The sequence below is a fragment of the Eisenbergiella sp. OF01-20 genome (assembly GCF_003478085.1).
Taxonomy (GTDB): Bacteria; Bacillota; Clostridia; order Lachnospirales; family Lachnospiraceae; genus Eisenbergiella.
The window spans coordinates 173,015-230,685 of record NZ_QUES01000005.1 but is presented as its reverse complement, the minus strand read 5'-3'; the positions used below and the strand labels follow the sequence as shown (position 1 = coordinate 230,685).

57 protein-coding genes and 1 other annotated feature (2 of these 58 running past the window's edge) are annotated in these 57,671 nt (G+C 47.6%); of the genes, 30 read left to right on the top strand and 27 right to left on the bottom strand.

The window, feature by feature from the left end; all coding sequences use genetic code 11:
* On the top strand, positions 1–1,090 hold the 3' portion of the coding sequence (locus DXA36_RS09585; protein WP_118678509.1) for an L-fucose/L-arabinose isomerase family protein. It extends 389 nt beyond the left edge of the window; only the last 1,090 of its 1,479 coding nucleotides appear in the window; its start codon lies off the left edge, out of view; the stop codon is at positions 1,088–1,090.
* A 107-nt stretch (positions 1,091–1,197) separates the two neighbouring features.
* On the opposite strand, the gene DXA36_RS09580 is transcribed toward DXA36_RS09585, so the two are convergent.
* Positions 1,198–1,536, bottom strand: a complete 339-nt coding sequence (locus DXA36_RS09580; RefSeq protein WP_118678507.1) for a helix-turn-helix domain-containing protein — start codon at positions 1,534–1,536, stop codon at positions 1,198–1,200.
* Positions 1,537–1,782: 246 nt separating this feature from the next.
* Positions 1,783–3,318 (bottom strand): alanine/glycine:cation symporter family protein, encoded by a 1,536-nt coding sequence (locus tag DXA36_RS09575; protein WP_118678505.1) that lies wholly within the window; start codon positions 3,316–3,318, stop codon positions 1,783–1,785.
* A gap of 175 nt (positions 3,319–3,493) precedes the next feature.
* On the opposite strand from DXA36_RS09575, the gene DXA36_RS09570 reads away from it, so the two are divergent.
* Positions 3,494–5,311 carry a bifunctional 3'-5' exonuclease/DNA polymerase gene (locus DXA36_RS09570; protein WP_330425006.1) on the top strand — a complete coding sequence of 606 codons (1,818 nt, stop codon included), beginning with the start codon at positions 3,494–3,496 and terminating at the stop codon, positions 5,309–5,311.
* Between the two features lie 45 nt (positions 5,312–5,356).
* Here DXA36_RS09570 and DXA36_RS09565 read toward each other — a convergent pair whose 3' ends face one another.
* From DXA36_RS09565 to DXA36_RS09545, 5 genes are all read right to left on the bottom strand, one after another.
* Positions 5,357–7,837 carry an ABC transporter permease gene (locus tag DXA36_RS09565; RefSeq protein ID WP_118678503.1) on the bottom strand — a complete coding sequence of 827 codons (2,481 nt, stop codon included), beginning with the start codon at positions 7,835–7,837 and terminating at the stop codon, positions 5,357–5,359.
* A complete protein-coding gene (locus DXA36_RS09560) occupies positions 7,834–8,508 on the bottom strand; it encodes an ABC transporter ATP-binding protein (RefSeq protein ID WP_118678501.1) in 675 nt (224 codons plus the stop codon). The genes DXA36_RS09565 and DXA36_RS09560 overlap by 4 nt, the downstream gene beginning before the upstream one ends.
* 58 nt (positions 8,509–8,566) lie before the next feature.
* Complete coding sequence (locus DXA36_RS09555) at positions 8,567–9,727, bottom strand: HAMP domain-containing sensor histidine kinase (RefSeq protein WP_118678499.1); 1,161 nt, start codon at positions 9,725–9,727, stop codon at positions 8,567–8,569.
* Positions 9,715–10,389 carry a response regulator transcription factor gene (locus DXA36_RS09550; RefSeq protein WP_118678497.1) on the bottom strand — a complete coding sequence of 225 codons (675 nt, stop codon included), beginning with the start codon at positions 10,387–10,389 and terminating at the stop codon, positions 9,715–9,717. Before DXA36_RS09550 ends, DXA36_RS09555 begins: the two co-directional genes overlap by 13 nt.
* A gap of 141 nt (positions 10,390–10,530) precedes the next feature.
* On the bottom strand, positions 10,531–11,205 hold the full coding sequence (locus DXA36_RS09545; RefSeq protein ID WP_118678495.1) for a helix-turn-helix transcriptional regulator: 675 nt from the start codon (positions 11,203–11,205) through the stop codon (positions 10,531–10,533).
* Positions 11,206–11,541: 336 nt separating this feature from the next.
* Here DXA36_RS09545 and DXA36_RS09540 point away from each other — a divergent pair, with 336 nt between their 5' ends.
* From DXA36_RS09540 to DXA36_RS09530, 3 genes are read left to right on the top strand one after another with little or no spacing between them, the layout of a single operon-like run.
* A complete protein-coding gene (locus DXA36_RS09540) occupies positions 11,542–11,922 on the top strand; it encodes a RidA family protein (protein WP_118678493.1) in 381 nt (126 codons plus the stop codon).
* Positions 11,923–11,942: 20 nt separating this feature from the next.
* On the top strand, positions 11,943–13,424 hold the full coding sequence (nhaC, locus tag DXA36_RS09535; protein WP_118678491.1) for a Na+/H+ antiporter NhaC: 1,482 nt from the start codon (positions 11,943–11,945) through the stop codon (positions 13,422–13,424).
* Positions 13,425–13,462: 38 nt separating this feature from the next.
* A complete protein-coding gene (locus DXA36_RS09530) occupies positions 13,463–14,638 on the top strand; it encodes a MalY/PatB family protein (protein ID WP_118678489.1) in 1,176 nt (391 codons plus the stop codon).
* 136 nt (positions 14,639–14,774) lie between these two features.
* Here DXA36_RS09530 and DXA36_RS09525 read toward each other — a convergent pair whose 3' ends face one another.
* Genes DXA36_RS09525 through sepF form a run of 3 tightly spaced genes read right to left on the bottom strand, consistent with a single transcriptional unit; the run spans position 14,775 to position 17,190 of the window.
* Positions 14,775–16,082 carry a GHKL domain-containing protein gene (locus DXA36_RS09525; protein ID WP_118678487.1) on the bottom strand — a complete coding sequence of 436 codons (1,308 nt, stop codon included), beginning with the start codon at positions 16,080–16,082 and terminating at the stop codon, positions 14,775–14,777.
* Positions 16,072–16,830, bottom strand: a complete 759-nt coding sequence (locus DXA36_RS09520) for a LytR/AlgR family response regulator transcription factor (RefSeq protein WP_118678485.1) — start codon at positions 16,828–16,830, stop codon at positions 16,072–16,074. The genes DXA36_RS09525 and DXA36_RS09520 overlap by 11 nt, the downstream gene beginning before the upstream one ends.
* A gap of 18 nt (positions 16,831–16,848) precedes the next feature.
* Positions 16,849–17,190, bottom strand: coding sequence for a cell division protein SepF (sepF, locus tag DXA36_RS09515; RefSeq protein WP_182478993.1), 342 nt, complete (start codon positions 17,188–17,190; stop codon positions 16,849–16,851).
* Between the two features lie 303 nt (positions 17,191–17,493).
* Positions 17,494–17,751: a binding site (T-box leader), on the top strand.
* A gap of 96 nt (positions 17,752–17,847) precedes the next feature.
* Here sepF and metG point away from each other — a divergent pair.
* Complete coding sequence (metG, locus tag DXA36_RS09510) at positions 17,848–19,521, top strand: methionine--tRNA ligase (RefSeq protein WP_118678481.1); 1,674 nt, start codon at positions 17,848–17,850, stop codon at positions 19,519–19,521.
* An 86-nt stretch (positions 19,522–19,607) separates the two neighbouring features.
* Complete coding sequence (locus DXA36_RS09505; RefSeq protein WP_118678479.1) at positions 19,608–20,216, top strand: hypothetical protein; 609 nt, start codon at positions 19,608–19,610, stop codon at positions 20,214–20,216.
* An 88-nt stretch (positions 20,217–20,304) separates the two neighbouring features.
* Here DXA36_RS09505 and DXA36_RS09500 read toward each other — a convergent pair whose 3' ends face one another.
* Both DXA36_RS09500 and pyrB read right to left on the bottom strand, forming a co-directional pair.
* The gene (locus tag DXA36_RS09500) at positions 20,305–20,739 is read right to left on the bottom strand and encodes an aspartate carbamoyltransferase regulatory subunit (RefSeq protein WP_118678477.1); all 435 of its coding nucleotides are present in this window, start codon (positions 20,737–20,739) and stop codon (positions 20,305–20,307) included.
* A 96-nt stretch (positions 20,740–20,835) separates the two neighbouring features.
* Positions 20,836–21,756, bottom strand: a complete 921-nt coding sequence (pyrB, locus tag DXA36_RS09495) for an aspartate carbamoyltransferase (RefSeq protein ID WP_118678475.1) — start codon at positions 21,754–21,756, stop codon at positions 20,836–20,838.
* 468 nt (positions 21,757–22,224) lie between these two features.
* Between pyrB and DXA36_RS09490 the strand changes: the two genes are divergently transcribed.
* From DXA36_RS09490 to DXA36_RS32885, 3 genes are read left to right on the top strand one after another with little or no spacing between them, the layout of a single operon-like run.
* Positions 22,225–22,860, top strand: coding sequence for a corrinoid protein (locus tag DXA36_RS09490; RefSeq protein ID WP_118678473.1), 636 nt, complete (start codon positions 22,225–22,227; stop codon positions 22,858–22,860).
* 26 nt (positions 22,861–22,886) lie between these two features.
* Positions 22,887–23,945, top strand: a complete 1,059-nt coding sequence (locus DXA36_RS09485) for a uroporphyrinogen decarboxylase family protein (RefSeq protein ID WP_118678471.1) — start codon at positions 22,887–22,889, stop codon at positions 23,943–23,945.
* Positions 23,942–24,247 carry a GTP-binding protein gene (locus DXA36_RS32885; protein WP_118678469.1) on the top strand — a complete coding sequence of 102 codons (306 nt, stop codon included), beginning with the start codon at positions 23,942–23,944 and terminating at the stop codon, positions 24,245–24,247. The genes DXA36_RS09485 and DXA36_RS32885 overlap by 4 nt, the downstream gene beginning before the upstream one ends.
* A 35-nt stretch (positions 24,248–24,282) precedes the next feature.
* Here DXA36_RS32885 and DXA36_RS09475 read toward each other — a convergent pair whose 3' ends face one another.
* On the bottom strand, positions 24,283–25,530 hold the full coding sequence (locus tag DXA36_RS09475; protein WP_118678467.1) for a PocR ligand-binding domain-containing protein: 1,248 nt from the start codon (positions 25,528–25,530) through the stop codon (positions 24,283–24,285).
* Positions 25,531–25,687: 157 nt separating this feature from the next.
* On the opposite strand from DXA36_RS09475, the gene DXA36_RS09470 reads away from it, so the two are divergent.
* A complete protein-coding gene (locus DXA36_RS09470; RefSeq protein ID WP_182478992.1) occupies positions 25,688–27,880 on the top strand; it encodes an ASKHA domain-containing protein in 2,193 nt (730 codons plus the stop codon).
* Positions 27,881–27,934: 54 nt separating this feature from the next.
* On the opposite strand, the gene DXA36_RS09465 is transcribed toward DXA36_RS09470, so the two are convergent.
* The gene (locus DXA36_RS09465; protein ID WP_118678463.1) at positions 27,935–29,203 is read right to left on the bottom strand and encodes a hypothetical protein; all 1,269 of its coding nucleotides are present in this window, start codon (positions 29,201–29,203) and stop codon (positions 27,935–27,937) included.
* Between the two features lie 300 nt (positions 29,204–29,503).
* Here DXA36_RS09465 and DXA36_RS09460 point away from each other — a divergent pair, with 300 nt between their 5' ends.
* From DXA36_RS09460 to DXA36_RS09430, 6 genes are all read left to right on the top strand, one after another.
* Positions 29,504–30,400, top strand: a complete 897-nt coding sequence (locus DXA36_RS09460; protein WP_182478991.1) for an AraC family transcriptional regulator — start codon at positions 29,504–29,506, stop codon at positions 30,398–30,400.
* A gap of 396 nt (positions 30,401–30,796) precedes the next feature.
* Entirely contained in the window at positions 30,797–31,801 is a 1,005-nt protein-coding gene (locus DXA36_RS09450) for an Rpn family recombination-promoting nuclease/putative transposase (RefSeq protein WP_147366564.1), read from the top strand.
* 112 nt (positions 31,802–31,913) lie between these two features.
* Positions 31,914–32,324 (top strand): PH domain-containing protein, encoded by a 411-nt coding sequence (locus DXA36_RS09445; RefSeq protein WP_118678455.1) that lies wholly within the window; start codon positions 31,914–31,916, stop codon positions 32,322–32,324.
* A 203-nt stretch (positions 32,325–32,527) separates the two neighbouring features.
* Positions 32,528–33,877, top strand: a complete 1,350-nt coding sequence (locus DXA36_RS09440; protein WP_118678453.1) for an MATE family efflux transporter — start codon at positions 32,528–32,530, stop codon at positions 33,875–33,877.
* 110 nt (positions 33,878–33,987) lie between these two features.
* Entirely contained in the window at positions 33,988–34,254 is a 267-nt protein-coding gene (locus DXA36_RS09435) for a hypothetical protein (protein ID WP_118678451.1), read from the top strand.
* On the top strand, positions 34,247–34,507 hold the full coding sequence (locus tag DXA36_RS09430; protein WP_118678449.1) for a DUF4160 domain-containing protein: 261 nt from the start codon (positions 34,247–34,249) through the stop codon (positions 34,505–34,507). Before DXA36_RS09435 ends, DXA36_RS09430 begins: the two co-directional genes overlap by 8 nt.
* Positions 34,508–34,635: 128 nt before the next feature.
* Here the strand turns inward: DXA36_RS09430 and DXA36_RS09425 are convergent, their stop codons facing one another.
* On the bottom strand, positions 34,636–36,159 hold the full coding sequence (locus tag DXA36_RS09425) for a recombinase family protein (protein WP_279221543.1): 1,524 nt from the start codon (positions 36,157–36,159) through the stop codon (positions 34,636–34,638).
* 505 nt (positions 36,160–36,664) lie between these two features.
* Here DXA36_RS09425 and DXA36_RS09420 point away from each other — a divergent pair.
* On the top strand, positions 36,665–37,180 hold the full coding sequence (locus DXA36_RS09420; RefSeq protein ID WP_009252105.1) for a hypothetical protein: 516 nt from the start codon (positions 36,665–36,667) through the stop codon (positions 37,178–37,180).
* Between the two features lie 47 nt (positions 37,181–37,227).
* Positions 37,228–37,962 (top strand): hypothetical protein, encoded by a 735-nt coding sequence (locus DXA36_RS09415; RefSeq protein WP_009252104.1) that lies wholly within the window; start codon positions 37,228–37,230, stop codon positions 37,960–37,962.
* Between the two features lie 116 nt (positions 37,963–38,078).
* On the opposite strand, the gene DXA36_RS09410 is transcribed toward DXA36_RS09415, so the two are convergent.
* The 8 genes from DXA36_RS09410 to DXA36_RS09370 all read right to left on the bottom strand — a co-directional run bounded on the left by DXA36_RS09410 (position 38,079) and on the right by DXA36_RS09370 (position 46,102).
* Entirely contained in the window at positions 38,079–39,005 is a 927-nt protein-coding gene (locus DXA36_RS09410) for a DUF1266 domain-containing protein (RefSeq protein WP_002593319.1), read from the bottom strand.
* Positions 39,006–39,037: 32 nt separating this feature from the next.
* Positions 39,038–40,024, bottom strand: coding sequence for a DUF3137 domain-containing protein (locus DXA36_RS09405; protein ID WP_002593318.1), 987 nt, complete (start codon positions 40,022–40,024; stop codon positions 39,038–39,040).
* Positions 40,025–40,044: 20 nt separating this feature from the next.
* Positions 40,045–40,788, bottom strand: a complete 744-nt coding sequence (locus tag DXA36_RS09400) for a LemA family protein (RefSeq protein WP_002593317.1) — start codon at positions 40,786–40,788, stop codon at positions 40,045–40,047.
* Between the two features lie 118 nt (positions 40,789–40,906).
* Positions 40,907–42,604, bottom strand: a complete 1,698-nt coding sequence (gene mobQ / locus DXA36_RS09395) for a MobQ family relaxase (RefSeq protein WP_002593316.1) — start codon at positions 42,602–42,604, stop codon at positions 40,907–40,909.
* A gap of 363 nt (positions 42,605–42,967) precedes the next feature.
* Positions 42,968–43,174 carry a DUF3847 domain-containing protein gene (locus DXA36_RS09385; RefSeq protein WP_002593315.1) on the bottom strand — a complete coding sequence of 69 codons (207 nt, stop codon included), beginning with the start codon at positions 43,172–43,174 and terminating at the stop codon, positions 42,968–42,970.
* A gap of 92 nt (positions 43,175–43,266) precedes the next feature.
* A complete protein-coding gene (locus DXA36_RS09380; RefSeq protein WP_002593314.1) occupies positions 43,267–45,348 on the bottom strand; it encodes a recombinase family protein in 2,082 nt (693 codons plus the stop codon).
* Complete coding sequence (locus tag DXA36_RS09375) at positions 45,345–45,560, bottom strand: transposon-encoded TnpW family protein (protein WP_002593313.1); 216 nt, start codon at positions 45,558–45,560, stop codon at positions 45,345–45,347. The genes DXA36_RS09380 and DXA36_RS09375 overlap by 4 nt, the downstream gene beginning before the upstream one ends.
* Positions 45,561–45,733: 173 nt before the next feature.
* Entirely contained in the window at positions 45,734–46,102 is a 369-nt protein-coding gene (locus tag DXA36_RS09370; protein WP_002593312.1) for a cysteine-rich VLP protein, read from the bottom strand.
* Between the two features lie 159 nt (positions 46,103–46,261).
* On the opposite strand from DXA36_RS09370, the gene DXA36_RS09365 reads away from it, so the two are divergent.
* The 4 genes from DXA36_RS09365 (at position 46,262) to DXA36_RS09350 (ending at position 49,504) form a co-directional block, all read left to right on the top strand.
* A complete protein-coding gene (locus tag DXA36_RS09365; RefSeq protein ID WP_002593311.1) occupies positions 46,262–47,194 on the top strand; it encodes a hypothetical protein in 933 nt (310 codons plus the stop codon).
* 68 nt (positions 47,195–47,262) lie between these two features.
* Positions 47,263–47,541: a DUF6429 family protein gene (locus DXA36_RS09360; protein WP_002593310.1), complete on the top strand. Its 279-nt coding sequence runs from the start codon at positions 47,263–47,265 to the stop codon at positions 47,539–47,541.
* A 4-nt stretch (positions 47,542–47,545) separates the two neighbouring features.
* On the top strand, positions 47,546–48,451 hold the full coding sequence (locus DXA36_RS09355; RefSeq protein WP_002596348.1) for a hypothetical protein: 906 nt from the start codon (positions 47,546–47,548) through the stop codon (positions 48,449–48,451).
* 12 nt (positions 48,452–48,463) lie between these two features.
* Positions 48,464–49,504, top strand: a complete 1,041-nt coding sequence (locus tag DXA36_RS09350) for a virulence RhuM family protein (protein WP_002593308.1) — start codon at positions 48,464–48,466, stop codon at positions 49,502–49,504.
* 59 nt (positions 49,505–49,563) lie between these two features.
* Here the strand turns inward: DXA36_RS09350 and DXA36_RS09345 are convergent, their stop codons facing one another.
* From DXA36_RS09345 to DXA36_RS09325, 4 genes are all read right to left on the bottom strand, one after another.
* Positions 49,564–49,938 (bottom strand): TnpV protein, encoded by a 375-nt coding sequence (locus tag DXA36_RS09345; RefSeq protein WP_002593307.1) that lies wholly within the window; start codon positions 49,936–49,938, stop codon positions 49,564–49,566.
* A gap of 351 nt (positions 49,939–50,289) precedes the next feature.
* Positions 50,290–50,472, bottom strand: a complete 183-nt coding sequence (locus DXA36_RS09335) for a hypothetical protein (RefSeq protein ID WP_118678443.1) — start codon at positions 50,470–50,472, stop codon at positions 50,290–50,292.
* 57 nt (positions 50,473–50,529) lie between these two features.
* Complete coding sequence (locus tag DXA36_RS09330; RefSeq protein WP_118678441.1) at positions 50,530–50,985, bottom strand: ribbon-helix-helix protein, CopG family; 456 nt, start codon at positions 50,983–50,985, stop codon at positions 50,530–50,532.
* Between the two features lie 500 nt (positions 50,986–51,485).
* On the bottom strand, positions 51,486–52,340 hold the full coding sequence (locus DXA36_RS09325; RefSeq protein WP_118678439.1) for a LysR family transcriptional regulator: 855 nt from the start codon (positions 52,338–52,340) through the stop codon (positions 51,486–51,488).
* Between the two features lie 173 nt (positions 52,341–52,513).
* Between DXA36_RS09325 and DXA36_RS09320 the strand changes: the two genes are divergently transcribed.
* The 7 genes in view from DXA36_RS09320 to DXA36_RS09290 are tightly spaced (at most 32 nt apart) and all read left to right on the top strand, a layout consistent with a single transcriptional unit that may run on beyond the window.
* Positions 52,514–53,365: an aldo/keto reductase gene (locus tag DXA36_RS09320; RefSeq protein WP_118678437.1), complete on the top strand. Its 852-nt coding sequence runs from the start codon at positions 52,514–52,516 to the stop codon at positions 53,363–53,365.
* Positions 53,366–53,380: 15 nt separating this feature from the next.
* Positions 53,381–54,124, top strand: a complete 744-nt coding sequence (locus DXA36_RS09315) for a carboxymuconolactone decarboxylase family protein (RefSeq protein ID WP_118678435.1) — start codon at positions 53,381–53,383, stop codon at positions 54,122–54,124.
* Entirely contained in the window at positions 54,121–54,531 is a 411-nt protein-coding gene (locus DXA36_RS09310; protein ID WP_118678433.1) for a cupin domain-containing protein, read from the top strand. The genes DXA36_RS09315 and DXA36_RS09310 overlap by 4 nt, the downstream gene beginning before the upstream one ends.
* A gap of 22 nt (positions 54,532–54,553) precedes the next feature.
* Entirely contained in the window at positions 54,554–55,744 is a 1,191-nt protein-coding gene (locus DXA36_RS09305) for an iron-containing alcohol dehydrogenase (RefSeq protein WP_118678431.1), read from the top strand.
* A 15-nt stretch (positions 55,745–55,759) separates the two neighbouring features.
* Complete coding sequence (locus tag DXA36_RS09300) at positions 55,760–56,293, top strand: flavodoxin family protein (RefSeq protein ID WP_118678429.1); 534 nt, start codon at positions 55,760–55,762, stop codon at positions 56,291–56,293.
* Positions 56,294–56,325: 32 nt separating this feature from the next.
* Positions 56,326–57,096, top strand: a complete 771-nt coding sequence (locus DXA36_RS09295; protein WP_118678427.1) for an EFR1 family ferrodoxin — start codon at positions 56,326–56,328, stop codon at positions 57,094–57,096.
* A 13-nt stretch (positions 57,097–57,109) separates the two neighbouring features.
* Positions 57,110–57,671: the 5' portion of a flavodoxin gene (locus DXA36_RS09290; RefSeq protein WP_118678425.1), read on the top strand. Its footprint extends 197 nt past the window's final position; 562 of the gene's 759 nt are visible here — the first part of the coding sequence; the start codon lies at positions 57,110–57,112; its stop codon lies off the right edge, out of view.

Genomic DNA, 57,671 nt, shown 5'->3' with positions numbered 1-57,671 from the left:
CCTGAAAGCATATCTTCCGGAATATCCGGTGGGAACCGCTTCCGAATGTGCGGACATGATCGCAGAGTTCGCGCCCATCGCAAGAGCTGTCATCGGATTGAAGAACCTGAAAATCATTTCCTTCGGCCCCCGTCCGAAAGACTTTATGGCCTGCAACGCACCTATCAAGCAGCTGTTTAACCTGGGTGTGGAAATTGAAGAAAATTCCGAACTGGATCTGTTCGAAGCCTTTAACAAACATGCCGGAGACGAGAGAATCCCGGAAGTAGTGAAGGATATGGAAGAAGAACTGGGAACCGGAAACAAGAAGCCTGAAATTTTAACCAGACTGGCTCAGTATGAACTGACGCTGCTTGACTGGATTGAAGAACATAAGGGAAGCCGTGATTTCGTTGCTATTGCCGGAAAATGCTGGCCTGCATTCCAGACACAGTTCGGCTGCGTTCCCTGCTATGTAAACAGCCGCCTTACGAAGAGAGGAATTCCGGTATCCTGTGAAGTTGATATTTACGGAGCCCTCAGCGAGTTCATCGGAACCGTAGTCAGCGATGATGTGGTTACCCTGCTGGATATCAACAATACGGTGCCTGCCGATATGTTTGATACGGATATCAAAGGTAAATATGATTATACACAGAAAGATACCTTCATGGGCTTCCACTGCGGAAATACCGCATCCAGCAAGCTGTCCTTCTGCGAGATGAAATATCAGCTTATCATGGCAAGAAACCTTCCGGAAGAAGTAACCCAGGGAACTCTCGAAGGAGATATCATCCCGGGAGATATTACCTTCTACCGTCTGCAGAGCACCGCAGATGCCAAGCTGCGCGCTTATATTGCGCAGGGTGAAGTCCTGCCTGTTGCAACCCGTTCCTTTGGCGGAATCGGCGTATTCGCAATCCCTGAAATGGGACGTTTCTACCGTCATGTACTGGTTGAGAAGAATTATCCTCACCACGGTGCGGTTGCTTTCGGACATTTCGGAAAAGCACTGTATGAAGTATTCAAATATATCGGTGTGGAAACGGATGAAATCAACTTCAATCAGCCTAAGGGAATGATGTATCCGACTGAGAATCCCTTTGCATAATAAAGTTATATGAATAAGGAAGCCGCAGGAGTTTCGCGTGGGGTGGCGCGAAATTCTCCTGCGGCTTTTTTGGATATAAGATGATTAAGAGCATGGCATCCGTTTTTTTAACTGCGCAACTTCAGCGCCTGGATAATGAGATCATAAATAATCCGCTGTTCTTTTGGTGACATCTCGGCCACCAGGTACATGATACGGTCCGGGATATAATCCATTGCCTGTCTGTTGGAGCACGGAATGTTTATAAAAAGCTGGTCGATGGGAATTTCCAGCCCGTCTGCAACTTTCATAACGCTTTCAATGGTGGGATTCTTTTCCCCTCTTTCCAGCTGGCCGATATAAGTGGGATGCAGACTGCATTTTTCTGCCAGCTCTTCCTGGCTTAAACGCTTTTCTTTACGAAATCCCCGTATCCTTGCCCCTACTAATTTTGTAATAGTATCCATAGTTTTGCCCTCCCATTACAGACTATAAATATGGAAGTTATCTTTCAATATACGATTAATATTTATTGACAGAATATATATACTTTAAATATTATTTGTAAAAATATATATACAATAAATATCTAAATCCGGCTTTACATGGCCGTATGCAGGTTAGTAAAACGGAAAAACAAAAAAAGGAACCTCCGATGTTTTTTGAAAACATCGGGGGTTCGCGTGTATATGGGACTCGTATGGAAAGCAGCTTCAGTTTTGTTTTTTTTGATCCCAATAAGGACAGCTGCGTCCAATAACAGAAGAATCAAAAGCGCTTCCGTCATCTTTTTTGAAATGGGCCGTGGCTTTGAATACACATTTTGCCCCCAGATAAAGCAGGGGGATATTGGCAAATACGATAAGGATATTCCCAAGGTCGGAGATAGCCCACAGATTCCCCAGCTCGATACCCGCAAGGGAACAGGCAATGCCAAAAGCCGTGATGAGAATACCTATAATGCGGACCGCGTAAATCACCCGTTTCCGGGTGCTGATCCGGTTGGCAGCGATCTCGCTGAAGGAAATCATGCCCACCAGGCAGGTAAATGCGAACAGGCAGAAACAGAAGGTGAGCAGGAAAGCGACAATGGCGTTCATGGCCGTGCCCGGTGTGAGTACCTTGGCGGATTCCAGGAATTTGGGAAGTCTGTCCAGGGCGAACCAGGCTTCGGCTCCGCTTCCGGTCCATATGTGTGCCATGACTACCACGAATCCGGTGAGTGTACAGATGACCATGGTATCCAGAAAGACACCGATGGACTGTACACAGCCCTGTTCGCAGGGATGGCTGGTGCTGGCAGCGCCTGCCGCCATGGTAATAGTTCCCTGGCCCGCTTCATTGGACATCAGTCCCCTTTTCACACCCTGGACAAGAACCGTTCCGAACACACCCCCGAATATGGCCTCAGGGGTAAAGGCCCCGCTGAATACGGCCCCGAAGAAATAGGGTACGGAATGCAGGTTAAGAAGGATCAATACAAATACCACGGCAACATATACGACAGCCATCACAGGGACCAGCCTGTCGGTAACCCTGGTAACCTTACGGATGCCGCCGAAGGCGATATAGGCGGTTATTACGATGAGCAGCAGCGATACCACATAATAAAATATGGAGGTGCCCTCCAGGGAAGAGCCGGTGGCGATTTCCGCCATCTGCCCGATGGAACTGACCACGTTAAAACCCTGGGCCGGCAGGCAGCACATGGCGTATATGATATACATCAGGGAAAGGGCAATTCCGGCCCAGAGCTTATTACCCAGCAGGACTTTACCATAGAAGGGAAGTCCGCCCACAAACTCCTCATTTTTCCGTTCTTTAAAAATCTGCGCCAGTACCGCTTCCGTATAAGCCGTTGCCATGCCGAAGAAAGCGGAAACCCACATCCAGAATAAGGCCCCCGGGCCTCCTACGGCAATAGCTCCCGTCACTCCGAGGATATTACCCGGCCCCACGCGCATGGCAGAACTCAGGAAAAAAGCAGCGAGAGAAGAAATTCCGATTTCCTCCTTTTTTTTCCGGGTCAGAATCCGTATCCCCCTGCCGAAATGGGTTACCTGGATAAATCCCGTTTTCAGGGTGAAGTAAATACCTGACCCGATAAGAAGGATGACTGCCAGGGAAAAATTGCCGAGAACAGGAATGGATGCATACCAGCTGAAGTTCGTGGGAAAGTCCCAGAAAAAGTCAGATACCGGGATGACGAAGTCAAAAATGTTGTTGATAGCCTGAAACAGATGTTCCATAGGTACTCCCTCCTTGAAGTGTGAAAGCTCCGTGCGCTGCATAAACAGCCTTTCTTTTATTATACGAAGCGCAGCAGGGATAAAATACGGAAAAAGAACTGTATATATTGTAAATTGTGCTGGTGTATCACCTGCTGTTTATTCCTCCGGTGAAAGTAAAAAGAAATTAGAACATATGTTTGCAAAAGCGGTTGCCGGCATAGGACAGTGCTGGTATAATGGGAGGAGGGGAAGCGGGAAAGGGGAAGCTATGGAATTTACAGTGGTTCGTTCGCCGGAAGAAGGGGTGCCGTATCTGAACAGGCTGAAAAATGCCGGATTGCTGGCTGTGGATACGGAGACCACAGGGCTGGATGCACATCGGGATCAGCTGCGGCTGGTGCAGATTGGGGCGGCAGGGATGCCGGTGCTCTTAATTGACTGTGTTCCTTTTTTGGAGGACTCCAGGGGAAGGGCGTTCCTGAAGGAAGTGCTTGAGGGGGATTCGGGGAAAATATTCCACAACGCCAAATTCGATCTCCAGTTTCTGCGCGGAGAAGGGATCCTGCCGGAAAATATCCGGGACACCATGCTGGCAGCGGAGCTGCTGAGGCCCTGCGGAGGGCCTCGTAAGGTGAATCTGGCGGCGGTGGCTTCCCATTATCTGGGCGTTTCGCTGGATAAAACGGAACAGACGGGGGATTGGAGCGGGGCGCTGTCCGATTCGCAGCTGGCCTATGCCGCATCGGATTCCCGTATTTTGCTGCAGCTTTGGGATTGTCTTGCTGGCCGGCTCAGAGAGAACGGCCTGGAACGGATTGCCGATATCGAATTTGCCTGTGCGCCGGCTCTGGCCCGGGCGGAGTATGACGGGATTTCCCTGGATTTGGGGCAATGGGAACATTTATGTACAGATATACAGAATCAATATGAGATGGCATTGCAGGCGCTTTATGCTTACAGCGGAGAGCCTTCCTATCAGCTGACGCTCTGGGGCGGGGAGGAGGCCCTGGATGTGAATTTTGACAGCAATGCTTATGTCCTTAAGCTTCTGAAAAAAAACGGCATTCAGGTATCCTCCACCTCTCGTTACAGCCTGGCTCCTTATCATAATCATCCGCTGGTGAAGGCGCTTACCGAATACCGGAAATATGCCAAGCTGCTTTCCGGTTTCCTGCATCCCCTGCCGGCGCAGATCCATCCGGTTACGGGCAGGCTGCACCCAAAATACGGTCAGATCGGCGCTTACAGCGGAAGAATGTGCTGCTGGGGGCCGAATATCCAGCAAATCCCAAGGGAAACCCGTTTCCGCAGCTGCTTCCGGGCGCCGGAGGGGCGTACCCTTGTCCTTGCCGACTATTCCCAGATTGAGCTGCGGGTGGCCGCCCAGATTTCAGGAGATGTGCGGATGAAAAGCGCCTATACAAAAGGAGAGGATCTGCACCGGCTTACCGCATCCCTTGTTTCCGATACTTCGCCGGAAAAAGTGACTGCGGCGCAGCGGCAGGCGGCAAAAGCGGTGAATTTCGGGTTGATCTTCGGGATGGGCGCCGCAGGGCTGCAGCAGTATGCGGCACAATCCTATGGCGTGGACATGACGATGGAGGAGGCGGTAAAATTCAGGGACGCTTTTTTCAGGGCCTATGCGGGAATAAGCTGGTGGCATCACGATCTGAAGGCCGGCCATTTTATGGAAGGCCGGACTATGACGGGACGGAAATTCCTTTTCACGCCCCGTTCCGGCGTATCGGAGCTTGCCAATACGCCGGTTCAGGGAACGGCCGCAGATATCCTGAAACGCGCGCTGGGGCTTCTGTATCATGAAATAAGGGAAAAGGATTGGAAGCTGGTGGGGATTGTACATGATGAAATCCTGCTGGAGGTACCTGCGGAGGATGGTGCCAATGCCGCCCGGTGTCTGAAAGCCGTCATGGAAAGGGCGGGCGCGGATATCCTGCCGTCCGTCCCCTGTGTGGCAGACGCGAAAACGGCACACAGCTGGGCGGCTAAGTAATGTCCGGCAGCAGCCACGGGCCTGCCGGGCGGTTTTGTTTGTCTTTTATTCGATTGACCGAATGGTGGTTACGATATTCATTCTGGTAAGAGAACGCAGCGGGAACGCAGTGGAAAGCAGACAGGCAAGGACGGAAACCAGGGATGCCTGAAGCACGGGAATGAGGGGAAAGGGGGGAAGCTGCCAGGCCTCCGCCGCTGCGGCATGCACAAAGAAGGTACACAGCCAGCTGGTAACCGCCCCGATGCCGGAGGCGATCAGGCCGTAATATGCCCCTTCCCAGAGAAAGGTCCGGTAAAGGCTTCCGGCACTCATTCCGATCGCCCGCTGTATGCCGATTTCATTCACGCGGGTATGGATACTGGTGTAGACGGTATTTATGATATTAAGCAGGCCGATCAGGCCGATGAACAAAATCAGCCCCCAGCTAAGAAGGGTAATCTGCTCAAAGCTTTCCGCCAGCTGCGCATCCGATTGGCGGTAGGACAGCCAATGGCTTCCCGGATTACTGTCACACCATTCCTGCAGCCATTTCTCAAAAGCATCCGCCTTTTCTTCCCCATACAATACCGGATAGATCTCAGAATAGGAATCCTTTCCGGTAAGGGTGTCATATAGGGAATCAGAAACAAGGATCTGGATGCCGTTTATATATCCTGCGTTATTGATTGTGACAGGCGTGCTGACGATACCTGCCACCTGCAGGGGCGTACCATTGACGGTAAGCGTATCACCCGCTTTCAATTGGGTGAATGCCGTTTCCTGCCCGTCAAAGGAAAAAGGAATCGGGTTTTTAACAAGGCAGGCTGTGCCGTTTCTCAAGGCTTCTTTCGTCTGCGCCGAAAGGCCGGGCAGACAGCTTTCCAGACGGCCGCTGTCAATTCCTGCGATCTGGAAGGCTTCCCAGGACTGGAGGGTAAAATCCAGGCGCAGAGGAAAGTGCCCGCCGGCATCCCAGGTATAGACGGATAGCTTTGTGGTATATAAGGCCGCCACCTCATCCCTTTCCTGCAGTTCTTTTACGGCAGCAGGCCGGAAACCCGCCGTTTCATTCGTAACCGCGTAATCTCCCAGGTGCATTTCCTGTACGGCGCGGCTTGTATCCAACAGCCCGCTGAAGCTTTGCAGCGCAACGTAAACCGTGATGCTCATCACGATGGAAAGGATTGTGATCGCGGTTCGGCCCCGGCTGCGGGACATATTCAGGCGGGCGTAAAAAGCTTCAAAGCAGCGTATTTTACCGGTTTTCCGGTGTGCCCTTTTAATGACGGCGGCATGGCCGGACATGGCTTCCACCGGAGACACACGGGACGCATAACGGGCGGCCGGGAATGCAGCGATGAGAGAAAAGAACAAAGTGATTCCAATGCCTGCAAGGATAGGAAGCATTGTTCCTGTCCGGCTGCCGGTGATCGCTGTATGCAGCTGCTGTGTGCTGCCGGCCAGAAACAGATCGGGATTCAGCAGACCTGTTGCTGCAAGTAGGATCCCTTTGGCGGATAACGTACCCAGAAGAGAACCCGGGGGCAGGGCGATAACAAACAGAAGGAGAAGCTGCAGGGTAACCAGAGCATATAGCTGTCTGCGATCGCCGCCAATAGCCCGGAGAGTACCGTACTCCCGGATTTTCCTGGAAACGGAAACCTTCAGGATGTTATAGATTACAAGACCGGAGGCCAGAAGGACAAGGCTGCCCACCAGAATGCAGGCTGCCGCCATGAAGGGAAAGCCGTTTCCTGCGTCGCCCTCTCCCTTTTCCGCATAATCCATCCCCATGGCGTCAAGAAGTACCCAGTTGTACTGGATATTTTCTTTATCCAGAGTCAGCTGTTCTGCCAGGCTGTCGATAATGGCCTGGAAGTCTCCGGTGGTTTTGGTTTTAAAGTTAGTGGAATACAGTAAATAGCGTTCCGGCAGAAGGGCCGCCGCCGTTCCGCGGCCAGCCACGGCGGTCATGGTGCCGGAAGCATAGCCGAGATAATCGTTTTCCAGTATGCCGGTGATGGTAAAGGGAAAGGTATATTCAAAGGGAGGCTGCTCATCTGTTTTCAGGCTCACGGAAAGAGTGAGTGTAAGGGTATCCCCCACACCGGCTCCGGGGGCAAGGTATTGCAGCGCATCTTCGGAAAGGGCGATTTCCCCTGCGCCGGAGGGCAGGTGCCCCTCCCGGAGGATGCCGATGGATGGATATGCATCCAGGGAATTCCCGCAATATTCCCGTAAAAACAGAGTGAGACTGCTGCTGCCCAGCCTGCAGTTCCCGATTTGGATCAGACTTCCCACATCCGTTAAGCGGGCATCCCCGGACAGTTGCTTCCTCTGTGCATCCGTCAGCTGATGGAAGGTGGCGTAGCGGTTCCCGTTGAATCCGGCGGCCTGCCGGATCCGCAGGGACTGCAGGATCCCCACAGAAGCTCCTGCGGCTGTGGTGGCAATTGTGGAAAGGAGGAGGGCGCACAGAATCAAAAGGGATGTGATTTTTTCAGTCAGAAGCTGCTTCCAGGCGAGAGACAGATAGGATTTCATGCTTCCGTCACCTCCCTGAGTACACCGTCCACAATGGTAAAGCGGCGTTCCGCCATTTCCGCCAGCTGTTTGTCGTGGGTGATGAGAATAAGGGTTTTGCCCAGACTTTTCCGGATTGTACAGAGCATTTCCATAACTTCGCCGCCGCTTTTGCTGTCCAGGTTTCCGGTGGGTTCATCTGCGAACAGGATGTCCGGGCCGGCTATCAAAGCCCGGGCCACAGCCACACGCTGCTGCTGGCCTCCGGAAAGTTCGTGGGGAAGATGGGACAGACGGTCCTCAAGGCCCAGAAAACCGGCAATCCGCATGAGTTGTGTTTCATCCGGGCGGACCTTGTCCAGCAGAAGGGGCATGAGGATATTTTCCCGGGCGGTCAGGACGGGAAGCAGGTGGAACTGCTGGAAAATAAAGCCGATTTTCCGACGGCGGAAGGCGGATAACTCTTTGTCTGTTCCCCGGTGGATGTCCGTTCCCCCATAGGTTACCGTACCGGTTGTGGGAACATCCAGGCCGCTTATGATATGAAGCAGTGTGCTTTTCCCGCTTCCCGACGGCCCCATGATGGAGAGAAAATCCCCTTCCCGTACGGTCATGCTGGCTGGTTGGAGGGCAGTGACCCGGTTCTCCCCCGTACCATATATTTTTGCTATCTCTTTTACCTCAATATCCATAAAAAACTCTCCTTATCCTATGATAAAGAGAGTATATAAAACAATTCTCAAGAAACACTCAACTTTTCCGGTTTTTAAAAACCGCTTTCACCTGCGCCCCCGTTTCCCGGTTTTCCAGCGTTAAGCTGCCTCCGTGTTTTTCGCACAAAAGCCTGCAGGTGGCAAGTCCCATCCCCAGATGATCGCCGCCGGACGTATCCTCCCGGCGAAAGAAAGCAGGCCCTTTTTGCAGAAGAAGAGCTGGATAGCCGGGACCATCGTCCGTTACGGTGAGAAGCAGAGCTTCTTCTGTGCAGGATATTTCTGCAGAAACCTGTGATTTTGCATAGCGGAGAGCATTGCAGACAAGATTTTCAGCGGTATTCAGAAAAAACTGCCTGTCGATGCTTATTTCCTGATCGGTACCGGGGAAGGTAATTTCCAGCTTCCTGCCGGAATCCGCCGCCAGCAGGGGGAGGCTTTTTTTAAGCCCGTAATACAGGGCAAGGCTGCTGCAGGCGACCGGATGACATTCCAGAGCTTCCATTTTGCCGGCATGGCTCATGGCCTCTATATAGGCTTCCAGCCGTCCGGTATATTGCAGGATCAGGGCGAGGGAATCCTTTTGAAGGACCGGATTTGGGGGCGATTGTTCCATTCCCTTTTGAAGAAGCATGGCGGAACCTTTCAGGACGGTGACCGGATTTTTCAGGTCATGGGCAAAGGCGGCATTCAGTCTTTTGCGTTCCTCCATCTGCCTCCACAGCTTTAGATGGCTGCTTTTCAGTTCGCTGCGCATAGTTTCGAAGGACGCGCAGAGCTGCCCCAGTTCATCCCGGGAGAGCGGTTCCAGAGCGAAATCCAGATCCTGCCGGGAAATGCGTGCCGCTCCCTCCCGCAGAAGCGCGAGAGGACGTCTGATTTTCAGGTTGTAAAACAGGACATCGGCAAGGATCAGAGAGAGTATAACCCAGAATACAGGCAGTCCGAATTGCAGAAAGGCGAGGATACGTGCGGCGTTTTGTTCTAAGGTGCCATTGGTTTCCTTCGGGGAAGGGGAGGTGACAAAACGGCTGTCATCCTGGAGAGAAATCGTAACTCCCGGAGCGTCGGAAAAACGGCTCCCCTGTTCCAGGCACAGATAGAAGGAAAGTGCGGCTAACAGAAGGCCGGCGCTGAGAAAGAGCGCAGTTATGATGAAAAATGACTGTTTCAGGTTCTTATTTTTTATCCATTCCATTTATAGCCTATCCCCCAAACGGTTTCAATGTAAGCATGGTCTGTATGGACGGAGAGCTTTGAGCGGATTTTACGGACATGTTCCATAACCGTATCACTGCTGCCGTCGCCTTCCAGCCCCCAGACGGTTTCATATATCCGTTCCCGATCAAAGATCTGTCCCGCATTTACGGAGAGAAGCTCGACGATTGCAAATTCTGTTCTGGATAAAGGGATCGGCGTTTCCCCGATTTGGAGCAGGTGCCCGGAATAATCGATGGATAATTCCCCAAAAAAGCGCAGGACATTCTGCTTTTTCGTCCGGTGTTCCCTGCGCAGGTGGGCCGCCACCCTTGCACCCAGTTCCTCCAGATCAAAAGGTTTTACAATATAATCGTCCGCGCCTGCGCGGAAGCCTTCGATTTTATCCCCGGTTTCTATACGGGCGGTGAGAAAAAGGATAGGGCAGGAAACATGCTCCCGGATACGCCGGCAGACTGTAAAACCGTCCACATCCGGCATGTTGATGTCAAGCAGGATAAGATCCGGGAGGCGGGTGGCCTTTTCCAGCGCTTCCGCCCCGCTGCAGGCTGTCAGCACCTGATATCCGCACAGTTCAAAATAAGCTGCCGTCATTGAAACAAGTCCTTGTTCATCATCCGCAAGCAGGATTCTGCCGCTCATAACCATGTTCCTCCTTTCCTGTACGGTTTCTATTCTGCCATAAAATTCTCAAGATTTTCTCAAGCCTTTCCTTGTTATCTCAAACGTTCTCCGGGGATAACCGTTCAGACAAGTCCGAACGGTTACCACGGGTATTCTGCTTTATGCCTGGTTTTTGAAATTCCGGATATGCATATAAACCGTATTTTTGGAAATATTCAATTGATCCGCAACCTTGATAACCGCATCCTTCAGATTGAAAATCCCCTTTTGGTAAAGCAAAAGGACAATTTCCTTATTTTTATTGGCTGAGGAAATGGAGGCATCGTTATAGACGGCCTCACGGGTTTCGGAAAGTGCGGACAAGATTAAGTCATCGATATTATCCGAGAAGGTTTCTGCAGGGGGCGCTGATACGGCGGTTGTCTCCTGGGGAGGGAGCAGGCTCTGCAGAATGGTGGAAAGGGGGCTTTCCATGTGGAAGTTCATGCAGAGAAGGCCGATAATCCTGCCATGTTCCCCGGTTATGGGGATAGTGCAGGAACGCAGGAGTGCGCCGGATTTGTTCTTATTAAAATAAGGAGAAACAGTCCGGGCCGGATCCTTCTCCAGTTCCCCCAGCATTTTAAGAGCCAGATCGGTAATGGGAGAGCCTTCCTTCCTTCCGGTATAGTGGCCGTTGATAATCTTAATAACAGAATGATCCAGGCTTTCCAGGCTGTGGAGCACAAGCTCGTAGCCTTCGCCCAGATAAGCGCCGAGGCCATCCAGCATATGGGAATAGGAAGTGAGTATTTGTCTGTCTGCTGCAGTCAGCTCGATAAAAGGAGTATCCATAGAATCACCTGTACCTTTCTGTATATCACTCAAACTTCGCAGAGGGCCATTTGGCACCTGCAAGTTTGAGTAAATCGATAATATAAAGTAACTGTTCCGTATCTTCACAGTTCTGTACAATCAACGCGGTGAATGTGCCGGCCTGCTGAACAGTTATGAAATAAATTTCAGTATCGCTTTTCTATCATTATAAAGTACGGCAGGTAAATGTGCAATAAAATAGTGAAAAAAATTTTATTGAATATACAGAATAAATAAACAAAAGTCTATTGACTAAAATATATTTTATTGATATAATGCAGTTATCAAGAAAAAACAAAGAAAGAGGTGGAAGAAATGCTGAAAAAAATTTACACATCCAATGCTCCGGAAGCAATCGGCCCTTATTCCCAGGCTATCCTGTTCAATGAACTTTTGTTCAGTTCAGGACAAATCCCGGTGAATCCGGCCAACGGAGAGGTAGTACAGGGAGACATTACCATTCAGGCGGAACAGGTAATGAAAAACGTGGGCGCCGTACTTAAGGAAGCGGGAACCGGTTTCGCATCCGTGATCAAGACGACCTGCTTCCTGAGTGATATGGGAGACTTTGCCGCGTTTAATGAAGTATATGGAAAATACTTTACGGAAAAGCCGGCACGTTCCTGTGTTGCAGTTAAAACACTTCCTAAAAATGTATTATGTGAAGTGGAAGTTATCGCAGCTGTTGAAAAGTAATGTAGATGAGAGGGTTTGAAATGGGTGAAAAAAAAGTAAGAGAAAAGAAGAAACCAACCTTTTTCCTGGCCGTGCTTCCGATTCTGGCCATGATACTTCTGCTGGGAGTAGGTTATGCGGTTATGGGCCTCAGCCCGGAGGTGCTGATGCTTGTTTCTGCAGCTGTGGCGGCTGTGATCGCCGTAGCCCTGGGATATACCTGGGATGATATCATGAATTCCATCGTGGGTAAGCTTTCCAAGACAATGCCCGCTATTTTTATTCTGATTATCGTAGGGTTCCTGATTGGTTCCTGGATGATCGGCGGTACCATTCCCATGATGGTATATTACGGACTGAAAATCATAAGCCCCCGCTACATTGCGGTGACTTCCTTCCTGGTAACGGCAGTGGTATCCCTGTGCACCGGTACCTCCTGGGGATCGGCGGGAACCATCGGCGTGGCCCTGATGGGTGTTGCTGCGGGTATGGGTGCTCCGCTTCCCCTGGTGGCGGGCGCTGTGGTATCCGGCGCATACTTCGGCGACAAGATGTCCCCGTTGTCCGATACCACCAATCTTGCACCTATTGCGGCAGGAGCCAAGCTGTATGATCACATCGGCCATATGTTTTATACCACAATTCCCGGCTGTATTATCTGCCTTATTGTCTATACAGTGGCAGGGTTCTCCCTGGCAGGCGGCAGCACAGTGGCTACCCCTGAAAAGGTGGAAACAATCCTGAGCACCCTGGATGGCATGTTCCGGTTCAATCCGCTGGTCATTCTGCCTCCTCTTATCGTGCTGTATGGATCTATCCGCAAGAAACCCACTATCCCGGTTATGCTGATTTCCAGCGTGGTTGCTTTCTTTAATGCCACCGTGTTCCAGGGCTTTTCCCTTCAGCAGTGCTTTACCGCAGCTATCAGCGGTTTCAGCCTGGATATGGTAACCAAAGCGGGCTTTGATGCGGCGGCGCTGATTCCGGATATCCCCAGACTTCTGGAAAGAGGCGGCATGCTTTCCATGCTGAACACCGTACTTATCGCTTTCTGTGCCTATGGTTTTGCGGGAACCCTGGCGGTTACCGGTTCCCTGGATATCGTACTGGATAAACTGATGAAGTCCGTAAAGAGCACGGGCGGCCTGATTGTTTCCACAATCGTATCCTGTATCACCGCTGTTTTTGTAACCAGCAACGGGCAGCTTTCCATTCTGGTTCCCGGCGAAATGTTTGCAAAGACTTATATCAAGAAGGGCCTGCAGCCTAAAAACCTTTCCAGAACGCTGGAAGATTCCGCTACCGTAGTGGAACCCATCGTACCCTGGACCGCAGCAGGTGTTTACATGGCGACAACCCTGGGCGTTCCTACCCTGTCTTATCTGCCCTGGGCTATCCTCTGCTACACAGGTGTCATCTTCGCCGTCATATGGGGCTTCACCGGATTCGGTATAGCCAAAATTAAACCCGGCGATGAATATTACGACGAATACCTCGCCCTTCAGAAGGAAGAAGAGGCATAACGAGGCGGCTTAAGAACCATTCAGGAGGAGGTTTTCCTATGGGAATGCAATATGATTTTGATTCCATAACGGACCGCAGAAATACAAACTGCGGAAAATGGGATACGATGGACCAGAAATATGGACAAAAAAGCATGATCCACCTCGGTGTGGCGGACATGGATTTCAAAGCGCCGGATCCCATATTGGACGGGCTGCGCGGAATCCTTGACATGGGTGTTTTGGGCTATACCGATATAAGTGATAAATTTTATGAAAGCATTCAGCGCTGGTACCGGAAGCAGTACGGGCTTGAGATTCCCAGGGAATGGATCGTATTCTGCCCGAGAATCAATATTGCCTCCAGTATCTGTGTGGATACCTTTACGGAAAAAGGGGACGGCGTGATTATGAATACCCCTGCCTATGGACCGCTGCAGAGCGCTATTCTCAAAAATGACAGAAGGATGCTCTCCAGCCCGCTGAAAAGGAATGAAGACCGGTATGAACTGGATTTTGCCCATATGGAAAGCCTGGTGGATGAGCGGACCAAAATGCTGATCATGTGCAATCCCCATAACCCCACCGGGCGTTCCTGGACAAAGGAAGAACTGATCCGGACAGCGGAATTCTGTAAGAAGCATAACCTGATCCTGTTCTCCGATGAAATCCATGGTGATCTGGTTGCGGAGGGCGTAAAACACAATTCCACTCTTTCCGTGACGGCGGATGTAAATGACAGGCTGATTCTGGCGACTTCGCCGGCCAAAACCTTCAATATCCCCGGGGTTATCGTCTCCTATATGATTATTCCCAACAAGGAATTGCGGGAACAGATAGCAGCCACCATTGATCGTATCGGTATGCATAACCCTACCATTTTTGCGGTTACCGCAGTGGAGAAGGCCTATACGGAATGTGATGAATGGTATGAGGCGGTAAAACGGTATATTGATGAAAATGAAAAATATACCCGGGCCTATTTTGCGCAGTATTTTCCGGCTTTTCATATCATGCCCAGAGAAGGGACCTATCTGCTGTGGATTGATTACAGCAAGACCGGCATGAGCGAAGAAGAACTGGAACAGTGGTTTCTTCAGGAGGCGGACGTATCCGTATATATGGGAAGCATATTCGGGGAAGCCGGACGTGGATTTATCCGTCTGAATCTGGCATCTCCCAAGAGCCTTCTGGAAGAAGCGTATGAGAGAATGAGAAAGGCCTGGAAGTTCTGAAAACATGACGGAAACGATACACAGATCCGCCTGAACTGCTATACGGAAGCTCCTGCTGGTTATGGGAAAACCATTCCTGCAGGAGCTTTTTATGTCATCTGCCATGTACAGCCTCTCTTTATCCGGCGGCCATCGGTTATGAAGAAGGAACCGCCGTACCGGAGGAGGCGGGAAAGAGTATGCGCAGCTTAAAAAGGCCGTTTTCCATCTGATAATCAATGACTGCGTTATTTTTGTGTACATATGCCAGGATGCTTCGGGTACCGATGCCATGCCCCGGTTTGCCGGACATGGGGATATGATTTTCGTCAAATACAACGGCGGCTTCCTGACAGGTATTAGTAATAGCGAACAGCAGCTGGTACTCTTCCACACAGGCAACCTTAATTTCCCTCCCCGTTTCCTCCGGAACTTTCAAACATCCGTTTATGGCATTTTCAAAGGCATTTGCCATCATGATGGAAAATTCGGTATCGCTGTCCAGTTTATCACATGCGGCTGTAAAATGGATGCTTACCTGTATTCCCAAATCGTCTGCTTTAGAAGCATAATAAGACAGAGTGGCATTAATGGTTGGATTTTTGCAAAAGCTGGTTACAACGGAATCATTACACAAATCTTCAAAATGATGCAGATACTGCCGTGCTGCGGAAATATTTCCGCTCTGGAGACAAACCGAAAGCTGGTTCATATAATGACGCAGATCATGGCGGAGAATCTTGTTCTTTTCGTCCGATTCCTGAAGCAGCCGAAGCTGGTTGCAAAAGCCGGTGAGCTGGGATTGCAGAATAGCTTCATTCTGCAGCCTGGTATCCAGCCTGCATTGGTGATAGAGCAGGAGAAAGATCGTAATGTATACTACGGGAATGATAAGCAGCAGCAAAAGAAAAGAAGGAAGCTCCAGGGGGCGTTCCGTAATTCTTGTCGGCCATCCTGACATAAGGGAAAAAAACAGATAAAACAGACCGGACGCAAAGGCAAAACCTCCCCAGCCCCTTTTCACAAACTGAAGAATGAGATGGTAAGGTTTTTTTAAATAATATACGACAAAAAATTCAAGCAGGAGAAACAGAAAAATGCGAAGAAGAAGCAGCAGCAGAAAATTTTCTCCAAGAGCATATGATATCAGGTTGGTAACGGCCATGATCCAGAACCCCATAATATCGGCAATGCAAAAAGTAAAAAAGAACCGGCCGTTCCTGTCCTTAGCCATATAAAAGAAATAGAAGAAGCTGGGAAGGGTGCAGGTGAGGATAAAATATTTTCCCATCCATATAACTCCCATTTTCAGTACAAGAAGCATATTGAATACAATTAGCCCGCCCATACAGATCAGATTCAGACGGAAAGATTTCTTCCCGGGAAATCGGGATTCATATAGCTGGCTGAATATAAACAGAATATTTATTAAACTCCATAGTATGGAAAGATCTCTATAATTCATGTCGGTTACCGCCGTATCCTTTGCTGAGAATAAAATCAATGTAAAGCTTTTTTATTGCCGTGTAGTTTTTCCTTGAGATAGGGATTAAAACGGAATTTTTCATGGTAAAATCCTTATCCTGCAGGCTGATAACATAATTCATGTTAAGCAGAAAAGCCTTGTGGGGTTTAATGAAGAAAGTAAACTCCGTGAGAGGTTTTACGATCTCATCAAAATTACTTCTCATAGTAATACTGGTATAAATGCTGTTATCCTCCATATTCACCTCAATCATATGGTTCAGATATTCGATGTACATAATCCGTTCGCATTCCAGTCTCACGATTCCTGTTTTGGTTTTTAGAAGGAAATATCCGGTATCGTTTTCTTTCAGATGGGAAAGAGCGTCCGACAGGACAGGGAAGAGCGTTTCCCTTGTCACCGGCTTTACCAGATATTGAAAAGCAAAGACATGAAAAGCATCCAAGGCATAATCCGGGGAAGTGGAAAGATAGATTACCAGGGCGGAAGGACTGGATTTATGGATTTCCCGTCCAAGATCGATACCGTTATATCCCGGCATCAGGATATCCAGCAGATAGATATGGTAAGCGGCTTCCGTGGACAGGGAAGCCAACAGCTGGGCAGAAGAAGAAAATTCCCTTACCTGAAAGGCTGCATTGGTCTTTCTTTCCATGAAAGACAGGAGAAAAGCTTTGGTGGTCCGTGCGTCCTTTCTGTTATCGTCACATATTGCAATCCGAATCATAGTTTCCGTATATCTCCTCTAGTTTTTTGATTCTGCCATGGCAGTGTCAATGTAATCGTCCACACTGACAATGTATATACCTGCAGAGATACAGGTTAGCCTTCCTTCCACGGTATAACAGATACCGCATACGAAATCCATGAATCGCTGCCTTGTATCTGTGTCAAGATAGTTTAAGTTCAGGATTACCGTTTCACCCAGCAGCAGCTTTTCCCCTACAGATACAATTTGTGAATGCCGGGTGGGGATGATAACCATAATTTCCCGGTTCGCCATTTTTTTCATATGAAGTTCCAATTCCTTTTTAGAAAGATATTCCTGGAAGTCCACAATTTTACAATGATTTTCCTGTACAGCCATAACCATTTCATCCTTCCTGCTTTCCTGTCCTGTCGTAAATGGAACGGAATAAAAAACATGATATGTCAAAAATACATCATGTTGTATACAAAGTATAAATTGGCCTTGATTAGAATATATTGATTGTAATGTTTGTTTTTTATTATAGAAAGTTACTGATAAAAAAGCAATAATTTCACTTAACCGGACAGCTTTTACACTTTAATTGACGTGAAAATGTATAATGAGTAACAGTTCATACGGGTCTGAAAATGGTTGACAAATAAGAAAAGGCCCCATATAATGAATCATAATTTCATAGCCTAAAATGCATGGAAGGGAAGAGTAGGTTACCGGAGCTTTTACAGAGAATCCGCGTTGGTGAGAGCGGAGGGAGTGAGGGCAATTGAACATGGTCCCGGAGCTGCGCACCGAAAACCGGCTGGTTCAGGCTGCGACGGATTCACCCGTTACCGTGATAGACTATCGATGAATCATTTCTCGTCCGTAGTTGATAAGGCCTGTGCCGTGAGGGACAGGTGAATTGGGGTGGTAACACGAAGCGATGCTCTCGTCCCCGAAAAATTATTTTTTCGGAGAGGAGGGATTTTTTTTGCCTGTAAACAGCGGATTTTGCGATCTGCGTTATCACAACAAATAAGAAATGAGGAATGTAAGATGAGAAATATAGTAATTGGAGGAGCCTGGCCATATGCCAACGGCTCTCTGCATATCGGCCATATTGCAGCCCTGCTTCCGGGGGATGTCCTGGCCCGTTACCACAGGGCGGCAGGAGATAAGGTCTGCTTTGTTTCGGGAAGTGACTGTCATGGGACACCGGTGGCGATCCGGGCCAGACAGGAAGGCAAAACGCCGGAAGAAATCAGCGGGTTTTATCACCGGGAATTTGAAGAATGCTTCCGTAAGCTGGGATTCAGCTATGATTATTACGGCAGAACCTCCTCCGACGTCCATAAGGAATTTGTTAAGGAATTTCACAGGAAGCTGTATGATAGTCCCTATGTCTACGAGAAGGAAGTGCCCCAGGCCTTTTGCGTAAGCTGTGGTTCTTTTCTGGCGGACCGGTTCGTGACCGGGAGCTGCCCGGAATGCGGAGGGGAAGCGAGAGGGGATCAATGTGACTCGTGCGGCGCGGTGCTGGAGGCGGAAACTCTGATAAACCCGGTCTGTGCGATCTGCGGTTCCGCAATTTCCTTCCGGAGCAGCAGGCATCTGTTCATCGCGTTAAGCCGTCTGGAGCAGGAACTGAGAGATTACGTGGAAAGCCATGGAAACTGGAGGAAGAATGCACTGGCTTTTTCAGGGAAGTATCTCAGCGAGGGCTTGCGGGACAGGGCACTTACCCGGGATCTGGACTGGGGAATTGAGGTTCCCCGTGAAGGCTATGAAACCAAGAAAATTTATATTTGGGCAGAAAATGTGCTGGGCTATTTATCCTCCGGCAAGGAAGCACTGAGAGACAGGCCGGAGGAGTTCAGGAAGCTTTGGAAGACGGATAAGAAGAGCGGGCAGCAGGAATCTCCCGATTGTCCGGTAAGGCACTATTATGTGCATGGGAAGGATAACATTCCTTTTCACACCATCATTCTCCCTTCCCTTTTGCTGGCTAACGGAGAGGGCTGGCATCTGCCGGATGAAATCCTGTCAAGTGAATATCTGACGCTGGAAGGGAAAAAGATTTCCACAAGCCATAACTATGCCGTATGGGTTAAGGATATCACAGACCGATATGACAGTGATTCCCTGCGGTATTATCTGCTTGCCAACGGACCGGAAAAGAAGGACGCTGATTTTTCATGGCGGGAATTCATCAACAGCCATAACGGGGAACTGCTTGGCGCATACGGGAATTTTGTGAACCGTACGCTGGTATTTATACAAAAGTACCTGGGAGGTTGTGTACCGCGGGGAATAGCGGACGGGGAACTGGAGACAGAGACAACAAAACTGTATGGCAGGACGGCGGAGTTGATTGAAAAAGGGCTGCTTAAGGAGGCTGTGGATGAAATATTCGGCCTGGTGAGGAAGGCAAATAAATATTTTGATTCCCGGCAGCCCTGGATTACCCGTGACACCGATACCGGGGACTGTTGCAATACGCTGTTTACCTGTGTCCAGGTCATTGCCGATCTGGCGGTGCTGTTATACCCCTTCCTCCCCTTTTCTTCCGCGAAAATCTGCGGCTGGCTGCAGCTGTCACCGGACTGGAAAAAACAGCAGGTGGAGCCGGGGTACCGGCTTCCCGAAATCGGAATTTTATTTCAGCGTCTGGATAAAAAGCTTGCGGAAGAAGAAAGTGCCAGGCTGGATAAAGCCTGTACGTATTTATGATTGCGCGGCATGAATTTTGGAAGAGGGGATAACCCCAAGCCGGTCAGAAACAGGGCTATATTGAACAGAAAAGGCAAATTAATTATATGATGAAAAAAATAGTACATGCTTTTATTATATGCCTTTTTTCCGGCATGATAATTACTGCATGTGGAAAATCAAAAGAAATAAAATATTGTGAGAGTACGAGTCTGTTTGGGGCTTCATTGCCGGAAGCTTGTGAACTGTTGGGGATAGACGTTGATTCTGAGAATTACTCAGAAAAGATGATGGGAGGACGTAACTTTAAAATATATACGCCTGAGGAGTTATATACAATTAATGGTTATAAAACTTCGGTAGATCTATATTTTCTCCAACTGCAAGCCCCGGATGGACAGGAAATGGGTTTAGCGATAATACGTTTTTCATTTGAAGATTTAATTAGCTTGGATGAGTTCGCGGACTACCTTGAGGAACACTATACACTACAAAATAAATACGGTGGAAAATCAGAAATAGGATGGCAGGGGGAATATTATTTTGATCTGAATAAATCCGATAAATTTGTAAAAGTTTATACGGAATTATTTGATTTTAAGCCTCTGGCACCAATATGGATTTTACAGCTAAATCAGGTGAAGGGAAACCATACGGAATTAATGCTCCTTTGTGAAGAAGCTGCAATTTACCGTTATATTGATTCGTTCAATTAGAAAGATAAAGAAAAAGCTATTGCAGATCTGGCGGCTCAGCTCTTTGCAATAGCTTTTTTCGTTCCATCCCCGTCAGCTTCCCCCGCCCTTACAGGGAACGCCTGTCGAATTTCTCTTCACAGTATTTACACCGGTAAATCTCTTTCTTTTCATCAGAGAGTACAAAGATATGAGGCAGACCCTGTTCAATAGATGTTATGCATCTGGGATTTTTACAATGGATGACATTTTTAATTTCTTTAGGAAGTATTAGTTCTTTCTTTTCAACAATTTCCCCGTTCTTAATAATATTTACGGTGATATTGTGGTCGATGAATGCCAGGACATCCAGATCCATCCTGTCCACATCACATTCCACCTTCAAAATATCTTTTTTTCCCATTTTATTGCTTCTGGCGTTTTTGATGATAGCCACCGTACAATCCAGCTTGTCCAGCTGTAAATGACGGTATATGGACAGACTGGTTCCGGCTTTTATATGATCCAGAACAAAACCTTCTTCTATTTTTCCAACATTTAACATAAGATTACCTTTCCGCCCGGTAAGCGGGCTGTTCGTGTAGTGAGCGCAAGGATGGCCTGTAAAAAGCGGCATCCGCTGTCTGGCTGCGGCATTGTGTCAGGAATCAACTGTGATCCCCAGCAGTGTGAGAATCAGGGCCATACGCACGTAAACACCGTATTGGGCCTGCTTAAAGTATACGGCTCTCGGATCGTCGTCCACATCCACGGATATTTCGTTTACCCTGGGAAGAGGATGGAGCACCAGCATATCCTTCGGGGCCAGGTTCATCTTGGCCTTATCCAGTATATAGAAATCCTTCAGGCGGACATAATCCTCTTCATTGAAGAAACGTTCCTTCTGCACCCTGGTCATATAGAGGATGTCCAGCCGGGGCATAATTTCTTCCAGCTGCATGACCTCTTCATAAGGAATGTTTTTATCCTTCAGCATTTCCGTGATATAATCCGGCACGCGAAGCTCTTCCGGGGATATAAAGATGAAACGCACATCATCATAACGGACGAGGGCATTGATCAGGGAATGTACGGTGCGGCCGAATTTCAGGTCGCCGCAGAGACCTATGGTGAGCTGGTTCAGACGCCCCTTCAGTGTGCGGATGGTCATCAAATCCGTCAGCGTCTGGGTGGGATGCTGGTGGCCGCCGTCGCCGGCGTTGATAACCGGAATCCCGGAAACGGAAGCGGCAACCATGGGGGCACCCTCTTTGGGATGACGCATGGCGCAGATGTCTGCATAACAGGAAATAATCCGGATGGTATCGGCCACGCTTTCTCCCTTGGTAGCGGAAGAACTGGCGGCATCGGAAAAGCCCAGGACATTGCCCCCCAGATTCAGCATGGCGGCTTCAAAGCTGAGCCTGGTCCGGGTGCTCGGCTCATAAAAGCAGGTGGCCAGTTTTTTCCCTTCACAGGCGTGGGCATATTTAGGCATGTTGACTTCGATATCCCTGGCAGTCTCAAAGAGCCTGTCCAGTTCCTCAGCGGAAAAGTCCAGGGGATTCATTAAATGTCTCATGTTAGTACGGTCTCCTTTCTGTGAAAACATGGAAGTTCAGGATGTTTTTGGGCAAGCGGCCGAAGGACCGGCAGCAGTCGTCACGGTCAGATACCCCGCAGCGGACTGCGGGGTATCTGACTTTAGAAAATCGAAGAGAAAATAAAATTCCCTTCGATTTATATTCTATGTACCATATGAACTTAAGAATATTCCGTTGCTGCAGTATCTGCCAAACAAGCCCATATAATTCTCCATTTTTTAGTAGCGGTTCAGACGGATCGGAACCATTCCCATTTTTACAGCAGTCATTGTTTGTGACATTATAGCACATCGAAAATAGGGTTTCAATTTTTTTTTGAAAGTTACCTTAAAAAAATACATACTATCCATAATTTTTCCAATTTAGGAGAAGCAAAAGAGTATAGTATGGGGATAACCGTAAAAACCAAAGGAAGCGGAAGAAACTGTTTTGGAGGAGGATAAAAAATGGTGGAAATTACAGAAATCTCGGCAATGCTGCAAAAAGGAAAGGCTAAAATCGTTAAGGAAATGGTACAGCAGGCGCTGGACGAGGGACAGGATCCCAAAGTGATTTTAAATGACGGGCTTCTTTCCGGCATGATGATTATCGGTACTAAATTCAAAAATAATGAAGTGTTTGTGCCGGAGGTCCTGGTGGCGGCAAGAGCGATGAATGCCGGTCTGGGAATTCTGGAGCCTAAGCTTGTGGAAGTCGGAAATGAACCGGTGGGCAGAGCGGTAATCGGCACGGTGAAGGGTGATCTCCATGATATCGGAAAGAATCTGGTAGCTATGATGTTAAAGGGTGCAGGTTTTGATGTGGTCGATGTGGGTGTTGATGTGGATGCGGATACCTTTATCAGCAAGGCGGAAGAGGTCCAGGCGGATGTTATATGTATGTCGGCCCTTCTGACAACCACGATGCCCAACATGCAGGATTGCATTGATAAGCTTAAGGAAAGAGGCCTTCGGGATAAATACATTGTCATGATCGGCGGCGCTCCGGTTAATGACAGCTTTGCAAAACAGATCGGCGCGGATTATTATACGCCGGATGCCGCCACAGCAGCGGAGGTTGCCAGAAATGCGGTAACGCATTAACCGCCGGGGCAAAGGAGTAAAGTCCAATGAATGCAATGGAAAGAGTGGTAACGGCCCTGCAGCATAAGGAGCCGGACAGGGTTCCGGTCTATCCCATATTAAGCGGTGTGTCCAGAAAACTGGTGGGAGCGGATTATAAGACCTGGTCAACAGATGCGGACGTCTGCAGCCGGGCATTGCTAAAAGCCAGGGAAATGTATGATCAGGACTGTATTGTTACTCTGATTGATCTGTCGGTGGAGTGTGACGCCTGGGGACAGGAGCTGATTTTCCCGGAAAATGAGGCGGCACATCCCGATTATCAGAAGTCCGTCATACAGGATATTGAGGAATACTGCAAGATAAAAAAAGTCGATTACAGAGATTCCAAACGCATGATGATGCATATTGAAACCTGTAAAAAGCTGGTGCAGGAGGCAAAGGGAGAATTCCCCATAATCGCCTTTGTATTCGGGCCGCTCGGCGTTTTGTCCATGCTCAGGAACCAGCAGGATATGTATATGGATCTCTATGATGATCCGGACGCGGTCAAAGAGGCGGCCGGAGCCATTACCGAGACGCTGAAGGATTACTGCCGGGCGCTTATGGCAACCGGCATTAACGGGCTGATGTTTGATACCCTGTTTTCTTCCGGGACGATTATGTCCAAAGAAATGTGGACGGAAATGGAAGGGCCTTATGTGAGGGAACTGTCGGAAGTGACAAGAGAAGCCGGAGGCCTGGTTATGATTCATAACTGCGGCCAGAGGATTTATTTTGACGCACAAATCAAGATGATGAATCCGGATGCCATATCCTTCCTGTATCCTCCGGATGACTGTGCGGATTTTAAGGAATGCAAGGAAAAATACGGGGATCAGGTCACGTTGATCGGCTGTGTGACACCGGCGGGCGCCGTACTCGGCACCGATGAAGAGTGGGATGAGGAGTGCAGAAATTGTATGGATGCCATGATGGAGGGCGGCGGCTTTATTCTGGCAACCGGCTGCGAATATCCGGCAAATGCTTCCTTTGACAGGGCGGAACGTATGGTGGACCTGGCAAAAACTTATGGAACATACGGAAACAAAGAGAGAGCTTTATGACCAGCGTGGATTTGATAACCGGTTTCCTGGGAGCCGGAAAAGCTACTTTTATCAAGCGCTATGCCGGATTTCTGCAGGCCGGGGGAGACTTAAGACGGCGTCTGGAGCAGATCATGTCAGGCTGCTGCGGAAAGATACTCCGGGTGAAGGGCTGTGCGTCCGGAAAGGATGGATGTCTTTACCGGATCAATGGTACGCAGAGCAGAATTGCCATTGAAAAAGCCGGAGACGGCAGATCGGAAGTGAATATAATCGGAATGGGGTTAAAGCGCCAGGAGATAAAGAGGCATTTTGCGTGCTGAGGCAGCCGCGGCAGAATGCCTCTTTCCCAGTGGTGCTAGCGGTATTGTTTCGGGGTCATCCCCGTATATTTCTTGAATACCTTTGAAAAATAGCTTTGGTCGTCAAAACCACAGGCGACCGCGATATCGATAACGCTGTATTCCGTATTGCTCAGCAGCCGTTTGCTTTCCTCCACCCGGACCATGTTCAGGTATTCCTTAAAGGAAGAACCGCTGCATTGCTTGAAAATGGAAGAAAAATAAGCCGGATGCAGGTGGACGGCATCCGCCACCTCTTCCAGGGTGATGGGACGGTTGAAATGGGTGGAAATATAATTCATGGCTTTTTTAATGGTTTCCCGGTTTTTATTCAGGGAATAATCAAACAGACTGTCCGTGAAGGCCTCCACGATTTCCTGAAGCTTGGCGCACAGTAGATCCAACGTGTCGATTTGCTGCAGGCTTTTCAGAAACGAATTATTCAGCTTCAGGATATTGTCGGTTGGCGCGCCGCCTTCTATCGCCACACGGGAAAGCAGGGAGCACAGTTCGATGGCCCTTGCTTTCATAAAATCCAGGCTGTTGCCTTCGGAAAACAATACATAGCCGAGGAGATCATTCAGGATGGCTCTGGCCTGCGTCTGGTTGCCGGTTTTTACCTTGGTGATCAGTTCCCGTTCCTTTTCATACGGATAGTCCAGGGCAGCGGTATCCATATTTTTGTACCGCTGGATGGCTTCGCTGATTTTGGACTGCTGGGACAGGATGCGGTTATTCAGCTTCAGCTGTTCCTTGCTCTCATCGATGAGGTTGCAGAACAGGTAATACAGCAGCTTGTTAATGTGGTTGACCATTTCCGGAGTAACCAGCGGAATGGAGCCGGATTCCTCAAAAAGACGCAGGGTATCGTCAATATTCAGGTTATATTTCCTGGACAGATCGGATATGAGGAGCGAGTCCGGTTCATCCATGAGGAAAGGGCCGAGCAGGATGGAACCTAAGAATTTGTCCTTACAAATCAGAGGATACACGATGTGGTTTAAGTGGGCATGGCAGGAAAAAATATAAGGCTCCCCCAGGGAAATGGCCCGTTTGCTTGCACCCACATGCATTATCTGGCAGGTATCCTCAGGAGGCAGGTGCTTTTGGAAGAGGCTGCAGAATTTCCCGGTATCCCCGAAGGATTCCAGAAAATTCCCATTCTCATCAATGACCTGGATGGGAAGCTGGATGCAGCCGTAAAAGGCTTCCACGATATTATGAAGTGTATCTTTATCCACTACGGAATATAACGACTGAGACATAATGTTTTCTCCATTGTAAAGGGTTACTATAGAATCTCTTTCGTACCATCGGTTATAGTTGAGTATACCATGAGATACAAAAAAATTCCATAAACCTAAAATAAATACCTACATTCTTTAGTTTTTCCAAATGGACGAAAAATCCGGGAGTATAAACATGAAAATGACTGATTTTAAGATCCGGTTCAACCGGGCGAATATTCTGCACCTGATTGATTGCTATGAGGATTCCCCCATCTACGAAGAGGTGCTGGAAGAATATGAAAATATGGAACAAGAGGCGTATGCCAAAATCCATCCGGCGGCGGCACTGGAATTCGGGAGGATTCCGGAGGAGGCGGCAGGTCCCGCCGCGCCGGCGGGCACGCAGGCTCTCTTTCTTATTGTCACTATAGGTAAGGAAATCAGCGAATGGTCAACGGTTCTTTTTGGGGAGGGCAGATATCTGGAGGGGATGCTTGCGGATGCATTTGCCGATGATTATCTTATGCAGGCTTCGGAAAGCCTGCAGCCGCTGATCCGAACCATATGTGAGGAGAAAAAGCTGGGAATATCCAAACGGCTGGAGGCTCCCACAGGAATCGGCATGGAGGCGCAGAAAACCGCGTTTGACGTGACAGAAGCCGGGAGGATCCTGGATATGGATATCAAAAGCAGCTATATGTTCGATCCGGTAAAATCCACATGCCAGATATATCTTCTGGATGAAAACAGCACCCAATACCACATGGATCACAACTGCAGAGAGTGCCCGAACAAAGACTGTAAGATGAGGCATGTGGCCCCGGTCACGCTGGAGGTGAGAAGGAAGGGGGAGTCCCAAATCCTTGTGAGCAGGGAGGAAAAAACAGTGCTGGAGGTACTCAGGGAGCAGGGGATTTATGTGCCCGCTGTTTGTTCCGGAAGAGGATCCTGCGGAAAATGCCGGATCAGGGTGGTGAGCGGAGACGCGGCGGTCACGCCTGCGGATGAGAGAACCTTCACTCCGGAGCAGCTGGTGGAGGGATACCGGCTGGCCTGTACCTGCTATCCTTTGGGGGATATGGTTCTGGCCCTGGGAGAGGAAACGGAAGAAAAAATGGACATAATCGGCATACCGTCTGAAAGGAATGCGGGCGGGCCGGAAAAGGAAGCGGACGGGCCGGTTATGGTAGGAATCGATATAGGGACTACCACGATTGCCATGGAGCTGGTGACCATGAATTCCGGAGCGGGAACAGACAGTTATCTGTGTATAAACAGACAGAGACGATACGGGGCGGATGTGATCAGCAGAATCCAGGCATCGGTAGACGGTAAAAAGGAGGAACTGCAGGAAAGCATCCGGGAGGATCTGCTCCTGGGCCTGGAAAAGCTTACCGGGGCCGGCAGACAGATACCGGAACAAGTGGTTATTGCAGGAAATACCACCATGATCCATCTCCTGATGGGATATCCCTGCAATACACTTGGAATATATCCGTTTACCCCCTATCACATCCAACAGGTGGAAAGTACGCTGGGAGAGGTTCTGGGAGAAAACGTGACAGAACGGCTTCGCCAGGTGGCTGTGAAAATACTGCCCGGCATTTCCACCTTTGTAGGAGCGGATATTGTGGCGGATATCCTTTCCTGCGGTCTGGCGGAATCGGAAAAAGTCAGCATGCTTATTGACCTGGGAACCAATGGTGAAATGGGAATCGGAAACCGGGAACGGATCCTTGTAACCTCCACGGCAGCAGGCCCGGCCTTTGAGGGAGGGAATATCGTGCATGGATCCGGCAGCATACCGGGAGCCATCTCCCATGTGGAAATCGAGGGGGATCAGGTGCGGGTACAGACAATCCGGGATGAACCGCCTGCCGGTATTTGCGGTACCGGGGCAATAGAGGCCTTATACGAGCTTCTGCAGGCGGATTTGGTGGATGATACGGGACTGATGGAGGACGAATGGCAGGAGTGCGGATATGAACTTGCCCGGAACCGGGAAGGCGGGCCTATCTGTTTTTATCAGAAGGATGTCCGTGAGCTTCAGCTGGCCAAATCCGCAGTACGGGCAGGGCTGGAAACCCTGCTTCTGCGTTTCGGCATCCGGCCGGAGGAGGTGGATAAGGTTTATCTGGCGGGCGGCTTCGGCTACCGTATGGATGTGGCGAAAGCAGTGGGAATCGGCCTGATACCCGAGGCTTTTGCGGATAAAATAGAAGTGATTGGAAACGGGGCCCTGGACGGTGCCATCCGGTATGGCAGGGAAGAGGGAGCCGCGGAAAGGGCCGGGGAAATCGTAAAGCTATCCTCGGAGATTGGGCTATCGGCGGATAAGGACTTTAATGAACTTTATATGGAGCATATGTATTTTGAGCGCAGTTGAGTTCCCGCCACCACGCAGAAATCCCCCGGGAAATAATTTCCACGGGGGATTTGTTCACGCCTTCCAGTTATTCTCAATTTCTTCCCGGATTACCTCTATGTAGCGTTTGGCCTTGGGGATGCTGTTATGGATGGTATACACATCCCTCTGGGTGATTTCCATTTTACAGCCTCTGGCGGCCGTAAGGCTTTTGCGAATGTGCGCACGGAAGGCGTCTTCATCCAGGACCGGATCCACGCCGAGGAAATTCGGACTGGGCTTCCTGTGGTAGATGACCTTTGTGCCGCGCAGCCTTTCCCCCATAAACTCTTCATTGCACCAGGGAGAGATGGATACCTTCCTGAGATTGGGAAGTCTGCTGATACATTTATCCCAAATTGGATCCACCGGTTCGCAGCAGCCGTAAGAGAGAAGTCCGTAAGAGGATGCGATTTTTTCATAACAGGGGAATATGAATTCTTCATACATATCCGGTGAAATCCCCACGGTTTCCTGGGAATCCATAAACCCCCAGACATCTTTCGGCGTAAAGGGGCGTTTTTCCCATTCGTCCCAGCCGGGCAGCTCTGTGTTAAAGCTCCAGGTTCCCTGTCCGACCCCCTCAAAAGAAGTGGTGGGCAGGATCAGGCGTTTTTCCTCCAGCATTTTGTAATAGGCCAGCGTATCGTCTGCAATACGGTTCATCATTTCCTTAAATAAGTCCGGATAATCATACATGGCAAACATCATGTTTTCCATACTCATAAAGTGTACGATCATCTGGGTAGGAACGCTGTAAAGGCAGGACATCTGCATTTTAACAGGCAGGATATCGCCGATCGCTTCTTCCACCGCTTTTCTTTTTTGTTCCGTAGTCCCCAGGTCCACTCCATAGCGGCTGGGTTTCAGCTTTTCGTAATCGTCTTCCAAATCTTCAATGATGGATTCAAAATGGTGTCCCAGACTTTCTTTGCCGCTGGCGTCCTGGGTATGATCCACATGAATCTGGATACCAAATAATTCAAAATAGGTATCGTATTCCACCGGGTAATAGTCCGGCGTCACCCTGTCGTCGTCAAATAACTCCTGGTTCAGGAAGTTACAGTAAAGGGAGGTTTCCACCTGCCTTGCGAATGCACCCCCGCACTTTAGCAGCGGCGGGATGATTTCCTGGGCAAAGGTGCCCATTTCCAGATGGATCATCGGCTTTTCTCCCTGCAGGGCATTATGCTTGTACCATTCCTGAATCCTTTGCCTGTTGGATTCCCTGTTTGCCAGTTCCAGCTGCTTTTTTGCGATTTCTCTCAGAATCAGCTTATCGCTGTCCGATATCAGATATTCCATGTGTTATCCCTCCGGTATTATTAAAAGATATTTTTTTCATTACGGTTCACAGCGCCCTGTGCAGCTGCTTGTGCACCGTAATATTTATTTGATAGTTACAGTTCACTCCGTGACCAGTAACATTCGATATGCCTATTATTCTATCATATCTGACGTTGACTTACATATTAAATAATTGTTATGATATATATAAAAATTGCGCTGCAATAACGGTTCAGGCCTGTCCGATGTGTTACCGCTGCATTTGCCGGGCAGATCGGAAGCCGTGAATCAGGGATGCCGGCTTTGGGAGGTGCCTTTATGAATCCGAATACGCAGGAACCTTATCCTTCATCTACAATATATTTCCATACCCCCAGTCCGCTGGCAAAAAGAACGTTTCTGTATCCGGTCTGTCTCGGCCATTATTTCTGCGGTGAGGAATACTGTGTGGCGAGAAATAATTATGACAGCTTTCTGATGATGCTTGTGGTTAAGGGACAGGGATATGCGGAATCTCTGGGGGAGGCTTCTTTCCGCAGGAAAATTGGTGAGAGGCAGTTGGTCCTGATGGATTGCTACGCGCCCCATATGTACGGGGCGGACAGTGAAATGGAATTTTACTGGATTCATTTCGACGGCATCAATGCAAGAGCTTACTTCCGGTATCTTACGGAAATCTATGGGACGGTCCTTTCACTGACGGAAAGCCAGACCAATGGATTCCTGAATAAATTCAGGATGCTGCTGGAAGCGTTTTCTTCGGAACAGGGGATTGCTGAAAATCTTCTGGGGTTTATCCTGACGGATCTTCTGACCTTTCCGGCAGGGCTTTCGGGACTCCGGTTATCCGCAGGCGCGATAGATGCGGAAGAAAAACAGTTCACCCGGGAACTTGGCAAGGCTGTTTCCTATATGCGGCAGCATTTTATGCAGGAAATTACCATAGAGGAACTGGCGGGCTGCGTTTCTGTCAGCCCTTATCATTTTATCCGTCTGTTTAAAAAGCAGTACGGCATTACACCCCATCAGTATCTTCTGGCAATGCGTCTCGACTGTGCCAGATTTTATCTGCGCTCCGGGGACAAAACGGTTAAAGAAATTGCCTTTTCCTGCGGCTTTCAGAGTGAGAATAATTTTTGCGTCGCTTTTAAAAAGCAGACTGGAATTACGCCCACCAATTACCGGCGGGGAATAGGAGGGAAAATATCTTTTTGACAGGTAGGAATGTCGTATTTATGCGGTTTAGAAGCCTGTTATTCAAAAATAAACGAATAAAAAACGTCATTTTGCCAATTGTTTATCAGCCGGGAATCCATTATTATAAGTAACAGAATAGTTGTATTTTTTACTCATACGCAGTGTGTGCGAAACGGCCGGATGTTTGCCGTATGGGTTCCGTAATTTTCGGCGCAGGTTCTTCTGTGCCAATCACTCTCATTTACTGTCCGGGGTTATCCCCTGGGATGGTGTTCATAATTCTTGTCAGGTTCGGACATTTTTCATCAGCAGCTGTATGGATAGCTTTTATCGATGTTTTTTACCGTATAATACGGGAAGAGAGCGGCAGCGGCGGATGGAATGACGGGTCGGCACAGTCAAAGGAGGCATATCTTGCAGAAAAGGAAAGGAATAAATGTGAAAGGAAAACAGCTGCTCAGAAGACCGGCTTTTTTCTGTGATCTGATAAATGGAGGGCTGTTTCAGGGCAGGCAGCGGATCTGCCCTGCTATGCTGCAGGGCATGCCTGAAGTATTGGGATTCAGCCGCCGGGGACCGGGTAAAACAGAAATCAATCTGGAGAGAATACCTGATGTGATATATGCTGCAGGAACAGAAGAGGATTTTCTGCTGCTTCTGAATGAAAACCAGACACAGACGGATTATACCATGCCCTTACGGAATCTGGTTGATACGGCATTGTCCTATATGCAGCAGAAGGAAAAAATAGAAAAGCTCCATCGGGAAAGGAAAGATTTAAAAACGGGAAGCGAATACCTGAGCGGTTTCACAAAGCAGGACAGGCTGCATCCGGTGATATGTGTTACCTTTTACCATGGGGAAACGCCCTGGGACGGAGGCACTAGCCTCCATGATATCCTTCAGTTCCCGGAAGGGTACGAAGATATGAGAGAACTGTGCCCTGATTTCCCAATGAATCTGATACATGCCTGGAATGTGAGGCCGGAGCAATTTAAAACGGGACTGGGAACCGTGTTTGAGCTGCTTCCTTTTGCGGCGGATAAAGGACGGCTGCAGACTTATATCCGGAATCATGCGGAACATTTTGGAAATCTGACTGCAGAGGAATGTGATTTACTCGAGGTATTTATCGGAATGGAAAATCTGGGAGAAGAGGGACGGGAAGGTTACCGGAATAGAGAGGGAGGATATAATATGTGTACTGCATTGTTAGAAATAAGAGAGGAAGGCCGTAATGAAGGAGAATGGCTGAAACTGATTTCCCAGGTTCAGAGAAAAATGCGCAAGGGCAAACCTCTTATCTCAATCGCGGAAGAACTGGAAGAAGAGGAGCAGGTAATCGGGCCGATCTATGTATTGGTGAAAGCTCACCCGGAATTTACAAGGGAAGCTGTGTATGGGCAGTTAGAGATATAAAACGGTTACTAAAAGCGAGGAAGAACCATAAAAAACCTTTGCAAATCTTCCTGATATCTATTATAATTTACGCGATACAATCATGCGGTTCACAAAAGAAAAGAGGTAGCCTATGGACAGTGAGAACAGGAACGGGGAAGTGCGGTTTACGGAGAGAAAACGATGGCTGTTTTTCGGCCTGCCCTTTACCTTTACCGTATATACGATTAAAGAGGATATGATAACGGTTTCGGAAGGCTTTCTGAATAAAAAAGAAAATGACTGTTATATGTATAAGGTTCAGGATGTGGAATTGATCCAGTCCCTGCCGGAGCGTATTGTGGGTATCGGTACAGTGAAATGCTATACCGGGGATACAACAAACCCGCAGCTGCATCTGAACCATATAAAAAATGCAAAGGTTATAAAAAATTACATACTGGAAGCTTCAGAAAAGGCGAGAATCCGCCGACGCACAATGAATATGCTGAATATCGGGGCAGAGGGTGCGGATGACGGTGACTTTGACGACGATAGAGTATAAATGGCCTGACAGCGGGAAAAGGCGCATTTATAGGAATGGATTTGGCAACTGTAAAGTGCTGAACTGTTATTGGATTTGAAGAAAGATGCGGAAAATAATTTCTGCATCTTTTTCTGTGAAAAACAGTCCGTTTTAAAGGTAAATATCCGACAGAAGTCAAATCCCCTACAGCAAGCTGCGGCAATAAAAGGAGAGTATGATACATGGAACTTGATATGACAAAAGGAAGCCCTCTGAAGCTCATAACAAAATTTATTATTCCTATAATTATCGGCAATATATTCCAACAGCTGTACAGTCTTGTTGACACCGTCATTGTAGGGAGATTTGTTGGTGTGAAAGCGTTGGCTGCAGTTGGGGCTACCGGGACCATCATGTTCCTGATTCTGGGGTTTTTAATGGGGCTGACCACCGGATTTACGATCCTGACTTCCCAGAGGTTCGGGGCAGGAGACATAGAAGGAATGAAAAAAAGCGTGGGCAATGCTGCCGTTCTCTCCCTGATCGTCACCGTAGTCATGACCTTTGGAAGCGTTCTGATTATGGACTGGCTGCTGCGGATTATGAGAACCCCGGCGGATATTATGGATATGTCCAAGGAATATATTCTTATTATCTGTTGGGGAATGGGCTTTAATGTCCTTTATAACCTTCTTTCCAGCATACTGCGGGCGGTGGGAAACAGCAAGGTGCCCTTATATTTTCTAATATTATCCGCGGCGATTAATATCGCAGGGGATCTGATTCTGATTATCTGTTTTAAAATGGGAGTGGCCGGGGCGGCAATCGCTACTATCGCCTCCCAGGGGATATCAGGGATTCTGTGTATTGTCTACATAATAAAGAAGGTTCCTATCCTTTCCCTGCGAAGGGAACATCTGCGTCTGGATCCATGGTGTGTGCGTAACCAGATATCCATTGGTGTCCCCATGGCCCTTCAGTTTTCCATAACGGCTGTAGGTACGATTATGGTACAGGTGGCATTGAACATGCTGGGTTCCACCGTGGTTGCGGCGTTTACGGCAGCCTGTAAGGTGGAGCAGCTGGTAACGCAGGTATTCACCGCTATGGGTATGACGATGGCTACTTATTGCGGACAGAACAGAGGGATTAATGATCTGGAGAGGATCCGCAAGGGCAGCAGGATTGCCTTTTGGATTTCCTCTGTTTATGCGGTAATCATTTATGTAGTGGTGGTATTGGCTCTTCCTTTGATTATCCGTCTGTTTGTTACGGGTGACAGTACGGAGGTGCTGGGATATGCCCGTACCTATATTGTTATCTGCGGTGTATTCTTTATCCCGCTGGGTATGATTTATATTTACCGCAATGTGATGCAGAGCTGCGGATATGCCCTGATGCCGATGATGGGCGGTGTGGTGGAGCTGGTGAGCCGCGCTGTGCTGGCTGTTGTGGCGGCCGAGCTTCTCAGCTATTCCGGAGTCTGTATTGCCAATGCCAGCGCGTGGTGCCTTGCCGGTATTTTCCTTTACATAGCCTACCGTTTTACCATGAAAAAGATGGAACGGGACAAAAGGCTTGCACAAGAATAACAGTTCAGCCGTTTAATTAGCCTTGCTTGACGCTATAACTGTATTAGCGTAAAATAAGGTTAAGATAGTGTCAGGATTATGACACACGCTGGAGGAAGAGGTGAAGTTAAATGATGTACTATTATTCGACGGTAAATAATATTGTAATGACGCATAGTGAAGTTATGGAAAAAGACGGTTTTGATATTGTTAAAGTGCATTTTGAAAGACCGGGTGATAATGGCTTTGACTTCCTTGACTTGACATTGCCGGGGGAAATTATTTATAAATCTTTTGGTTTTTCGGAAGAAGAAATGATAAAGCTAAAAAAATATGCTAAAAATAATGCTTCCCTTATATGGGATTTTGCACAGAAGGGGGGCGGGGAAAATGCCTAAACCTTTGCTTGACTTTTTAGGGTATAGTTTTTTCTTTTGGTCGAATGAGAATGAGGAGCCGCCGCATATACACGTGTGCAAAGGTAAGCAGACATCTAATGAGACTAAATTTTGGATAACGGGAGACGGTATAAAGTTGGAACATAACAAAAGTCAAATACCACAAAATGATTTAAAGAAAATAGCTCGTTATATCCTTGAAAATAGGGCAGATATAATAGCGGCCTGGTTTGATTATTTCAGCCGGTTATAAATATATTGATAAAGATTTAAATAAGTTTTGGAAAACAGGGCGGTAGCCATTTGGCTCCGCCTGACAAGGATGTTTTCCAATTTTAAGATTTGCCACAGGATATTTCGGTATCCTGTGGCTTTTCTGTTTTAAACCTGCCCTACAAAATTGAAGTACACGTCAATCTGCTGGGTGTAGTTCTTCTTTTTCCACGGCTCGCTTCTTTCATGCACCACAATTTTCTCAATGAACTCCCGCACGATTTCCGGCGTCAGTTCTTGAATCTCCGTGTACCGCTGTACCACCTTGAGAAAGCGGTCTGCATTCAGCATTCGCTTTTTTTCCGTATTGATTTCCTGTTCCAGCATTTCACTGCGGATTGTCAGCTCCTGTTTTTCTTCCTCGTAACCGCCCGTCAGCGCCTTAAACTGAGTTTCCGAAAGGTTCGCCAACGCAAGCTGTTCAAAGGCGGCGCGGAACAGCTTTTCCAAATCCACAAGCCGTTTCTGCGCCCTGTCCAATTCCTTGGTCTTGGCGGACAATTCCTTTTTGAGCTGGCTGCTGTGCTTGTCCATCGCCCGCTGGAGGAATTCCTCGGTGTGCTCCCGCGCTTCCTGCGTAACCCGCTGAATCTCCGCCAGCACGATTTCGTGCAGTGCCATGACCTTGACGGTATGCGGGGTACAGTCCTCTTTATGTCCGTGGTAAGTGCCGCAGGTATATGTATACTGGCTTTCGTTCCAGCTTCCGCATCGGCAGAAGTAGTGCCGTTTTCCGCAGTCCGCACAGTAGACCATACCGGACAGCAGATCCATCTCGCCCATTTTATTGGGACGGCGTTTGCCCGCCCGTACCTTCTGCACAATCTCCCATGTTTCCATGTCGATCAGCGGCTCGTGGGTATGCTCAAAGCGGAGCTGCCTTTCCGGGGGATTCCGCTTGCTTTTCTTGCTCTTGAAGGATGGACTGTAACTGCGGCAGTTGATGGTGTTGCCGTTGTACTCCTCCCGTTCCAAAATATCCGCCACGGTAGAGCCACACCAATCATAAGGCTTATTCTCATTCAAATTGGTATGGCGGACGCCGTTGGTGCGAAATTCATAAACAGTGGGCGTCAGGATTTGGTCAGCCCTCAGTATCCGTGCAATTTTGTCAGGACCAAGTCCGCTGGCGCACAGGGCAAAAATTCGCCGCACCACAGGCGCGGTGTCCTCATTGGGAATAATCTGTTTACGGCTTTCCGGGTCTTTTTGATAGCCGTAAGGCGCCTTTGTGCCGATGCGTTCCCCACGCCGTGCCGCCGCCATGATGACCGCCTTGACTTTCTTGCTGGTGTCTCTGGCGTGCCACTCGTTAAAAAGATCGCGGACGGCCACACTGTCATCCACGCCGTTCAGCGTATCCACGTTGTCGTTGATGGCGATGTAACGGACATTGTAACTTGCAAAGGTTTCTTCCAACAGGATACCCACCACAAGGCGGTTTCTGCCCAGCCGGGAATGGTCTTTCACAAGGATGGTAGAGACATTTCCCGCTTCCACCTGTTCCATCATGGCTTTGTAGCCGGGGCGGTCGAACGTGACTCCGGAATAGCCGTCGTCCACAAAAAACTGTGGGTTGGGAAAGCTGTTGGCATTGGCATATTCCATTAAAATTTGCTTTTGAGACGAGATTTGTCAAGGATAATTTCTGCGAAATATAATAGATTCATGGAACATATAACAAACAAGGCTTTCTCTGTAAGTTTTCCCTTCTTACACCGCTAATGACAGCAACGGAGCCAATACCAGTACCAGAGGGACTACGCAAAGCACAAACCTATCCAAGACAATTTGATGAAGCTGTACCGGGTGAAATCTGTTGTGGACAGCGCACGCCGCCAGCAGGAGCAGACACAGCACCGGGACAGGGATATGGAGCGGTAAACAGGAAGATACTTCCCATTTCCCAGCAATAATGATAAAATAAAATTGGAAGTTTAACACCACTCTCACCTCAAATGGGACAGAAACGTGATATGGAGCAACCGAAATATGGACAATGTAATTTGTTTGAGTAACCAGATAAGTGATCCCCCAAATTTTCCACGATGCTCCAGACATGATACACTGCTGACAACATTTGGATGCCAGATCTGCAATAATGAAATTCTTAAATGATGGGAGGAATTTGAGGAAAATGGCTGCGAAATTTGAAGTTTACATTGCAAGCAAAAAATATCCCAGCATTAAAATGTGCGAAACGATATTTCCTATTGTCGGCAAGATACAATTTTCAGAAAAATGTATTGTTTGGAATGGCTGGCTGCCAACAAAAGAAGATGTGCTTTACACGCAAGATGATGAACAAATTGAACGGTGCGTATTAAATGGCAAAGTCGTTTCTTTCGATGGAAAAGCAGGCTCTTATATCATTGGAGCAAGGCAATACTTTGAAAATGGAGTATTTTCTACTGAATTATGGTTCGACACATCTTATTTCCCGGAATTAGATGCCAATATATCAAATGAATTTTGCAATTCTTTTTGCCAGTTGACCAAACAGAATATATTGGGGCTGTGTATAGTGGCAGAAATTAAATTTTTTGCGATGGGGACAGAGATGTGTGTTGATTATTCTGAACGATTGGATGAGAGTATCAAAAAAAGTCACAATGTTATGTGCTATTGGAGTAAGAAAGCCAGCAGGGACTAAAGAGCAATTACCATAAACCAAGCACAGGCTTTAAGGAGGGAGAGACGATGACCCACAAAGGAAAAAGGCGGCTCGTGATATTTTTGTGCGCGGCGGCGGTTATTCTTGTGGCGGCGGGGATCGTTCGGGTCAAGCTGCACCCGCCCCGTCCGCTCCATGAGCAGATCGCAGATTATATGTACCATTCCCGTACAGACCCAAAGCTGGAATACCTCATCGAGAAGTATGGCGATGAATTTGTTGCGACAGAGTACGGAAGTATTCAATCCACACGATTTCCGGGGCTATATGTACGTTTGAGATGGTCGGAGGAAGCGCAGACATATACAGACAACTATATTGTCTATTTAAGACGAGAAGATTTGCGAGCTATTTTAGCGCCTACTGTGCAGGAAATTTACGATGATTGCAAAGTATTTATTGCACCTTACACCCCATCTCCTGACTTTGATAAAAACACTACGGCTGAAGAATTACTCACAACTTTTGGTATGGGACGAAACCCGGTCGTTTCTCTTTGGATTTATACGAAAGATGATACAGTAGGAAAAGACACAGATATGCAGCAATTAACATCAAAGATACAGGCGATGGGCTATTCTGTAGATGTAGGTGTCTATTATCTATCAGAAGAAAACTATGAAGTAGTCAATGAGGACGATTATCTCAATTATAATATTGGTGCGCATCAAGATTTTTATGAATATTTTGAGAACGTTTATATTTATCCAGACAGTTTTGAACTGATTTTAAGTGACTGGAAAGAAGAAAGCAGCAAATAGCACTACACGCCCCCACCTCTGGACACTTTGTCCAGCCAGAAACGGAAAACCGAACACCACCCACCAAGGCGCGGCAGACAGGCCGCGCCTTTCCCATACCCCAAAATGAATACGAACTATCCATGATTATAATATTTTTGGTATTCCGGCAGAATACCGTATTCATTGGTAATAACCTCTTTGGAGAGGGGCTGGTCGAACGGGACAGCGAGGTATGGAGAGCTCTGGAAGGGTTTTCTTCCTTGCCAGAGCTGTTCATATAACTTCCAGCGTTCTGCCGTCATGGAGTTTGGATTGCTTTGATCCTCATGCTTCCAAAATTGTCCGCCCAGAAGATAGCTCTCCATCATTTCTTCCCAGTTCTGAAAAAAAGCCTGCGCCTTTGTCCCAGCATCTACACACAAATCCAACATTTCCTTCATATTGATGTAGCCTGCCAGATAGCAACATTGCGTGATATATGCGCAGCGTCCCATATCCCAGCCTAACAGGGCATTTTCCCCATAACGCCGCCATGCTGTCAGCATTTTCGGCAGGTAGCTATCTTCATCGGCTTTTGGATTAGTTTTGCGGGCCTCCTCAATGAGCTGGACTTCTGTAGCATCCTTATATTTATGCGACAAGAGTTCCATTTTCCTCCGATAGCTGGCACGCATTCCCTCGTCGATCAGGCTGCGCATTTCCTTTATAGCTGTCTCATGTCCTTGAATGCCCCAATAATCCCACAGCATTGTTTTAATACTTTCCCGGTCAAATTCGTTATTGTACCGCCAGCCAGCCAGTAGATGAAAATTTGTATGTTGACTTGCTGCAATCAGGATCGACCCTGCGGCATTCATCCAGCGCAATGTAGGGGATAGGGGATTATACTTCTCCATCCGTCTTTGCTTCGATTTATAGATATGATACAGAATACCGGCAAGACCAAGCCCTATGACTAAAGTAGCGGCCAGGGCGATAAAAGCCGTCATATCCCCTGTCAGAAAACAGAGGATGCCTATTCCAATAACAAGCAGGATAACGAACACAATCATGCATCCCATATGATATCCTCCTCCTTTCAGGGACTGCCTTCTTATTTCGGACTGCTTTGTCCGGCTCTGATGAGAATTTCCTTTGCACTGCGGAGAATCGCCGTATCGCCAGCAATCTTTTGACGCTGTTCTTCAACAGGGATGTCGATGTAAATATGAAAAGGATTGCGAAGCTGGCTGCAAGTTACATACAGGGATTTTTCAGAAAAGGAAAGATAAACATTTCCTTCCATAGCTTCCTGAAAAGCTGTAATCTGCTCCATCACCTGGGGTGTCAGGATGTAAAAAGCATTCTGCTCGTTCTCTGCAAACACTGCAAAATTTTCGTTGAATACACTGTTTTCTGTCTGAATTGGCAGCGGGACTCTGGTTTCCCTGAGTTTAGACAGAGCTTTTTTGGAAAACACCTGGACAAAGCCCTCACTGATCTTCCGATTATCAAAACAGGAAAAAACAATGACCTGTCCCTCAAACAGAATTTTGGGGGTAGAGCTTCTTGCGGAAGCTTTTTCGCCAGTGCAGACATTGACAGCCCGGAAGGGAACTCCATCCAGCTTGCCGGACAGTTCATCCGACGATTGATAAAAGACCGACTGACCTCCGGGGATTAACTTTAAACGGTTCATTTCCTCATAAGAAAGACCGCCTCCGGCATTGTAGCGCAATTCGGAAAAATCCGGCAGTTGTCGGAGAGTGTCCAACACATATTTGTTTTTGAAATTGATACAAAAGAGGTCATAAGCTTTTTTATAGACCAGCATATAGTAAAAACCAAAAATGACACCCGCAAAAATCACGCTGAGCATCAGGTTTCCTACCAGCATCCAAAAGGCTCCCTGAGTTGCCGGATCTCCCCATCCATATTCGCTGATGGAGGCAAACAAAAATCGGTTTTTTACCAATGTCAATCCTATAAACAAAATCAAGCATACCGGAAACAGTTTCCGCAGGATTTTATGTTTTTTAACAGCGTTCTGCCGCAACCGTTCCAGCTTGACACCGCTGATATTCTGTTCCACCATTTTCATACATCTTTTCCCCTTTCTTCTTAAAACTGCAGCTTAAAGTCTTTTTTCTTTTCTTCCACAGTGTAGAACTTCGCTTCTTTCATGCCATGAAGTTTTGCTAAAAGCAGGTAGGGAAATGTGTTAATTCTCTGGTTATACAAAGATGCGTTAGAGTTGTACAACCGTCTCGCCGCTTGTAAGTGTTCCTCTGCATCAAAAATATCCTGCTGGAAATGCTGCATGGACGCATAGGAATAAAGGGTTGGGTATTGCTCAGCCAGTGCATTGATGGCAGAGTTGACCCCGGTGAGTCCCTGCTGGACGGAAGTAAGCAAGCCGAGTTTCCGATCCAGACTTACCTGATGTCCGATCAGCCCGTCGTCCCCCATCCCCGGCGTTTCCGCTCCAAAAGAATGATCCTGCCCTCGCTGCTGTTCCAACTGCCGCCAGATTGTTTCCATCTGCTTTTGCTGTTCGGCAATCGTCTCGCTGATCGCTTTGACCGCTTCCTCAGACAGTTGTTTCTTTTCCTGAAATATGCTTTCGTTCAGTTCTTTCCCCGCGCGGGTAGATGTGACTTCGGTGTAGATCTGATACTCATGCGTCAGATACTTTTTTACTGCCTCAATTTCTTCTGACAGCATATCGTAGCGTTTTTCCAAAGCAACATCTATGCCTGCACTCCCTTCCTGCACCTTGACGAATAGCCGCTTCAGACGGTTATACATCCTGACATAGCAGAGCACCAGCAGAGTAATGGTAATTACTGAGATTAGAATTCCCATATCCTGTTCCTCCTTGTTTTGGTATTTTCCATTTGCGTATATTATAATGCAACTTCCTGCCAAAATAAAGCATAAAAAGAATTGTACAAAGGTTTTCTCTTATTATTGAAGCAGTGTTTTACCGCTCCTGCTCTTTGTATTTGGCTTTTTTCTGCTGCTTTTCTGGCTGCTGTTTTTGCTTCAGGTGTTCTTGAATAGAGCGTGCTTCTGTTTTTTCCCCCAATAATTCAGAAACATCACGCTTGCTGTCAAACAGGATAAGCGGATCAAATTTTTCTCCATATGCCGCTTTGATCTTGGAAGTGGCAGATTGAATCTTCTCTCCCTGTAAGACGATCCGCTGTTCTGAGAGTTCTGCCGAATCCACATTTTTTGCCTGCTCCTTTAATTCTGAGAACTGCTTTAAGGCCTCCTCCAACTCAGCAGCATATTTTTCTTCCTGCTTTGTCAGCCGTTTCAAATTTTCCTCCATAGCCGAAACACTCTTTTTAACCTCAGCAATTCCAGTATCCTCACTACAATCAAATGAACTGAGGAGCATCGTCTTTTCGGATCTCAGTTCTTCTAAATCTTCCGTCAGTTCGGCAATCTGTTTTGCCAAATCATTATGAGCAACAAACTGATAAAATGGTGTCGCTTTCTTTTCTGTAAGCAGCGTTTTCCGTTCTTTGGTCGTATTTTTAATCTGCTGTACCAGTACGGAATATCGCTCTAAGTCGGGCTTCAGCACATTCAGGCTTTCCGATAATTTGTGCTTTCCAAAACCGGCATAGCGAATCTGATAGCAAAAAATAACCATGTTCGCCCGTAAGGACTCCATTGCTTCTGCAAGAGCAGGAACAGATGCTTTAACTACCTGAATCAACTTCTTGACCGTTGCTTTCAGCTCACGGAGCAACGCATTGTCTGCCTTAATCTGACGATTTAACTCACAGCGGTCAGAAACAATTCCCTTTTTCTCCAATGCTCTTGCAACCACACCCTCGTGAATGGTGGGCTGTTCGCTCAAGCCTCGATCTGCATGGCTGCGGTGGTCAATGCGTTCTTTGTGTCCAGCACGCTCCAAATGGCGGTTCGTTACATCCGCCCACGCTGCTCTCCATAAAACAAGTTGTTCTTCGCTGTTCCAACGCTCAGCAATAGGATTTTGTCTGCCGTATTTCGTGCTTTTGGGATATTTCGATACCCGTTCATAGCCTTTTTCTTCAGCAGCAGAAGCAGTCATATAAACCTTTTTCTTTCCTACCTTATACTGGTATTGCTTTTCCCATCCCTCTGTCTGTGCCGTCTTAAACTCATCCGCAGTAAATCCTTGTTCCTCTCCATTTTTCACACAGAGATATTCCTTCTGTGTCTTATATTTCCAGTTTCCTTTTTCATCTAACGGGCGCACTGTCAGCATGATATGAGCATGGGGATTGTGACCGGGAGGATATGGATCATGAATTGCCACATCCGCACACATACCATCATCTACAAAGGTTCCAGAAATAAAATCAGACAGCAGCTTTTCCCACTGTGTTTCGTTCAGCTCAATCGGCAAAGCGACCACAAATTCACGGGCAAGGCGGCTGTCTTTTGTCTTTTCATTTTCTTCCACGGCGTTCCAAAGCACGCTCCGTTCTTTCCATTCTGATGGGGCAAACTCTGGTAGGAACACCTCCTGCCAGGCAAGACCTTTTTTACGGGTGTAATCGTGCTGAATCCCGTCATAGTCATTCAGTATTTTAGAACAACTTAAATACGCTGCCGCAGCGACTGCACTTCGCCCTGCACCACGGCTGACTATTTTTGCTTCCAGATGATAGATTGCCATTTGGCTTCACCGTCCTTTCTTTCTGTTTCTCTTTTGAAAAGAGAAAATGGGTGTCGCCGAGAATGCGATACCCATAACTGCGTAAAAGCTGCCAGTGGCAGGTTTTCGCAGGCAGGCGGCGAGATGGGGTGGCAATATGCCACCTCATCGTTTTGCTGATAGAGCAAATATAGAGCCGACTGCACAGGGAATGTTCGCTTGCGACATTGCCTGCCCCCTCTGGAGAACTGTCTGAAAGACAGTTCGTGAAGAGCGCACGAGCCCGACCAACGGGAGGGATACCACCGCCTGCTTTGCAGGTGGTGAGTAAGTGCGCCCTTCGGGAAAAAGAAAAAGCGACCGATAGCCGGTCGCTCATAAAAATCATCGGATTGGTTTGAATACTTCGCATAAAAAATCCTCCAACTGTTCCAAAGTCATCTGTGTTGTCTGCGGTAATGCTTTCTCTAAAATCGCACCTTCCTGAACCAGCCGCCGTGTCCGTGCTTTTCGCTCTTTCTGTCGGTCACGCATCTCGGCTTCTTCCAATCTGTGCTTCGCCTGTAAAAGCTTCTTTTCATTTTCTGTCATAGGTTTTATTCCTTTCTGCCGTATCCGGCTGAAAACGCAAAGAAGGCGGCTCATGAGATTTTATTCTCACAAGTCGCCTTCAGCGTCATTTATTATGCTGTTTTCTGTTTTTGCCCGTTTTCTTTAATAGGCGGGGCATCAAGCAATACTGGTTCGTTCTTTTTTATTTGCTTCGCAACATTGCGTTCTTTCTGCATCCTGCGGTTTGCTTCCGTCCTGCAATCATCACAACAGTATTTTACATCTCTCCGTGTAGCGGTAAAAGTTTTTCCGCAGTTCTCGCAGACACATTCCCGCTTTCGGTTTTCCGCTGCTTCCTGACGGTAAAATTTAGTACGGCACTTCGGACTGCAAAACAGAGTATTTGACCGCTTGGATTCAAATTCTTCACCACAGCATTTACAGATTAGCTGAAATGGCTGACCAACTGCGTGCTCACCAGCCTTGATTTTTTGGTAGCGTTCCCGGCTCTTGATGCGGTGTCTGCGAAGCTGTTCCTGCCGCTTGATCTCCTCCGGTGTCAGATCCGGTTCGGGCAGTTCAAACCGTCCGATAAATTTCAGATAAATCTCAACCTCCTGCACCCGATCCCCGTCAATCTTTTCCGGGGCGTGGACAATGATTTTTTCAATAAACTCATTGATCATTGGAGTAGTCAGTTCGGAAAAGTCGGTGTACTTCTTTGCCAGTGAAAGGAACTGCTCCGCACGGTCAGTATCTTCCTCAAAAGAGGACAGATGCGATTCTGCATCCGATACAGATGTGACAAGAGCTTTCTGCTCCGCTTCGTATTCTGCAAGCAGAGTATCAAAGCGCTCATCGGTAATGCGCCCAATGGCAAAAGATTCGTAGAGCTTTTTGATAATGGTATCAAGCTCGGCAATACGCCTACGGTCTTTGTTCAACTTGCGTTTGGTATCCTTTGCGACTTCCGCCTGTCTGATTTGAGAAGCAGAACGCACCTTTTTCATAAACTCATCCTGATTGGCGATGGCAAAGGCGCTGGCTGTTCGGATGGTTTCCAAAACAAGCTCTCTGACCGCTTTTGTCCGAATATAGTGACCGCTGCAAGCATGAGTGCGCTTTTGATGTGCCAATGTGTAGGCGGAGCAATCATAAAAATCAGAGGGATAGGGATTGCTCTTCGTACCGCCTTTGGAACGGTGATTGGTCATTTTCGCTCCGCAGTCAGCACAGAACAAAAGTCCAGTCAGCGGATTGGCTTCGCCAAGCGTATCGTGGCGTCTCGGTGTCTTTCGCAGTTTCTGTGCAAGCTCCCACATTTCCTTATCTACAATCGCTTCGTGGGTGTTCTCAAAAATTAGCCAGTCCTCCTGCGGATTCATAACCGGATTTTTGTCCTTGTAGGACTGCTTGTGAGAACGGAAATTGACCGTATGCCCCATATATTCGGGCTTGGAGAGAATCTGCCCAACGATATAACCACTCCAGTTATAAGGGTTGGGAAATTCCTCTTTACTTTTCCAGACGCCACGCCCCTGCTTTGCGGCGTAGACCGCAGGAGTTTCCACCTTATCGTCATAGAGGATACGGGCGATGTCATAAGGACCGTTTCCCTCGATGGTCAGCCGGAAAATGCGGCGGACAACCGCAGCGGCTTCCTCATCGATATACCAACTGTACTTATCACCCGGCATTTTCTTGTAGCCATAAATGGCACAGTTGGTGGTAGGCTTGCCGGATTCGCCTTTCACACGGATCGCTGTTTTCTGCTTGCGGCTCAAATCACGAAGATACCACTCGTTCATAATGTTGAGGAACGGGGCAAACTCATTGCTGTTCTGATCGTCGCTGTCCACGCTGTTGGCAATCGCCACAAAGTGAACATGATGCTGACGGAAGAATACCTCCGTGTAAAAGCCTGTTTGCAGATAATCACGCCCCGCCCTGCTCATATCTTTTACAATGACATGAGCAACTTTGCCCGCTTCGATGTCTGCAATAAGCTGTTTCCAAGCGGGACGCTCAAAATTTCCTCCACTCCAACCGTCATCGGTATAGTGCTGACAGTTCGTATAACCTTTCTGATGGGCATAGCTTTCAAGGTATTTTTTCTGATTGACAATACTGTTGCTATCACCAGTCTGGTCATCATCACGGGACAGCCTTTCATATAAAGCTGTGATTTTTCCTTCAGTCTGTTTTACGCTCATGATGCGCTCCTTTCAGACTGTCGGCTCATTTGTGGTGAATCTATTATACCACAAGTTCCGCCAGTTGTAACCGTTTCATTGCGAATCATCCGTAAAATTTTATCCTCCATCGTTTCCTTCTCTGTATCACTGAATACTACTTTAACTTTATAGGTGGTGCCGCCAATGCGGCGAGTCATATAAGAAAAATTACTGTTCTCGTTTTTTGCCATAGGCAGTTACCTCCGTGTTGAAATGTTCATTGTTTTTTCGTATAATAGGTTTAGTTCCGGCACGGTGTAACCATTTGCATGGTTAAAATCGAGCAAAAGGTATTCACACCCTGCCAATACAGAAATGCCCTCAAAAAAGCCTTGCGGCACAAGGCTTTCCGAGGGCAAAAGCGTTACATCTGTTGTTGTTTCTCCCGATACTTACGCACCCTTGCTGCTGTCTGCTTACGGCGAGCTTCTTCGGCACAGCGCTGTGAGCAGTACACCCGTTTTCCGTCAGTTGGGAACGGCTTGCCGCATTGTTTACAATGAGTGGTCGATATTTGCGTGAATACGGCTTCCAATCCTGCATCTTCCGGCAGGACAGACTTGCGGAAATATCTGCATAGTGCGCTGTTGGTAAAGCAGATACCCAACATTGGACAGTCACAATCCAATGGCAGGCAGCCGTACTCTTTGTCGTAGTTGGCACAGAGAGAAGTAACCAGCTTCTTGATCCGCTGCTTCTCCCTGCCCGTCAGCTCACGATAATTGTTTGACATAGGCGGTTTCCTCCTTTCATTCAGTGTCGAAAGTAATCTAATAACAGGCAAAATAGGTTACATCCTCACTTATAGGAGAAATACAGGGTACTTAGCGGAACTGTTTTTATGGAGAATCCAAAAAAATTTCAAAAATATTTTTGAAGGGAGGTGTCTGCGGTGTTTGACGATCCCGAACGATATGAACATGACGGTTTTTATGAAGAAGATACTGACTATGAAGATGAATATGAAGCGGACGATTCCGATTACATAGTCGATGACGAAGAAAATGAAAACGCCCTTTGGGACGATGAGGAAGAAGAACCCGCTGACGATCTTCCCGAAAAGAAGCGAAGGAAGCGGAAGAACCAAGTTGTTCTTGCTGACAATGATACAGATACCGAAGAAACCGAATTATCCGAACAGGTCAGACGGCAGATTACAAAAGAAAAACAGCTCATCGAAGAACTGGAAGCCGACGCCGAGGAACATCCCTTTGAGGATGGTACTGACGAGGAAGAACTGGAGCGTAAGAAGCTCAAACGAGAACTGCGGGCAGAAGCCCTTGCACGATTGGAGGATTCCGCCAGAACACAGCGGGAGTTTGAAAATGTGATTGCATGGTGGGACAGGCTGGACGCTAATCGGGAGCGTAGGGAACGCTATCATGAACTCAGCAGAAGCGGCGATGATGTTCCTCTTGATTACGGGGCATCTGCCAATGAACTCTTTTTTCCGGATACGCTAAATGATGTGCTGGAAAAGCAGATACGAAAAGGTGATTTCATTGACGCAATTTTCTACTGTCCTTACGATATACATGAACTTGTAACGGAAGAATACCTATCCAAAATTCTCTGGGAATTGACTGAGGAACACAAAGAGCTGCTCTTTCTCTGTGCTGTCCGGTTGTTTAGCTCAATAAGGATCGCTAAAATACGGAATCAAAGCGACCGGAACATCCGCAAGGTGCGTGGCACGATGCTCAAAAAGATACGAAAAAAGCTGCTTCCTGCACTTTTGGATAAGGTAGAAAAGCAACAGCCAATGACCTTATTGGAGAAAGATTTTTTAGAAGAATCCAGAATGGAGATTGATTCAGGGGAATAGAAATCGTATAATCGATAATATAAAACAGAGTTATTCAGGTTACAATATGAAGTGAGGAATAGACTGATATGGGAAATATAAAAGCAGAAGAAGCAATGAGGGAATTAACACTGATGCTGTTATACCTCTCCCGCTTTACACAGAGAGAAAAGTTTCACGAAGCAACCGATTTTTATGCATGGAAAGGCTACGATTTTGATATACTGAACGAATTGGACGATGCAGACTATATCCGGCAGGGAAATCATCCGTCCCGTTCCAAATCGGTATATATTACGGAAAGCGGTATGGAACAGGCAAAAGAGCTTTTATCCAAATATGGTATCAGTGATTGGAAACAGGGGTGAGAAAATGAAGAACCTTTTTGAACGCACCAGTTCTAATTGGGTGCGGTATAGTGAATATGAATGGAAGGCGGCAGAGGACGGAACTCTGTATCTCACGCCCACCAAAACGGCGCAACCGAGTATTTATGATCCGCTGGCAGAGTATCAGAAAATTGTATTGGATGCCATCAACATAGGACGCATGGGTATGAGCAAAAAGCCGGATGCCGAAATTCAGAAGGCTATCCAGCAATTTGCGGTGAAATACGGCTTGTTTGGACTGATGACTGCGTTACCTACCACACCAAACTTTATGGAATATGAGGCGGTGTATCTGCCGAAAAACCACTTTATCAAAAAAGAAACTATGTCCACGGAAAAATATCTGGCACTGTTCTTTCCATTTGACAAATTGGATGTGATCAAGCGTGGTATCGAGTCCATGTGGAACATCCAAAATGACCGTGTTATGATGGCACTGGCTTTGACCATGACAGATAAGCCGATGGCGGTCAACATGAGCTTTCAGCGGGAATATGCGGAGCGATATGAATGGATAAAACAGCAGTTCATCGACTGGGCGTTTACCTATATCAACAGTTTCCTTTATTATGAGGATTATGATACACTGAACGATGAAACCCGGCAGATGATGCAGCAGAGCATGGCGGCATTTGGCGGCATCGCTCCAACTTATCATATAGCCCTTTTGGATAAGCCGACGATTATTTGGGATTTTCACTCTCTCATGCTTGGAGTTCAGATGATGTTCAGCTTTATGCTGACCGACAGCGAAAACCCGATTAAGCTTTGCAGGCATTGTACCAAAGCTTTTGTCGCAAGCAGACCAAGTGCTGTATTTTGCAGCCCGCAGTGCAAGAACAAGCATAATGTTTACAAAAGCAGAGCGAGAAACAAAAGTGAAGAATAGGAAGGGAATGGAATGGATATGAACGAAGAATATGGGCTAACTCCTTATGAAACAAGGGAAATCCTGTTTTATAAAACTGATAATGGTGAAGTTCGGGTTGAAATCCTTTTATATCAGGAAAACTTGTGGCTGACGCAGGCAAAGATGGCAGAATTATTTGAAGTGCAAAAGGCGGCTATTTCAAAACATTTGAAAAATATTTTTGCATCCGGCGAATTGCAGGAAGAAGCAGTTGTTTCCAAAATGGAAACAACTGCGGCAGACGGCAAGCGGTACAATACAAGCTATTACAATCTGGATGCCATTATTGCTGTCGGATACCGTGTTAATTCTAAAAAGGCTACGATGTTCCGCATTTGGGCAAATCGAGTATTAAAAGAATTTATTATTAAAGGCTATGTGATGGACGATGCACGACTGAGAGAACCAGAAAACCTCTTTGGTAAGGACTATTTTGAGGAACAGTTGGAGCGTATTCGTGATATTCGCTCCAGCGAGCGCCGTTTTTATCAAAAAATCACGGACATTTACTCCCAGTGCAGTGCTGACTATGATGTGAACAGTCCTGTTACAAAAGAGTTTTTTGCCACAGTACAGAATAAGCTTCATTACGCTGTCACTCATCATACGGCGGCTGAGATTGTTTATGGACGAGCCGATAGCACGAAACCAAACATGGGCTTGACAACTTGGAAAAATGCTCCGCAGGGGCGTATTCGCAAGTCTGATGTTTCAATCGCCAAAAACTACTTGAACGAAGAAGAAATGATAAATCTGAATGAGATCGTGACAATGTATCTGGACTATGCCGAAAGACAGGCACGGCGAGGAAATATCATGTATATGCAGGATTGGGTTAATCGTTTGGATGCGTTCCTCCAGTTCAACGAAGAAGATATTTTACATGACAAAGGCAAGGTGACCGCTGCCATCGCAAAGGCGTTTGCAGAAAGTGAATTTGAAAAATTCCGTGTTTTGCAGGACAGAACATATCAGAGTGATTTCGACCGTCTTGTGGCAAATATCGAAGAAAACAGCAAACAAACAAAATAAATCAGGAAACCCCACGCTTCCGATTTTATTGTCAGAAGTGTGGGGCTTTTGTATCAGGTTTACAGATCATATACCAATTCGTGCAGAACGATTTCTTCCGCACGGTTACGGATACTGTTCATACGGCGCACCCATTCTATTTGATCAGCCGCTTTGAACGCTTCAGTTACGCCTTCCTGCTTTGCCATAGCTGAAACGATGTTTTCAATGCGCTCGTTGCAGACTTGATCGATTTCAGCTAAATGCTTGAACAGCGTTCCCTCCAGCACATAGTTGTTGTAGAGTATTTTACGGTACTTTTTCAGATAGCTGCGGCGCATACGCCCGTATTTGCCTATCTGATATTCGCCGTCATCCGGCAAAGTAATGTTGGGAATGAAATAATATCCCACTTGACGGTATGTACCGCCCATTTCTTCAAAGATAGTTTTCATAAAATTCAGCTCCTTTTGTGTTGATTTCCAGCGGTTATAAGGCTTTTTGACTCCTTTCTTACAACTGCTTTTCAATTCACCACAAATGAGCCGCAGTCATATGTATTAGGTGGCAGAAACAACCCTTTACATATTAACTCTTGGTGCTGGATGCTGCCGGACTCTCCGGCATATTCGTCCTCTTGACTTAAACGGCAGTAGAGAGCCGTGATATTGCCGCCGGCGGTTCGCCGGTCGTTTTGCTGTACCATTCTAAAACTCCTTTCCTCTGTACAGCCAAAACGATTCGGGTAAATTGTATGTCCTTATTTTACCCGGAATCGCTTTGCGCGTCCAGACATTTTTGGCTCTCTACGCCGTCCCTGTGTCTCTATCTATTAAACGGGCGACCTTGTCTGTGGCGGTCATACCGCCTTGCTCCTTATAATGGGCAGTTACAAGATACGTCGCCCCGCCGATTTCAAATTTACGCTTCTTTTCGTTTTCGGCAATCTTCTTTTGCAGCATTCTTTCAGATTGGCCGAACTTATCCATGCAATTCCTCCTCTCTGTTTAGTTGTCCGCTTGCAGATGTGCCAGACGACAGACAGTTTAACCGTCTGCGAAAAATTCATTCAGCGTGCTGTTGCTTTGCTTCATGTATTCTGTTCCCAACGTTCCCGCCTGTTCCGCCATATGGACAAAATCCGCAAGGCTGTCAAGGCCGCCCATTTCCATCAGCACCTTGATCAGCAGGAAGTATCCGGCGGCCGATGCCTTTCCACTTTTCAGCAAATTTCTGTTGATTTTCGGCATATGCTCCTCGAATGTCTGATTGACCGCCGCGCGAATGTCCTCAATGTGGTAGACAGACGTAAACTCCTGCCGGACGATACCGGCGATAAAGTCGATGCTCTGCTCATAGCTATGGATTTTCAGCCCTTCTTCAATAAAGTGGCGCAGCAGCTCCGCCACGGTCTGATGCCGGGAGATGGCCAGCCTTTTAATCTCATCGGCGGTCTGTTCCGGCACTTTAACATTTAATTGAATCGTCTGAAATGGTTTCATTTTCCACCTCTTTCCGGGTTATAAAACGGTGTTCTGAAAGGGTTCCGTGATATTGCCCTGATTTCTGTTGCAGGCTTTGCCTGTAAGCCGTTTTGGTGGGGAATGACATTCCCCTATTCCTGCCTTAACTTCAAACCTTGCGGTTTGCTGTTAAGTTTACCCTGCCGCAAGCGGCAGGCAGTCGCTTCGCTCCCGTTGTAAAGCATCCAGTCGAATACCTCCCTTCCCGGCAAAATAAAAAGCCTGACAGACCAGACGCATGGTGCGCCGGGTGTGTCAGGCTTTGCTTCTATTCGTTTTACTTCTTGTGGTGGGGCCTTTTCTGCCGTGGGTTAAGAATAACAGGCCAGTGAAGTTTTGTCAAGCTGTGACGGCGAACGTCAGGAGACGTAATTTGTGAATGTTTTTTACTCCTTGAACGACTCAATCTAACGGTTTATAAGAGCGTATAAGTAAGTATAGGATTTCGTGTACTTGGTGTAATAGACAATCAGCTAAAGCTAAGAGTTATCATTTTCAATCTGATGAAAGAACGAAGATAGTTTTTTCTGGTTCGCTGTCAAACAGATACAGTAATAGGTGGCATGGGCTTCTTCATCAAGAATAGGAATGATGACCCGGTTTGACGGTTTCCCCTCTCTTTCCATAACAACATCAGAGGTAAAGGATGGCAGCGCGGAAGCCTGCACCACTTCTCGGAATACCGAGTAATCATCTTGCAGGAGAAAATGGGTTGCTTTCATTTTTTCCATGTGCATATGATGCCAAAAACCAATTTTGGAATGCAGCAGCATGGTTTCTCCGTCTAAATCTTTTAGATGAAGCCCCTTCTTTCCAGATAGCGCGTGGCCCGGTGGCAGAGAAAAAAAGAGTTGTTCTTCTCCATATTTTGTGCAATAGACATTCGACTCATTGATAAGAGTGGGTGTTACGATTATGTGAAAGGTTCCATCCAGTAGTCCCTGCAACAATTTATCCGGCTCCTTTATCTCGGAGGAAATTGTCATTTCTGGATAAATGGTGTTCAGCATCGGAGCGATATTCCATAAGGGAGCAGGAGCGCAGGAACCGACCGCTATGGTGCGCTGGCTGCGCTCAAGCGCACGAACACCGTTGACCATATCCTGAATTTGCGTTGTGATTTTTCGTGCGTACTGTACAGCTAGTTCACCATTGGGATTTAATGCAATTTTATTCTTTTGCCGGTCAAACAGTACTACCCCCAGATCATTCTCCAGTCTTTGCATAGAGCGGCTGACGGCCGGTTGCGATACGTGCAATTTTTCAGCGGCTTTTGATAGCGTGCCATGTTCTGCTATGAAAATCAACTGTTCTAATTGCTGTGTGTCAATCAAATCGTTCCCTCCTTACTTGGAATAGGTGCTTTGCATATTATACTTCATTTAAGTTGGCTTTTCAATATGCACTATGCGTTTAGAGCATAGCAGATAAAAGAATCGGCATTGTACTTTTTACGATGCCGCTTTTATAATAAATGTAAGAATACAGAGAAATAGGAGGAAATAACGTGCAGTATGTAACAGTAAATGACGGTATTCAAATGCCGCTCATGGGCTATGGTGTTTTTCAAATTACAGATGCTTTGCAGTGTGAACAGTGCGTTCAGGACGCGCTTGAGGTGGGATACCGCCTGATTGATACAGCGGCGGCATACCACAACGAAGAAGCGGTGGGGGCGGCAATTCATTCCTCCGGCATTTCGAGAGAGGATTTGTTTATCACAACAAAGCTCTGGATTCAGGATGCCGGGTATGAAAGTACGTTGAAAGCCTTCGATGTTTCTTTGCAGAAGCTGGGGCTGGATTATTTGGATTTGTACCTCATCCACCAACCCTTTGGCGATTACTACGGCGCATGGCGGGCAATGGAAAAATTGCAGAAAGACGGTCTGATTCGCGCCATTGGCGTCTGCAACTTTTCTCCGGATCGTCTGATTGACCTGTGCATGAACAGCGAAACCACACCCGCCGTCAATCAAATCGAAATTCATCCGTTCTATCAGCAGAACGATGCCTTGCAGATTATGGATGAGTTTGGAGTCAAACCGCAGGCGTGGGGGCCGCTTTCGGAAGGGCAAAAGAATATTTTTCATAACAAGCTGCTGAAATCCATTGCCGCAAAACATGAAAGGACAGTGGCGCAAGTAATCCTGCGCTGGCACATGCAGAGAGGCGTGATTATTATCCCCAAAACGGTTCACAAAGAACGTATGGTGGAAAACATGAATATTTGGGATTTTGAACTGACCGAGCCGGAAATGCAGTCGATTGCCACAATGGATATTGGCCACAGCGAAATCATTGACCACCACTGCTGGTGTACGGCCAAGCAGCTCAACGGATTAAAAATCCACGAATGATAGGAGGTATATGAAATGAGAAACAACTATCTTGCAAGATTTCAAACAACTGATCCTGAATTTTATCAGTTTTTTAAAGCCTTTGCCGAACACGAAGCCGTAAAGGAACCGGAGGTTATACTTGACGAAAAAAAACGCTGTTTGGCAATTTTGGCTACCCTTCTTGGTTGTCAGGGAATTGACCTGTACAAAGATGTACTGCGTGAAGCCTTAAAGCAGGATGTTTCGCCGGTTGAAGTGAAAGAAACCGTATACCAAGCGGTTGCCTACTTGGGAATTGGCCGGGTATACCCTTTCCTGAAAGCGACAAATGATGTTCTTACAGATATGGGAATTGCCCTCCCGACCGCAGGGCAGGCCACTACCACACCTGAAACAAGGCTTGAGCAAGGGAGTCAGGCACAGGCTGATATTTTCGGATCGGATTGGAAAGATTTCTATAAATCCGGCCCGGTGGAAACCCGTCATATGAACCGCTGGCTGGCTGCGAATTGCTTTGGCGATTATTATACGAGGAACGGTTTGGACAAAAAGCTGCGGGAAATGATTACCTTTTGTTTTTTGTCCGCACAGGGTACGGAGCCACAGCTAAAGGGGCATATCAACGGAAATTTTTCAGTCGGAAACGACAAGGCGTTTTTGATTGCCGTAGCGTCACAGTGTATGCCCTATATCGGTTATCCGAGGACACTCAATACTTTGCGCTGCATCAATGAGGTGGTAAAGGAAAACGAAGAAAACGCAGGAGGTGCAAAATGAATCGTCTGGAAGATAGTAAAAGCGAAAGCCCGTTTCCGGTAGGAGAAGAAAACACGGCGTTCGCAAAGTATTTTACAGGGAAAAGCTACCTGAGTTATTTGTCAGAGCAGCAGATCGGGATTGCCAATGTCACCTTTGAGCCGGGATGCCGGAATCATTGGCATATCCATCATGGCGGCGGACAGATCCTGCTGTGTACTGCGGGACGGGGCTATTATCAGGCATGGGGACAGGAAGCAAGAGAACTTCACCCCGGAGATGTCGTCAATATTTTGCCGGAGGAAAAGCATTGGCATGGGGCAGCCCCCGACAGTTGGTTTTCTCATATCGCAATATCCGTTCCAGCAGAAAATGTAGGCTGTGAATGGCTGGAGCCGGTAACGGACGAATACGTTGTCTTAAAATAATCTAAATCAGGAGGAAAAAACAATGAGTTTTAATTTTGGAATTTCTACAAATGCAATGTTTGGAGCAGGACAGCTTCTCAATCTTCATACGCAGCTTAACGCCCCCATGGGTGCTGTGCAGGGGAAAAAGGCGCTGGTGGTCATCTCCAACGGAAAGTCTACCCGCAGCAATGGGTATCTGGAACGTCTGGAAAATGAGCTGGCGCAGGCCGGTGTGGAATATGTGATTTTTGATAAGATTTCTGCCAATCCCACCAAGCCGGTTGTGGAGGAAGGCGGCAGATTTGCAAAAGAGAACGGCTGCGACTTCATCGTTGCGCTCGGCGGCGGTTCTGTAATAGATGCTTCTAAGGCCATTGGCATCATGGCAACGAATCCCAGCAATGATTTGTGGGACTATGTGATGTTTGGAACAGGCAAAGGGCAGTGGCCGCCGGTTCCGTCCCTTCCCATCGTGGCGATTACAACGACTGCCGGAACCGGCTCCGAAACCGATGCGGGCGCTGTTATTACCAATCCGGCAACAGAGGAAAAGACGGGAGTGTTTGGCACCGGCACGATGCCTGTTCTCGCAATCATTGATCCGGAACTGATGCGCAGTGTTCCCGCCAAGTTTAAAGCTTATCAGGGCTTTGACGCGCTGTTCCACAGCACAGAGGGGTTTATCTCCAATAAACGCAATGAAATGAGCAAAATGGTTGCCAGCGAAGCCATCAGAAACGTCAGCGAAAATTTGGCAGCGGCAATCCGCGAGCCGGAAAATGTAGAGGCTATGGGTAAGGTTGCATTCGGGAGCTACCTCTCCGGCATTCAGATGTGTGTCGGCTCTTGCACAAGCGCCCACCCGCTGGAACACGCATTAAGCGCCTACCATGAGAATCTTCCCCATGGCGCTGGCCTGATTATGATTTCCAAGGCTTTCTATCGTTTCTTTATCAACAAACATATCTGCGATGACTGTTTTATCGAGATGGCAAAGCTGATGGGGATGAGTTCGGCCAATCAGCCAGAGGATTTCATTACGGCGCTGGAACAGCTTCAGACAGACTGCGGCGTGGCCGACCTGAAGATGTCCGACTACGGCATTACGCCTGATGAATTTGAAAAAATGGCTCAGAACGCCAAGGATACGTTGGGCGTAAACTTTGAGAATGATCCCTGTATGTTGAGCAATGCGGACTGCGTTGCCATCTATCAGGAATCTTACAAATAATAGGAGGAAGCAACTATGAGTAAAACGATTTTAGCAATCATATCAAGCCCTCGTAAGGGTGGAAATTCCGAAACGCTGGTAGAACAGTTTGTAAAGGGAGCAAAAGAAGCAGGGCATTCTGTGGAAACAGTTTTCCTGCGGGACAAAAAAATTGCACCCTGCATCGCCTGTGAAGCCTGCCTGAAGAACGGCGGCACTTGCGTCCAAAAAGATGATATGGCTGAAATCCTGAATAAGATTATCGCTGCTGATGTCATTGTGCTGTCCACGCCGGTGTACTACTATTCCATTTCAGCGCAACTGAAGGTGATGATCGACCGCACGCTGGCCGGTGGCGGGAAAATGAAGAATAAGGAATTTTACCTGATCGCTACGGCTGCTGACGGCAAATACGCGATGGAGTGTACCATGAACGATATGGAGGGATTTGCCGCCTGTGTTCCCGGCTCTGTTGTTAAGGGCAAAGTCTATGGTTCGGCATTCCATGTTGGCGATATTCAGGGCAATCCTGCGCTGGAGGAAGCCTATCATTACGGAAAAGACTGCTGATTGTTTTCAGACCAGAGAGGAAGGAGGCTGCAATGATATTTTATTTTACCGCCACGGGCAATAGCCTGTATGTGGCGAAGCAACTGGATAAAAGCCCGATCAGCATCCCACAGATCATCCATCAAAAGGATTTGTCATTTGAGGATGAAACCATAGGAATTGTCTGCCCTATTTTCGGGCATGAAGTACCGCCAATGGTGCGGGAGTTTTTGCAAAAAGCATCTTTTAAGACGGCATATTTCTATATGGTGCTTACTTACGGGAAACGTCACGGCGGCGCTGCGGAACTTGCTGATGAACTAACGGGGAGTTTAGGAATTGCGGCTGCTTATATCAATACTGTTTTAATGGCAGACAACTTTTTGCCTGCTTTCGATATGGAAGAAGAACGCAGGCTGGACAAAAAAGTGGATGAGCAGATAGCGGCCATCAGACTGGATATCCAAAACCGTAAATATGGGATTCAGCCCGCCACCGATGCAGACCGTGCGGCGCATCAGGAGTTTTTGTCACGAAGCAGTCAGCCGCCCGCAGAAAGATGGAAGAATCTTTACCGTATTACGGAAGCCTGTATCGGATGTGGAATCTGCGAAAAGGTTTGTCCGGCAAATTGCTTTCAGATAAAATATGGTAAGGCGATACAAAAGGAAGATGGATGTCAGGCTTGCATGGCCTGCATCCACCATTGCCCACAGAAAGCGATTGCGCTGAATATGCCGGAAAAGAATCCGAATGCCCGATACCGAAATGAACAGATTGCCCTCTCTGAAATTATTGCGGCAAATGATCAAACGAATTTGTGAAAGTTGGTGAACGATGAAGAAAGTAATTAGCATGGCACTATCGGTTATGATGATATTTACGTTGGCTGCCTGCGGAAATAACGCTGCCATTGACGCGGACAAAGGATCGGGGCAGACTTCAAAAAGTGAAGTGGAATCCTCCAGCACTCCCAAGGAAAGCACCGCGCCAAATGAGCAGCAGCCCTCGGCATCGGAGTCTGCCGGATCTGACAGTCAAGCTGATGCGAAAACACTGGTCGTCTATTTCTCTGTGCCGGAAACCACCGATCCTGACAATATGACCGAGGAACAAGAGAACAGTACAGTGGTTATCAACGGTGAGGTACTGGGTAACACGCAGTACATGGCAATGGTGATTGCAGAGAACACCGGGGCGGATTTGTTCCGTATTGAACCTGAAGCACCTTATACAACTGACCATTCGGCGCTTGTGGATCAGGCAAAGAAAGAGCAGACCGATGAAGCTCGTCCTGCGATTGCGGCTCAAATCGAAAATCCGGATCAATATGACACGATATTCGTGGGCTATCCCAACTGGTGGGGAGATATGCCAATGATCCTGTACACTTTTTTTG

Coding starts and splice junctions, on each gene's coding strand:
- DXA36_RS09580 (WP_118678507.1), bottom strand. CDS start 1,536: ATGGATACTATTACAAAATTAGTAGGGGCAAGGATACGGGGATTTCGT.
- DXA36_RS09575 (WP_118678505.1), bottom strand. CDS start 3,318: ATGGAACATCTGTTTCAGGCTATCAACAACATTTTTGACTTCGTCATC.
- DXA36_RS09570 (WP_330425006.1), top strand. CDS start 3,494: ATGTTTGCAAAAGCGGTTGCCGGCATAGGACAGTGCTGGTATAATGGG.
- DXA36_RS09565 (WP_118678503.1), bottom strand. CDS start 7,837: ATGAAATCCTATCTGTCTCTCGCCTGGAAGCAGCTTCTGACTGAAAAA.
- DXA36_RS09560 (WP_118678501.1), bottom strand. CDS start 8,508: ATGGATATTGAGGTAAAAGAGATAGCAAAAATATATGGTACGGGGGAG.
- DXA36_RS09555 (WP_118678499.1), bottom strand. CDS start 9,727: ATGGAATGGATAAAAAATAAGAACCTGAAACAGTCATTTTTCATCATA.
- DXA36_RS09550 (WP_118678497.1), bottom strand. CDS start 10,389: ATGAGCGGCAGAATCCTGCTTGCGGATGATGAACAAGGACTTGTTTCA.
- DXA36_RS09545 (WP_118678495.1), bottom strand. CDS start 11,205: ATGGATACTCCTTTTATCGAGCTGACTGCAGCAGACAGACAAATACTC.
- DXA36_RS09540 (WP_118678493.1), top strand. CDS start 11,542: ATGCTGAAAAAAATTTACACATCCAATGCTCCGGAAGCAATCGGCCCT.
- nhaC (WP_118678491.1), top strand. CDS start 11,943: ATGGGTGAAAAAAAAGTAAGAGAAAAGAAGAAACCAACCTTTTTCCTG.
- DXA36_RS09530 (WP_118678489.1), top strand. CDS start 13,463: ATGGGAATGCAATATGATTTTGATTCCATAACGGACCGCAGAAATACA.
- DXA36_RS09525 (WP_118678487.1), bottom strand. CDS start 16,082: ATGAATTATAGAGATCTTTCCATACTATGGAGTTTAATAAATATTCTG.
- DXA36_RS09520 (WP_118678485.1), bottom strand. CDS start 16,830: ATGATTCGGATTGCAATATGTGACGATAACAGAAAGGACGCACGGACC.
- sepF (WP_182478993.1), bottom strand. CDS start 17,190: ATGGCTGTACAGGAAAATCATTGTAAAATTGTGGACTTCCAGGAATAT.
- metG (WP_118678481.1), top strand. CDS start 17,848: ATGAGAAATATAGTAATTGGAGGAGCCTGGCCATATGCCAACGGCTCT.
- DXA36_RS09505 (WP_118678479.1), top strand. CDS start 19,608: ATGATGAAAAAAATAGTACATGCTTTTATTATATGCCTTTTTTCCGGC.
- DXA36_RS09500 (WP_118678477.1), bottom strand. CDS start 20,739: ATGTTAAATGTTGGAAAAATAGAAGAAGGTTTTGTTCTGGATCATATA.
- pyrB (WP_118678475.1), bottom strand. CDS start 21,756: ATGAGACATTTAATGAATCCCCTGGACTTTTCCGCTGAGGAACTGGAC.
- DXA36_RS09490 (WP_118678473.1), top strand. CDS start 22,225: ATGGTGGAAATTACAGAAATCTCGGCAATGCTGCAAAAAGGAAAGGCT.
- DXA36_RS09485 (WP_118678471.1), top strand. CDS start 22,887: ATGAATGCAATGGAAAGAGTGGTAACGGCCCTGCAGCATAAGGAGCCG.
- DXA36_RS32885 (WP_118678469.1), top strand. CDS start 23,942: ATGACCAGCGTGGATTTGATAACCGGTTTCCTGGGAGCCGGAAAAGCT.
- DXA36_RS09475 (WP_118678467.1), bottom strand. CDS start 25,530: ATGTCTCAGTCGTTATATTCCGTAGTGGATAAAGATACACTTCATAAT.
- DXA36_RS09470 (WP_182478992.1), top strand. CDS start 25,688: ATGAAAATGACTGATTTTAAGATCCGGTTCAACCGGGCGAATATTCTG.
- DXA36_RS09465 (WP_118678463.1), bottom strand. CDS start 29,203: ATGGAATATCTGATATCGGACAGCGATAAGCTGATTCTGAGAGAAATC.
- DXA36_RS09460 (WP_182478991.1), top strand. CDS start 29,504: ATGAATCCGAATACGCAGGAACCTTATCCTTCATCTACAATATATTTC.
- DXA36_RS09445 (WP_118678455.1), top strand. CDS start 31,914: ATGGACAGTGAGAACAGGAACGGGGAAGTGCGGTTTACGGAGAGAAAA.
- DXA36_RS09440 (WP_118678453.1), top strand. CDS start 32,528: ATGGAACTTGATATGACAAAAGGAAGCCCTCTGAAGCTCATAACAAAA.
- DXA36_RS09435 (WP_118678451.1), top strand. CDS start 33,988: ATGATGTACTATTATTCGACGGTAAATAATATTGTAATGACGCATAGT.
- DXA36_RS09430 (WP_118678449.1), top strand. CDS start 34,247: ATGCCTAAACCTTTGCTTGACTTTTTAGGGTATAGTTTTTTCTTTTGG.
- DXA36_RS09420 (WP_009252105.1), top strand. CDS start 36,665: ATGGCTGCGAAATTTGAAGTTTACATTGCAAGCAAAAAATATCCCAGC.
- DXA36_RS09415 (WP_009252104.1), top strand. CDS start 37,228: ATGACCCACAAAGGAAAAAGGCGGCTCGTGATATTTTTGTGCGCGGCG.
- DXA36_RS09410 (WP_002593319.1), bottom strand. CDS start 39,005: ATGGGATGCATGATTGTGTTCGTTATCCTGCTTGTTATTGGAATAGGC.
- DXA36_RS09405 (WP_002593318.1), bottom strand. CDS start 40,024: ATGAAAATGGTGGAACAGAATATCAGCGGTGTCAAGCTGGAACGGTTG.
- DXA36_RS09400 (WP_002593317.1), bottom strand. CDS start 40,788: ATGGGAATTCTAATCTCAGTAATTACCATTACTCTGCTGGTGCTCTGC.
- mobQ (WP_002593316.1), bottom strand. CDS start 42,604: ATGGCAATCTATCATCTGGAAGCAAAAATAGTCAGCCGTGGTGCAGGG.
- DXA36_RS09385 (WP_002593315.1), bottom strand. CDS start 43,174: ATGACAGAAAATGAAAAGAAGCTTTTACAGGCGAAGCACAGATTGGAA.
- DXA36_RS09380 (WP_002593314.1), bottom strand. CDS start 45,348: ATGAGCGTAAAACAGACTGAAGGAAAAATCACAGCTTTATATGAAAGG.
- DXA36_RS09375 (WP_002593313.1), bottom strand. CDS start 45,560: ATGGCAAAAAACGAGAACAGTAATTTTTCTTATATGACTCGCCGCATT.
- DXA36_RS09370 (WP_002593312.1), bottom strand. CDS start 46,102: ATGTCAAACAATTATCGTGAGCTGACGGGCAGGGAGAAGCAGCGGATC.
- DXA36_RS09360 (WP_002593310.1), top strand. CDS start 47,263: ATGGGAAATATAAAAGCAGAAGAAGCAATGAGGGAATTAACACTGATG.
- DXA36_RS09355 (WP_002596348.1), top strand. CDS start 47,546: ATGAAGAACCTTTTTGAACGCACCAGTTCTAATTGGGTGCGGTATAGT.
- DXA36_RS09350 (WP_002593308.1), top strand. CDS start 48,464: ATGGATATGAACGAAGAATATGGGCTAACTCCTTATGAAACAAGGGAA.
- DXA36_RS09345 (WP_002593307.1), bottom strand. CDS start 49,938: ATGAAAACTATCTTTGAAGAAATGGGCGGTACATACCGTCAAGTGGGA.
- DXA36_RS09335 (WP_118678443.1), bottom strand. CDS start 50,472: ATGGATAAGTTCGGCCAATCTGAAAGAATGCTGCAAAAGAAGATTGCC.
- DXA36_RS09330 (WP_118678441.1), bottom strand. CDS start 50,985: ATGAAACCATTTCAGACGATTCAATTAAATGTTAAAGTGCCGGAACAG.
- DXA36_RS09315 (WP_118678435.1), top strand. CDS start 53,381: ATGAGAAACAACTATCTTGCAAGATTTCAAACAACTGATCCTGAATTT.
- DXA36_RS09310 (WP_118678433.1), top strand. CDS start 54,121: ATGAATCGTCTGGAAGATAGTAAAAGCGAAAGCCCGTTTCCGGTAGGA.
- DXA36_RS09305 (WP_118678431.1), top strand. CDS start 54,554: ATGAGTTTTAATTTTGGAATTTCTACAAATGCAATGTTTGGAGCAGGA.
- DXA36_RS09300 (WP_118678429.1), top strand. CDS start 55,760: ATGAGTAAAACGATTTTAGCAATCATATCAAGCCCTCGTAAGGGTGGA.
- DXA36_RS09295 (WP_118678427.1), top strand. CDS start 56,326: ATGATATTTTATTTTACCGCCACGGGCAATAGCCTGTATGTGGCGAAG.